This window comes from Bifidobacterium scaligerum (assembly GCF_002802865.1).
In the GTDB taxonomy this organism is placed as follows: domain Bacteria; phylum Actinomycetota; class Actinomycetes; order Actinomycetales; family Bifidobacteriaceae; genus Bifidobacterium; species Bifidobacterium scaligerum.
Genome location: NZ_PGLQ01000007.1, coordinates 57,672 through 111,310, shown reverse-complemented (window position 1 = coordinate 111,310; position 53,639 = coordinate 57,672). Strand labels below are relative to the sequence as shown.

Genomic DNA, 53,639 nt, shown 5'->3' with positions numbered 1-53,639 from the left:
AGACCAACGAGCTTTAAACAGGGGGTATCGTCGGCGGGGTCAGATGGGTATAAGGGACAGGGTAGGGCCGGTTGGGGTGGAGGGTTGGGGTGGAGGGTTATGACGTTGCGCATGCCATCCGAAACGTTGGAACAGCTCGTCCAGCAGGGATGTTGCACCGGCATGGGGTCTGGGTTGAGCGATTCCAAGCGGTACTACACCAAGACTGACATGCTCCGACATACATTGTCGGAATAGGCCGGAGTACATGTCAGAGTATGTCCGAGTAAATTCGGAGTTGGCGTAGGTAACAGTTGCCCATTCAACGGCCTCGATGGTTCTTTCTCGCTTACAAGGGGTTGATTCCCGATCGCGGGAACACCTATCTGCCTTACAAGGGGTTGATTCCCAAGTAGCTTAGAGGGCAAAATGGCGCAATGGCGTCGGCATATAGGGCCAGATACGGGTGTTATCGTCCCGGCGCAACCCCTCGTAGAGCAGATAGACTTCTGCGCGACCGGTGTACCTACCCCTTGTAATCGAGCTCGTCCCACAACCACCCCATGTTCCCCTGCTCAGACCCATCAGCTCAGGCGGATTTTTGTCCATATAAACGGTGCGTAAATCGTTTTTACTCAGGCACTCCAGCATGAAAACGAGACAAAGTGTCAACAAATTTATTCGAATAAATACGGGCAGAAAGCCTTACGGCAGAGCACCTCACGACACCTTGCGTTTCGGACATGAATTTGTGCATCGAAAAAACTAAAGAGGCTCGTCTCACTATGTGAGATTCGCGCTTTTGGTGTGTCGGATTTTCCGCGGAATCATGCCAATATTCGGTTGTCACTCAACACTGAGCACACCGCACCAAACCGGTTCGATATCGTAATACGCAGCACGCATCCTCACCGGTAATCGCCGCCCGAAAGGGCACCAACAGCCCTCTCACCGACCGCAAGCACCCCACACAACCTCGCTCACGAGTTCATCGAAGTACTCTTTCTTTTTCGAATAACTTCATCGATACACTGGTATTCCACGCTCAACCAAGGACGTTTGCACACTGCACCGGATACGCTCCAACCAAAGGAGCTTCCGTTACCACGTGGCAAGCGTTTCAATAGCGTCCAACCCATCTTGCCGATGCGATTCATCGAGGCCATTCCAGTAGGGGGAATCCTCAGAGAGCTTGTCATGCAGAAGTTTGATACGTTTGCGGTCGGTGCTGCTATGCAAACGTGCGAGCTCGGCATCAGGGGCCGGGATGAGCGATGCGAGCATGGCAGCATCATAAAGATGCCGTTCACCGTAACCGGCGTGATCAGCGCCGTAAGCTGCGCTCTTAAGTATCAGCGCGCCGAGTAAGTCCGGGATGCGAATCATAACATCGGCACCATCCTTATCGTCGACAAGACGAACTAACATGCTGCGCTCCACAGCCTGCGCACCGCCCGGCATGGATAATACCGGTGTACCGCCAATAGTGGCGTCATTCCCAAGAAACCTAGGCAGATGGTCAGCAACCAGCAAATCCACCACACTACCGTTGGGCCCACTCATACGAGTCGCATATCCGGTCAACGTGCCCGGCTGTGTCTTGAACCCACGGACGGTAAGGATGCCGCGCAGTCTGGCAATGCCCCGTCGGTCGCCCATAAGATCGACGAGCAAATCAGCATCGGTGGTAGGACGCGCGGTCAATCCTCCCATGATGGCGTGCAGCTGAACCATGAGTCCTCCTGTGAGCAGCCATGATTTTGGGATGTTCGCCGCAGCGACCGCGTACACAGTGCCCCATGGATGACCTGTACCGGGCACATGAACTATCGGAATCATTCCTGATGCTCCTTGAGGTTGTAGTCGTCAATCAACCGTTGGAGGGTTTCCAGACCGGCACGGCGTTCTCTTGGATCGTCGGACTCGGCCAGATCGGCCGCGCATACGGCAAGGGGCATCGACCCCTCGCCAGCAGGAAGGCCATCGGTGATGTGAAGTCGTACCCGGATGGGAATCGCCCCCTGTTTTAGCCGGCATTGACGGACGACATCAATCAGGTTATCGGCATTAACGTAGCCTTCCACCGTGTCCGTGACAGTTAACTGAAATGAGTCCGCCAGCTCACCGGTGGCAGCGGAAGGGCGAATGATTTCTTCAACTTTGTTGAGATTGGAGTCCCTGCACCAGTATTCAACCGTTGCCGCACTCCTGCGGGTAAGACGAACCAGATTTTCCGCATTTACCCCTCTTAGATACCCTCTGAGTCGGTACCGCTGTTGTCGGCTCAGCCACGGTGTGACGAATCCGCTGAGCATATACAACGCGGCAAACGCCATACTCGGTGAGTATGGGCGTCCACCCGCACCTTGCCAGCGTGCTTGACGACGGACCGAATCCTCTGTAAGCAGAACGCCACTTCCCACAGGAAATGATTCAAGCTGCCCCGAGGCACGAAGCGCACTAACCCGTCGCTCACTCACTCCAAGCTGACGCGCGGCCTCCCCCTGCGTGAGCAATGTCCGGTTCGTCCTGATAACCATAAACTCATTGTATACAGAACTATTCTTAATTGAGAATAGTTCTGTATACAACTAGCAACTAGACACCCGATACGTATTGCTTCATGAGCAATCACCGCACTGTTTTGATGAGCGTCCGACAAACCGGACAACAGTTTGGCCGTAACTTCCGTTATTCGACGGAACGATAATAAAGACATTTCAGTTCCGTCGCCCCCGCAAACAAACCGACGGATCATCGCACATGCTTAGCAGTCAAGCACCTCGCGGACCTGCAGGCCTACCGACAGAAACTCGCGCGTGCGGAAATCAGACAGACTTACTCCCAGAAGGTCCTCGATTTTGTTGAGTTTGTAGCTCACGGTGTTACGGTGCACGAACATGCTGGCGGCGGTCTCCTTCACCGAACCGGAGAACTGGAAGTACACACGCAACGTTTCGGTCAGATCGGTGCCGTTCACGCGATCGTATTCCACCAACGGGCCGATGCTGTCCTGGTAGTAATCCTCCAGAATCGCGCGGTCTGAGACGGCAAGCAGCAGTTTATCGATGCCGGAATTGTCGTACAGCGCGATCTCCCCCACCCGGCCGCGCAGATGCTGCAAACGCTCCAGCTTGAGCGCCTGATTGTAGCTTTTGCCAATGCAGCGCGCGGATCTGGTAACTTTGCCCACACCGATGTACGTGCGCTCCAACACAATGCCGCGACCGCGAATCGCAGCGATAATCTCACGAATCATCAACTCCACCTGCTCGGCCGTATACCGGGCGAACACCAGCACCAGACGGTCTTCAATATGCACCACGGCCACCCGCCACTGCTTGCGCGTGATCAACGATTCGGCTTCACGCGAGTATTTGGCGGTGAGGTCGGCGTTATGGCTGCTGCTTTGCCCGCCCTGCCCCGCTTCGGCACATACGCTGAACACGGTGACGCAATAATTCCAGTCCTTGCCAAAGCCGGATTGCTCCAGATATTCGAGGTACATCTCCTCGCGGTCGGGGTGAAAGATCGCGTTCTCCAAGGCCGCGGCCAGCTCCATGCTGTGCTTCTCGCTCATCGTGATGGCCAAGCTGAAACTGTGCATGATCTGCGCCATATGCACGCTCCACGGCACTTTGAACAGCGGAAAGTCGTGATCGTCGCAAAAGCGGACGGTCTCCGGACTGATCTGGTGGATGAACGGGCCGATGTTCACCACCACACCCGAAGCGCCGGAAGCGTAGGCGCTTTTGACCAGCGGATACAGATCCTCCTGCGTCTCCAAGCCGATGCCGGTGGTGAAGGCGATCTCCTGACCTTCCAAAAAGCCGGCGATCTCCTCGTTCTCCACCATGTGCACCCACCGCACCGGACGCTCAAGGCCGCCCTTGCCGGCTACCAGCACCATGTCTTGATCAGCGGCCTGCTCGACCAAATCCTTCAGTCGAACCGTCATTCACGTTCTCCTCGTCTTGGGTTGCCGATTGTGGATTGCTTTGGGGTGATTTGGATTTTCGGCTGTGATTACAGCACAATCGAAGCACCGGAAATCACCAGCAGCACGTACGTCAGCTTCAGGAAAGCCTGCTGACTGACATGCCGCTGCAGCTTATTGCCGATCACGATCGCCACGATCAGCGGAGGAATCGAGGCCGCAGTAAGCACAAGGGCGTGCGGCGTAATCACACCGGCAACCCCTTGCTGCACGGTCAGCACCGTATTCAACGCCACCCATACGCAAGCCATCGTCGCACGAAATTCGTTCTTGTCTGTAAGCCTGACCGCCGCATAGATCACCAATAGCGCGCCACCGGAGATGAACATGCCATGAATCACGCCGGCCAGCAGCACGATGATGATCAGCACCCAGTGCGGCGGCTCGCCATGCGAAGGCCAGATCAGGTTTTTCAGCGCGATCACGATGATGAACACGCCATAGGCCTTCTGCAGCGGGGCGAGCGGCAACACGGCGTACAGGGCGACGCCGGCGGCCATGCCCACCGCCATCAATCCCACCATTTCGGCAAGGATTTTCCACCGGATATAGGCATGATGTTGCACCCCCAGCCACAGACAGGCCAGCAGCGTGGTGATGTTCAGCACCACTTTGGCACTGTCAGTGCCGAGCAACAGCATCGAGAACGGCATGGCGAGCACCGTGCCCGCGAATCCGGTGATCGCCTGAATCACATTCGCGGCGAACAACACGATCAGAAATAGCGCATCGCGCATGGTCTCGCTCATCGGCCCTCCTTGTAGATAATCCGCCAGGTAGACTGCCCACACCGTACTGAGTTCAGGTAAACAGGCGCGTTACATGCTCAGTTGGAGGCCTTGGGCGGGATTCAGTCGGGCTTCTGACGGGTCCTCAGCTGGAGGTCAGGAACGTCTCGTTGCCGCGCGTGAAGTCGAGCACCGCACCGGCAAGCTGCACTTCACCGGTCAGGTCGGGGTCGGCGGCCAACACCTGCCCCGCACGAGCGCGGGCGTCGGCGATCATGTCCGCGTCCTTGACCACGCGCAACAGTTTGAGGCTCGACTTGCCGCCGGACTGAGCATCGCCCAATACGTCGCCGGCACCACGGAATTCAAGGTCCGCCTGCGCGATTTCGGCACCGTCGAGCGAGTTGTGGATGACCTCCAGTCGTTGTTCGGCAATCGACCCGGGATCGGCGCGTGAAATCAGGAACGCCCACGAATTCGTGCCGCCACGGCCCACGCGGCCACGTAACTGATGCAGCTGGGACAGACCGTATCGGTCGGCATCAAAAATGACGATGCAGCTGGCCTGTTTGACGTCCACGCCCACCTCAATCACCGTGGTGGAAACCAGAACCGGCGTTGTTCCGGACGCGAAATCAGCCATGACTTGGGTTTTGGCGTCGTCCTTATCACGGCCGGTCAGCGTAGCGAATCGGACGCCGGCGAACTGCGGGAGTTTCTGTAATCGTGCGGCGATCTCCTCCACCGAATGCAGCGGCGGCCGATCCTCGGTCTCGCCGTTGTCGTCGTAGGTTTCGTAGAGAACGTCGATGCCGATGATTTCGCCGTTGCCATGGGCGCGGGAGGTGCGCGACGTACGCGACGTGCCGGCAGCCGCCGGTTCGTCTTCGTCCATATCGATGCGCGGGCAGACGATGTACGCCCGCTCCCCTGCATCGATGCGAGCACGAATATGCGCGAACATCCGACCCATGGTGGCCGCGTCCGCCTCGTTGACCACGACGGTGCGAATCGGTTTGCGGCCGCCCGGCAACTCGGTGAGCCAGGAGATATCGAGGTCACCGAACCACGTCATGGCGGCGGTGCGCGGAATCGGGGTGGCGGTCATCACCAGCAGATGCGGGGTGGTGCCGTCCTCGGACTTCGCGTTGAGGCTTTCGCGCTGCTCGACGCCGAATCGGTGTTGCTCGTCGATTACTACCAACGCCAGCCGTGGGACTTGGAAGGTTTTGGAGAACGCGGCGTGTGTAGCCACGATAATGCCCGGAACGCCACTGGCGGCTGCCGCGAGCGCCTTGCGACGGGCGGCGAGTTTCATGCCACCGGTGACCAGCGTGACCGGTACGGAGGGTTGGGCTGCCGGGGTTTCGCCGGATGCATCCATTGCGGCGATCATGCGGGAAATCGTGTCCGCATGCTGTTCGGCAAGCACCTGAGTCGGAGCCACAAGCACCGCCTGATACCCGGCGTCGACGGCCTGCAGCATGGCGGCGAGCGCCACCACGGTTTTACCCGAGCCCACCTCGCCTTGCAGCAACCGTTGCATCGGCCAGCTGCGGGAAATATCGGCGGCGATATCGTCGATGACCTGCTTCTGGCCTGCAGTGAGGCTGAACGGCAGCGAACTGATGAACCGGTCGCGCAGGTTGGCGTCACCGCTCGGCGGGCATGGGGGTGCCGCGGATTTGTGTGCGTGGGAGCGGGCCTTGAGCAGCGAGGTCTGGGAGATGAACGCCTCCTCGTAGCGCAAGGTGTCGATGGCCTGATTGAAGCGAGCGCGCGAATCGGGGTCATGGATGGCGAGGAATGCTTCGGCTCGGTGCATCAGGCCTTTGGCGGCGCGGACTTCTTCGGGCAGGATATCGGGGATGGCTTGGGAGAGATTGCCGGACGATGACGACGTTTGTCCAACAGACACGGTGGCATCCGAGACACCGTCCGAGGTTTCGCGCGTCGCACGCAACTCGCCTGCAACTGCCCCCGCTCGCTGCCCTTCCCCTGGCTGGACCGCGATACTCGCGGTGGACGGAGGTATCAAAGTCGCTGGCGCGGAGGGCCCGGTAGCGGCTGATGATGTCAAGGTGCGCGCGCCCATCATCCACAGAAGATTCAAAATCGTTTCGTGAATATGTTCGGAAGAGATGCGCGAGCTGGCGTGGTAGACCGGGCGTGGGCGCGTGACGCGCAATATGGCGTCTTCCAAAGAATCGGCGTCGTACTTCAGCTTTGCACCCGGCTGGGTGGCCGGCACACTCAGCGTATTCGGCGTATTCGGCATATCCGCGACCAATGGGTCGGGTGCGACGGTCAGGAAATCGGGGTGCGTGAACTGCAACTGCCCCATGTATTCGCTGGGCGTGCCGGACACCACCAGAGTCGGGCTGGACTTCAGCCGCATGCTGACCCAGTCAATGTAGTTCTTGCGACCACCGAAAAAAATGAGCTGTGCCGTGCCGCCGGGCATATTGCGGGCTCTGGCGAAATCGGCGTCATCCACGGTAGCTATCGCGCGCAGCATTCGTCCGGGCACTACGCGTACGTCTCGCACCGTGGCCATGAATGCCATCGGCTGGCCAAGCTGCGCCTCACGAATAGTGCTGAGCCGTACCGGATCGGTGACACGGAATGGGTAGTAGGTCAGCGCTTCGCCTACTGTGGTGACGCCCAGCGATTTGAGCGCGGACACACGACGCTTGTTCGTGATCAGCGATGCGAGTGCGGTGCTCAACGTAATGCTCATAGCGGCCTATTCTAGTGATGCTTGCGTTTCTTCCGGTGCGTTCTTATTCTCGCCGCACGGTGCAGCCCTACGGTGCGGCCTTGCAGACAAAACAAAACCCGCCCAGCCGAAGCTAAGCGGGTTGTGATGGACGATTGATTACGTCCGGTACGTTCAGTACACGATTCACGCGGCCACGCGCTGAACCTTGCCGGCCTTGAGGCACGAAGTGCACACGCGAAGGTGAGTGTTCTCACCGTCAATCGTGGTGCGCACAGACTGCAGGTTCGGGCGGAAGCTACGCTTGGTACGACGGTGCGAATGGGAAACGGTGTAACCGGTCTGCGGACCCTTACCGCACACTGCGCAACGAGCTGCCATGATGGACTCCCTTAAACCTTGATGTTTCAAGTCTTTCACGCGTTCAACCGCCGGTGTTACCCGACATGCCGAACACACAACTTCACAAGAATACAGCTCAATACCGACAACCGCAACTCTTGCGTGTATCATACCCAGTTTCGCGGTTTCGCCACCTACGTTCACACCAGCGAGGCAACCACCACGGCGACATCACCACCCTGTACGGCGTCAAGTTGTTGATTGACTTCGCGCTAGCCATGCTGTGAGCCGATTCACACTGGCTTTAGGCTCCCCGAAATCCCCCTGAAACACCGTTAAACCATACAGCTTATCCAATAAAACCAGCGTGCCTGTCCGTTTCCCTACGGTCAAATCCTCTTATAATTTCCAATAAAGAGGCATGAGAGCGAAGGGGCTCTTATACGGCCACCAACGAAGGGAGACGCAATGCTGAATCTCAGGCGCGGAATCAGTACTCATCAGCCAAGCGTGATTTCGCTTGGACAGGTGTGGGTAGACATCATGATGAATGTGGACGAAGTGCCTCCACAAGGCGGATTCGCAGTGGCGGATCATCCGAAACCCTCCATCGGCGGCAGCTACCGCGTATTGCAGGCCGCCAGCCGCATGGGCGCACCCACCGAGCATGCCGGCATTCTCGGCAACGGACTGTGGGCCAATTTCATCCGCCAGTCCTTCCAAGACAACGGCATCAACCATATCGGCCCGGACCGTTTGGACGAAGATTCCGGCTTCCGCGTGGTGCTCGCCAGCGGACAACCGAAGAAAACGTTCATTGCCTCCTATGGAGCCGAGGCGCACGGCGACGCCGATACTTTCGACATGCTGGAGCCACAGAACAAAGACGTGGTGCATATCAGCGGCAATACGCTGATGGACCACACCGCGGCAGGCGTGGACGGATTCCTGCTCAGGGCCGGCACCGACCCGGCCAAACGCGACTACACGCTGGTGATCAATCCCACGAATACGTTGCGTCTGGTCAACGATCACATGCTGGAGGATCTGGTGCTCGCCCGTCCGGTGTGGTCCTGCAACCGGCAGGAGGCCACCACGCTGGCCGAACGGCTTGGCGCACCTATAGACGACAGCAAAGTCACCATCGGCGGCGGACTTGACGATTTTATGCGGCAGCTGTGCGAAGGGCTCGGCTCCACGCTGCGCGCCCCGCTGGTGGTGCGTGTCGGCTCGCTTGGCGCTTGGGTGCGCGAGCCCGGCGGCGAAACGATGCATATCGAAGGCTACCCCACCAAGGCCGTACACACGCGCTCCGCCGGCGGATGCCATACCGGCGTGATGTGCGCCATGCTGGCCGAGGGACGCGGCTTGGCCGAATCAGTGAAAATCGCCAACGCGGCCACTTCCATCGCCATTCAACGTAGCCTCAACGGCGTACCGCAGTGCCCCGAGTACGACGAGGCCATGGCACTGGCCGGCTGAGACTCGGGCCGCAAGACTGCACCGGTATTCAACAACTCAGCACATACAAATCGGCGGCTGTTTCGAGATGTATCACAACATCTTGAAACAGCCGCCGATGTATTGAGCGTGTAGTCATGCAGTGAACCGTATGACTACACGCTCTGTACTGACGCGTTCAGCAGTCAACCTACGCAGCGGCTTGTTTAGCCGATTTGCGCAGTCAACCTGCGTTATAGACGGTCAGGCGTTCTTGCGCTTGAGAGCGAGCACCGCGCCGCCGGCAGTCATCGCGACGACGGCCAGCGCTGCGACCAGCATCACCGAGGAACCGGTGCTGGCCAGCGTCTCGGTCTTCTTGTTGGCTGCGGGCTTCGTGGCAGCCGGCGTTGCAGTGGTCGGAGCCTTCTTCCACTGGGCGTAGATGGTGGTGTCTTCGGTCAGCTGCTGGCCGAACTCGAAGACGTTCTTGCCTTCCTTATCCGTGGTCCAGTTCACGAACGTGTAGCCGGAACGGGTGGGGTTGGCGGGCTTGACGGTCACACCGGTCAGCGTCACCTGCTGTGCAGCGACAGCGGAACCGCCCTGAGTGTTGAAGTTCAGCGTGTGGCTTTCCACAGCATCCGGCACATCCTCGCCGGCCTTGTACACGGTTTCCTGGAAGGACATCGTGTAGCTGGCACCCTGAGCGAGGTTCAGCTGACCGGACTCGTAGAAGATGGAGGTGTCCTGATTGGTGGACACCACACCGTTCAGGCTGCTGACGTCACGACCGGTCTCCGGGTGGTTCCAGCGGCCAGCCAGCAGACGGGCGGTACCGTCCAGCTTCTCGGCAGTCAGGGTAAAGTCATGGGATGCGATGTAGGCACCACCATGGCCGTTGGCGTACACGGTGATGTGATCATCGCCGTTGAGGTCGGTGTCCAGCGTCTGCAGAATCGCGCCGGTCACCGGAGTGGAACCGGTGCTGGTGTAGGTGACGGTGTGCTTGAGGTTGCCGTTGGTGGTCACCGTGAACAGTTCGGTGGCGGTCAGGGTCAGGTTCTCGTCGTCAGCGGACTGCAGCTTGTTGACGACCTTTACATCGGTGCCGCCGCGACCATTAGGAATCACAGCGTACTGCGGGTCGTCAACGGGCGTCAGATCCACGAAACCACCGTTGACGGACTGGTATACATAGGAGGTTGCGGACTCACCAGTACGGTACGAATACGTGTATGTGTTGTTGCCCTGAGAAATCACACTGCTGAACAGCACGGCGGGAACGTCGTCCCAATTCTGCGGGCAGTTCGTGGTCACCGTGAAGGTCATACCGCTACGGTTGAACGTATTGGTCACAGGCAGCGGGCACTCGGTGCTCAGTTCAGGTTCGGGAGCCGGCGTGGTCTCTTCATTGTTGGCGTTGTTGCCAGTATTGTTACCAGCGTTGTTGCCCGCATTCGGGGTGGACGGCTGGGTCGTCGTGTCTCCCTGCGCGGCATCACCGTTCGCATCGTCCGTTGCAGGGGTGCCGTTCTCGTTCGTTGCACCATCTGCAGTGCCGTTCTCGGCCGGGGCCTGAGTCGCGGAATCCCCCTCCTGCGGCTCAGTCGTGGTCTGGGTCGAATCAGTAGTATCGGCCGGGGCTTCCGGCGCAGCAAACGCCACAGGCACACCGATGCTGGCGACCAACAGCGTAGCAGCGGCCAGCGCAGCCGCCTTAGTCAACTTCTTCATATAAATCCTTCTCAATTGAGTACATGGACACGGTCCATCAATTTCGCCGAATCTCGCGAATCATATAACCGCATGATCTGCTGAAACGTCGTGCGACACATCTGAGCCGCCAGACAACACAACACCACTGTCGCCTATGCCGCATCATACTCTTCTGAACATTTCCTGTATAGGTGATGATTACGAACTGCATCAAAACAGCCTTACGATGCACAGGAATTCATGTTCCGTTCAACTTGTACGTCCATCCGCCGCGTGAAACCGCTTTTACGATAGATTGGATTGACCATTACGAGGAGCGTTATATGACACACACCACGGGCAGTACCGGCTCGGCAGACACCACAACCGCCCTGAAAGGCACGGACGCTCCGCAGGCGCTGGCGACCGGCGAATTCCCGATACCGCCAAACGGCAAGCTATCCACACGCGAAAAGAAGTGGATCGTCTACGACGTCGGCAATTCCGCATTCGTGCTGCTGAGCACGGCCGTCATCCCGATCTACGCGAAGTCGCTGATGCCGGCGGACGGCAATATCGTGTCCGCATGGGGGTATGCACAGACCATCGCGTCGCTGGTTATCGCGCTGCTGATGCCGCTGCTCGGCTCCATCGCCGACGTGCAGGGCATGAAAATCAAGTTCTTCCTCGGATTCTTCGGCACCGGCGTGGTGATGTGCTGCGCAATGGCGCTGCCATTGACTTGGCTGCCGTTCCTGATTGTGTATGTGCTCGCCACCATCGGATTGAACGGTTCGCTGACCTTCTACGATTCGATGCTGATCGACACCACCACCAACGGACGAATGGATAAAGTCTCCTCGCACGGCTACGGCTGGGGCTACGTGGGTTCCACCGTACCGTTCATCGTCTGCATCGCGCTGATCTTCGGTGGCCCGGCGTTGTTCGACTGGTCAACCGTGGCCTGCACGCGTGCTTCGTTCGTGATTACGGCCGTATGGTGGGTGGCGTTTACGATTCCGCTGATCACCAGCTACCGTCAGGTGCATTATCGCGCCACTCGCGACCATGCGCGCGAGGCGATCCGCGGCACGTTCCGTGAGCTTGGCTCCACATTCGGCAAGATCGTACGGAACAAGCCGTTGTGGATGTTCATGGTGGCGTTCTTCTTCTACATCGACGCCGTGAACACGGTGATTTCGATGAGCACCTCCTACGGCACGCAGCTTGGCATCGACTCCACCCAGTTGGTGGTGGCTCTGTTGGTCACACAGTTCGTGGCGTTCCCGTGCGCGATCCTCTATGGCCGGCTGGCCGGGCGCTTCGGATGCAAACCGATGATCACCGTGGCCGTGGCGGCATACATGGGCATCGTCTTCTTCGCCACGTTCTTCCTGAAATCCGCGCTGGAATTCTGGATCCTCGCGATTCTGGTGGGCATGTTCCAAGGCGGCATCCAAGCGCTTTCCCGCTCGTACTACGGCAAGATCATCCCCAAGGACCACGCCAACGAGTACTACGGCTTCTACGATATCTTCGGCAAAACCGCCTCGATTCTCGGCACATTCCTCGTGGCCACCACCACGTCTCTGACCGGCAATGCCAGTCTCGGCGTGCTTTCGATTGCGATTCTCCTGGTTGCGGCCCTCGTCTTCCTCTTCCTCCAAAAGGATCCGACCAAGACGGTATGAGCCGCGTCGCCCGAGACCATTCAAGGACAATCGGCGTACGCGAATTGCTGAATCAGATTGCATCCCGCTACGGGCTGGATGCAATCTGTTGGGATTCGGGCGTGACACATGCGCACAATTCGCGTTATCTCTCCAAAATCGTGATTTGTGCGCGCCGCCATAAATCCCTATCGGGGTCAGCCATGCAGGAAAGGGCGAAATTCCAACGATTGTGATTTCACGCGTCGGCGCACAAAGTGTTTTTGGCGGCTTCTCGCTTGATTTGTGTGAACACAAAATGCGCTATGCGGGCCAAGAGCTCTGAAGTGCTCGCGCTCAGGTGGGATGCGGAGCAGATTGCAACCGAGGACTGAAAGACCGGACCGGACCTTGGACGGCACCCCGCTTCCGGAGCCAACCCCGCGCCCAATCCCACACCCACACCCACACCCGCACCCGCCATAGCGGTGCTAGACCGCCGCTACGAGCGCAACGTCTTGAGCATGCCAGTCACCTCGGCGGGCGTGACGGACGGCACGTAGGCGCGCACCACCGCCAAGCCGATCGTCGGCAGTGCGGCCGGATCGGGATAGCACACATATACGGGCACCTCGGCCGGCTGGAACTTGCGCTTGAAGTTGAACAGCGAATGGAATCCGTAGGCCGGCTCCATCCAATCGGCCACGATCTGCAACGCATGTTGAAGCACCCGGACGCCCTCGTTCGACGTCCCGCCACCCGCAGCAGAGCCGGAAACATTGTCCCGCTCAGGATTCATACCGGCCAGGGGCGCCGCAGACAGGCTCATGAACTCCACGGCATGTTCCGGATCAGCCTGGCCTTCGTCACGCAAACGCTCGGCCATACGCGCGATGAGGAACTCCATGATGCCGTTGGGGCTATCCGTGCGATGGCGCATGAAATCAAGCGTCCAGCCGATCACGCGTCCGTCACGCCATGTGGGCAGCCAACTGGTGACGCCCAGCACACGTCCGTTCGCATCCACGGCGTAGAGCAGCCGTACGCGCGGATCGCGCAGCTCCTCGACACCGCCGAGCGTGAACTTCATCTCCGGCAGCGCCTTGAGCTGCGCCCATTCCTCGGAAATATCCTCGATCTGTTCGCGCACGTCCAGCGGAGATTCAAGGAATGTGGACTGCACATCGGTGATGCCATCGCGCTTGGCCTTGTTGATGGCCGTACGCACATCCTGCCATTTCTTGCCGGTGGTTTTCCACGTGCGCGGATCGACCACCATCTCGCTGCCGACCTCGATGGATTGCCAGCCGCCGGCCACCAGCTGATCGCGCTGGGCACGATGCACACTGTAGAACACCGGAGACCACGACCGTTCGACGCAATACTGCGTGAAACCGACAAGATCGTTCGACCATTCCGCGGGAGCACCGAACGGGCCGGTGCATGTCAGGGCAATGCCGTTGAGCACACGATAGGCCACCGCCGACTTGCCGGTGGGAGACATCCAGTAGCTGTTGCCTTCCCATGTGGTCATGAAGCTCATCGATTCGCCGCCGGTTTCCACCAATCGTCCGGCACGCTCCTGAGCACGGTCGTTGGAGCGGCTGACATCACCCATCCAACGAATCACCACAATGAGCACCACAATCCAGAACACCAATCCGACGCCTTGGTAAATCACGGACGCCACCGGCGTGCGCGGCATGAACGAAAGCCTCATATGACTCAGGAATCCGATGGGCAGGAAACGTCCCGGCAATTCGGCCAGCAACGACGTCGCTGTGGCGTTCGGCGAGAATTCGTCCGGCTGCGCCAATCCGTAGAGCAGATACACGCCTGCGCAAGCCAACAGCGTCACCACCATCGCTCCCATGCCACCGATCAGACGCCCCCAACCGATACGGACCGGGAAGTATCTCATCGATACCGCAAGCGCGACCGCAAACATCAGTGGCGGCAAGGCGTTCGTCACGCAGGCGGAGAGGACGCCATGCTGCAGCAACGACATCATGCCGTCCGGCGCGAAGCTCAGCGGGACGATGAAATAGTAGGCGACGGCGAGTCCGGCAGTAACCAGATTGATCGCCGAAGCCGCAATGGCCGCGAAGCGACGGCCGCGATACAGGCCCCATGCCAGCACCAGCATGACGGCCGTCGGCAGTAGCGAGCGCAGCACGGCACCGGGCATCGAAGCGCGCATCAGGTCAAACTGCAGGAAGCAGCCATTGTGGGTATCGCCGGCAAGGCATCGGGCCAAGGTGTGGTCGTCGGCGGCGGCCGGACTCATCAACAGGCCGATGGTGCTTAGCGGACCGGCGTGATTATGCGAGGTGATGGCGATCACAGGGCCCAGCGCCAGCACTACGGCGATCGCAGCGAACATTCTGCGAGCCTCGAAGGACGTGCTGCGCAGCCAATGCCAACCGATTTCGGCCGCCGAGGACGAAGTCGGGGACACAGAACGGCTGGCCATCACACGACCGGCGATATGCCCGGCGAGCGCGGCCGCCAAGATGCAATAGACGCCGGGATTGCCGCTGTAGAGCAGCACGACGAGAATCGCCACATAGCCGATGAGCCGGATACGGCGACGCCACAGATGGCTGCACCACGCGCTGGCCGCCATCATGGCACCGATGGGCAATACCAGCGGGCTCAACGCGAATCCGATGCGCGAAACCACACGGGAATCCTGGAACATCCAGCCGATCGCCCAACACAAGGCGAGACCTACGACGATACCGATTACAGCACAGCCGAACGCCATGCCGACAGTGAGCCGACGGCCCAGCCGGGTTTCGGCGATCGACAGCATGACGATCCACAGCACGGCGTCGAACATCAGTTGCAGTACGCCACGGGCCAGAAACACGGACGCGACGAGCTTGCCGAGACTGAACTCGGCCATACTGGTGTTGAGGCGCAGCGGGAATGCGAATCCGGCCATCGCATTGACCAGCCAGACGATCAGATTCAATGCCACCAGACCTGCAGTGGCGCTGACGCACAACCAGTGTTCGTTCACCCAGCGTCGTGCGTCGTCGGCCAGCGCCTTCCAGTTGTCGGATGTGCGGGAGGCTGCGGGGCGGTTGTTCCGATTCGGTTCTCGCATTGCGGCATCATTCATTGCAGCACCTCCACTTGGCTGTAGCCCTTCAATGATTTCGTCATGGTCCCCAATCCGGTCCGTTGCCCGAACCATTCCAATCCGGGCTTCCATACAGCCTGCACGGCATGCCAATCGTGTCCGGTGTTCGGCACCAACAGTTCGGTGACTTCCATGCCCGCCTTGCGTGCGGCCGCCGCGATCGTGCGCATGTTCTTGATTGATTCGGTGTCTCGTTCTCCAGCACCGGCGAACAACGCCTGAGAGGAGGAGCCGGTTGCGTCGATGGCGTTGACCGGCACCTGAGCGTCGTAAGCCGCACGATCGCCGGCGAAATAGTCGCGCACCATCTCATCGACAGTACCGTTGGTGGGCTTCAGTTCACCGTCCACCGGCAGCATGGCACCATAGATTTCCGGATGACGAGGGGCAAGCTGGGTGGTACAGGTACCGCCCTGCGAAAAGCCTCCGATGGCCCACATCGATGCGTCCGTGGCCACGGGAAGCGTGCGCTTGGCCCATGCCACTACGTCTTGGGTCAGGTATGTTTCCGCATTGCCTTGGGTGGTGTCCGCGCACAGACTGTTATGGGTGTCCGCGCCATTCTGGTCCGGCACCAGCACAATCGGTGCCAGACCGTGATGGCGGGCAGCGTAACCGTTCATCATCGCGGCGATGCCGCCGGCGGCGATCAGCCGTCCCGGACTGCCGGGCTGGCCGGCAAGCAGTTCCATCACCGGCAGTGCGGGCGGCTGTTTGCTCAGAGCTGCAGGCGGCAGGTAGATCATTGCCCTGCGTGCATGAAAATCGGACCTGGTGTTTGGAATATCCACGGTGAGCACCTTGCCTTGCTGCGGTATATCCGGCAGTGCATCACGCTGCGCATTGGCCAGCCATTGTGTCACGCTCATCGCGGACTTATGCACATCCACCGAATCAATCGAAGCGTAAGGCGCGTACCCCACCAGACTGCCGACCGTCTGATATTCGCCGTAGATGCCGTCCACGCCCAATCCGGTGGATATCAGGATCAGTGGGACCAGGGCGATCGCACACACCCGGCGCATACGATGGGTTCGTGCGGCAGCCGCGATCGCGAATCCCAGCGCCGCGATTCCGGCACCTATGGTGCAGATCACGGGCCAGCCGAGCGAGACGCCGAACACCAAGAACACGTCGGATACCAGCCAGGCCGCGAGAGTGCCGACCATCGCGGCTGCGACCATGACGATCGTCGAGAGCGGCAGGGGGCGCGACCACAGGGTGAGGTGAGCGGCTCTACCGGATGCTGCCGAGGCCGACGCGCCGGGGACTGCACTCTGAGAATCCGGCGAAGTATGGCAGGGCCGAGGATGAATCTCGCCCACAATCATCAGCGCCAGCAGAACGACCGCGACCAGCGTGGTCACACCGAACACAGTCCACGGCAATACGCCACCGACCAACGACCATCCCATCATCGTTTTCATCCATACGGAGTCCTGCATACCGTCCTCCCCCACGGATTCCTACGAATTCCACAACCGCGTTACCCTAACGCGCCAACCATGAAGCGACGGCAAAATTCATAAAACCCGATGGGAGTTCTCAAGGTTTCTTCAGGTTTTCTTGTGCCGGACGGGCAGCGGTGGCGCACATGACGGCTACAGTGCGCGTGTGGCGATTGCGTACGCGCAACAGTTACGCGAGCAGCAGCGGACGCAGGGAGGCCGCATCGGTGAAGCGGATGCCGGTCAGTCCGGGAACAGCCGCGGACGCCGCGTCGGCATTGCGCTGCTTGTCGTCGACGAACGCCGCATGCGCTGGGTCGACGCCGAACCGTGCGACGGCACGACGGTAGATTTCAGGGTCCGGCTTATGGATGCGTTCGGCACTGGAGACGACAATGTCGCGCAACAGGCTCAGTTCCGGGAACAGTTCGCGCGCCGCGTCCACAAATTTTGTGGTGAAGTTCGTCAGGCCCCAGCAGCGCACGCCAGCCGCGTCCAAGTCGCGCAGCAACGTTGCCATGCCGGGCAGCATACCGGCGAGCGCCAGTCGCTGACGGATGAAATACGTGCGAAAAGCCTGAAGTTCCGGCGATTGCGGCACCGGAACGTTTCCGATGCCATGATGAGCGGCGTAATCCGCAAGAATGCGCTCCTCACTCCACCCCAGATCGGACAGTTCATCGTAATGCCAGAATCCATACGGGTCGCTTCTATCGAACAGTCGGTCGGCAACGTCGGCCGAGACGACTCCCTCAATCGCAAGCCGCGGCCGCCAATCGAGCAGCACATCACAGAAATCGAAAATCACATCGCCATAGGTGAAGGAAGCGCTCATGCGCAATACTGTACGCGCCGCATATGTATCGCACGTATCGCGAATAATTCACGCGATACCCGCCGCGTACCCGCACGGGAGCCGACCATCATGCGAACACTGGCATGACCGCGATGTGACCCATGCCGTGTGGCGGGCCCGTACAAGACGACGCGCGGTGCTACGGTGTGATGCCAACAGCGCGATGGATATCCGCGATTCACAAGATCGCTTGCATACATCTACCGCAAGCCGCGTGGCGCACACTTTCCGAAACCCCATCGGGCGTCAGACGCGGCGCAATTCGACAATCGCATCAATCCCATAGAGGAATCACTATGAAATACACCGTTATCGGCGCAGGTGCAATGGGTCTGCGTTACGGCATCCTGTTGCAAGAACACACCGACGCGCATGTGGACTTCATCGACGCGTGGGCGCCGCATATCGACAAGATTCGCGAGCAGGGCGGCGTCTACGTCAGCCGCGACCATGAGAACCGCCGTCTGATCCCGATCAACCTGTATACGCCGGAAGAGTACGACGGCGACCCGGACGTGTGGATCATCTTCATGAAGCAGATGCAGCTCGAAGATATGCTCAAGCGCTGCGCGCACCTGTTCAAGGATCATCAGGTTGCCTTCAGCGCGATGAACGGCTGGGGACACTTCGAGAAGATCGCCCAGTACTTCTCCGAGGATCGCATCTACGGCGGCACCGCACTCGTCGCCACCGTGCTGAACGGCCCGGGTGATGTGGACTTCATCGGCAAGTCCGGCGCGGGCACCATGCACATGTGCGCCATGACCAACAAGGTCACCGACATCGAGAAGGCCATCTTCGCCGACTTCCAGCAGGCCAACCTCAACCCGGAGATCTCCGACGACTTCAAGGGCATGTGCATGGCCAAGATCGTGTTCAACTCCGTGGTGAACACGCTGTGCACCATGTACCAGATCACGATGGGCCAGTTCATCAGCTACCCGGGTGCCCGCGATATGGCCATGCAGCTGATCAACGAGGCCTACGACGCGTGCGAGCGCGCCGGCATCAAGCTCATCAACACGCGCGCCGAAGAACTGGAGTCCGTCGACTACGTCAGCCGCACCGGCAACCCCCTGCACTACCCGTCGATGTATCAGGACATGAGCCGCGGCCGCAAGACCGAAGTCGACTACATCAACGGCTACATCGCCAAGCTGGGCCGTGAGAACGACTACGTGTGCCGTACGCATGAGTTCCTCACCCACGGCGTGCATCTGGCCGAGCTGGCGTTCCAGTATCATCACCAGAACGACGCCGCCCAGTCCCAGCAGACGGCGGTCGCTGCCGCCCAGTCCCGCGAGAACGAAGAGCTCGCCGCCTGATTGCGGTCGGACCGCCTTCCGATTGCGACCGGCCGAATCACGATGCCCCTGCCCTGCACATCAATGCAGCCGCAGGGGGCATCGTTTATAGACAGCTCACTTGTTACAGCCAAACCGACCTATCAGATGGCACGTTACGCAACGTCTCTATCAGTCTGATGGCGTCTTCTACATCGCTGTGATCCCGCAGTTCCTGGTGCCCGGCGTGGATCATCTGCAGATGGGCGTCTCGCTGGGCCTTATTCACTTCGCCGAAAGCATGACCGTACTCATCACGCTGGCATGCATGGCCGCGTTCTTCGCCGGCAGACTCAAGTCCGGTCGTTCGCGTCGGATTCTAAGTCTGGTTTCGGCCGGCATTATGGCAATTCTGGACGGCGTGACCATCACCGAAGCCGTACGGAGCCGTCTGGCCGCGTAGCAACCGGCAAACGCCGGGCACCGGCGATAGACTAAAGCGCTCTGCCGCCACACGATTACGTGGGGAGAAATCACGGATGTCCGGCCACTCGCATGGAGGACACCGCAACATGGTTCACATCCGCCGGAATTCCTCCCTCAGCATCGCGTATTCCAGTTCATCCTCCCAATGCGTTCCGTCTTTGCCCACGTACTTCACTTTCTTGACGTAGTGGGCCTCTCGCCGCAATCCGCATTTCTCCATGACCTTCCATGAGCCGATATTGTCCGGATGGCAGAGAGCGCAGACACGATGAATATGCATGGTATCGAAGCAATATTCGAGCAATGATCTGGTGATTTCCGTGGCATATCCCCTGCCCCATTCGGGTCGTACGAGCAGCCATCCCAGCATCGCCGTATCATTTTCGTAGTCCATGTGGATTCTCGCACGTCCGATTTTTCTCGAATCGGCTTTCGCGATCACCGCCATCTCGTAATTCACCTGAGGCAGTTCATCCCAATCGGACACCACCTGCTCCACATGGGCACGGATCTCCTCCTCCATCAGGCGTCCGCACGGCATGAACGTCATGATGTCGGGATCACCGTACAACGCAGTGATGATGTCTGCGTCGTCAAGCGTGAACGGACGCATGATGAGCCGTTGAGTTTCCAGCATCATATTCGACGTCTCCCCTACTCCACTTCGGTACACCGGTCCCATACTATGCCGGACGCCCGCCGCACGTAGCGCAGCCGCCACGTGAGCGTAGCCCCGTGCGGGTATACTGTTCCGGGCCGTCTTGAGGCGGCCGCCATGGAACACGCATGTCAGAGAGAGCAGCATGAGCCAATCCGACCTTGATACGGCGACGCAGTCGCCTGCCCAGCCCGCAACGGCATCATCATCGACTTCAGTGTTGCCGAACACCGGCGACGTTGCGAATCATAAGGACCACACCAAGCATGCGCTGCACACGAACCTTAAGCGCGGTATGGAGTCACGTCACCTGCAGATGATTTCATTGGGCGGCGTGATCGGCACCGGCTTGTTCCTGAGCTCCGGTTACACCATTCAGCAGGCCGGCCCGATCGGTACGATTCTGGCGTACGGCATCGGCGCGGTCATCGTCTACCTCGTGATGCTGACGCTCGGCGAACTGTCCGTGGCCATGCCGGTGACCGGCTCGTTCCACGTGTACGCCGAGAAGTTCATCGGCCCGGGCACCGGATTCGTCATCGCTATCCAGTACTGGCTCACATGGACCGTGGCGCTCGGCTCCGAATTCACGGCGGCCGGTCTGCTCATGCAACGATGGTTCCCCCACACACCCACCTGGATGTGGAGCGCGGCCTGCATCATACTGATTTTTACGCTCAACGCACTGTCCGTACGGTTCTTCGCGGAAGCCGAATTCTGGTTCGCCTCCATCAAGGTGTTCGCCATCTGCGCGTTCATCGGCATTGGTCTGCTGGCGATTTTCGGCATCCTGCCGATGAAGGGATACGACCACGCCCCGCTGTTCGGCAATCTCACCAAAGACGGTATCTTCCCGAACGGTTTCATGCCGGTGTTCGCTACGATTCTGACCGTCAACTTCGCCTTCTCTGGCACCGAGCTCATCGGCGTGACCGCCGGCGAGACGCGTGACCCGGAAACCGCGGTACCGAAGGCCATCCACACCACGCTGTGGCGACTCGTACTGTTCTTCATCGGCTCCATTGTGGTGATGAGCGCACTGATTCCATGGCGTCAGGCCGGCGTGGGCGAAAGCCCGTTCGTGCTCGTGTTCAGCTCCATCGGCATTCCGTATGCGGCGGACATCATGAACTTTGTGGTGCTTACGGCCGTGCTGTCCGCCTCGAACTCCGGTCTGTACGCCTCCACGCGCATGGTGTGGTCGATGGGCCATGAAGGCATGATCCCGCGCTGGTTCGCCAAGACGAACCGTCATGGCGTGCCGGTTTTGGCCCTGTGCGCCGCAATGGCCGGCGGTCTGTTGGCACTGCTTTCCTCGGCAGTCGCCGCCACCACCGTGTATCTGGTGCTTGTGGCGCTCTCCGGCTTGTCCGCCGTGGTGGTGTGGATCGCCATCGCATACTGCCAGATCGTGTTCCGTAAGCGTTGGATTGCCTCCGGACATTCGGTGGACGAGCTCAAGTACAAAACGCCCGGTTATCCGTGGACCTCATGGGGCGCGTTCATTCTGTGCACGGCATCCTTCCTGCTGGTCTTCTTCGACAAGGAGCAACGGTTCGCGCTGGGGGCCGAGCTGGTGTTCATCGTGGTGTGCTACGCCGCGTACTTCGTGCAGCGCTGGTGGCGGCAGCGGCATCCGCGCGAGGAGGATGAGCCGGTGCAGCTGCCGTAGGATGGCAGTCTTCTCTCTGCTGACGGCCTGATGCTGACAGCCTGAACGACTTACGGATACGACAGACGGCGGGACAATCGCGATGATTATCCCGCCGTCTGTCGTATTCGACTGTAGTCAGCTGTCGGTTATTTGGCACGCGATCAGGCGCGCGGCCCTAGCGGCCCAGCAGCTTATGCGCCAGCCGGCTTACCGCGCACATGAACGGATTGATCTCCAGCGTAAACTTGCCGACCAGTTCCTCCGCATAGCCGTTGAAGCCCTGCTTGAACTCCAGCACACCACGACCCTCGTCGTTCGGATCGTCGAATACGCCGGAGATGCCGCCGAAACTGTATCGTGTAATGCCCTGCTCCACGCATAGATGCAGCATCGCCTCATACTGAATCAGCGCCGGAGCATAGAACGGCTTGTACTCCTCCACGCTGCCCGAGTACTGGTAGATCACCTCATGCGGGTGGCTCACAAACAGCGAAACCGCGGCAGGGACCACATCGCCTCGCTCTTTGAGTCCGGCAACCTCCGCCAAACGCTTGTCCGCTGCGGCAAGGTTACGGCTCTCCTCCCCCAGCTGGCGCTCGATGCGAGTGGTGGGACGCTCATCATATTTGGCCTGCAGATCGGCGACCTTCTTGGCCAGCGTCGAACGCTTGGCTGTCATGTCCGCCAGATATTCGGCAACGTGGATTTCCGCCAGCATAAAGTGGGCGTCGTCACCGTACGCTTCCTTGAACTGATGGAAATACGCTTCATTACGGGTTGTGAACCCGCGACGAGCCGCCGTATCCGATTCGATGCGCGAGAACACCGGGAACTCATCAGGTCCGATTTCGCGCACATGCACGCCCATGGATTGTGCACGCTTGATACTCCACTGTGCGCGTTTGCCGAACGAGGCCATGAGCTCCTTGCCTGTAGTGATGCCGGTGAGATCCTTAACGAAGGACCATTGGCACACCACGTCATAGCCCGTATGGAGGCCATCATGTGTCCATCCCGCACTGCGATATACGTCAACGGCGTCCGTATTCGGTGCACCGTCAGGTTCGCCGTCAGCCGTACAACGCTGGTACAGCTCATTCGGCCAGCACGCCACGGAAATGGCATGATGACGCTTCGCTGATTTGCGTATCGCAGCAGTCATGGCTGCGATCACTTCACGATCGACGGAGTAGTCATGATCGTCAACGACAGCACCGATCGGGCCGTAATATACGGAGCCGTCCACACCGAATCGGCCTTTGAGATACACGATCACACAGGCACTGACCAGCATCCCCTCCGCATTGCGTACGCCAAGGCATTCCACCATATGCCCGCGCATACGAGCGAGACGGATCTGGCCGTTGTCTTGCTGGGAGCATCCTTGCGGGCAGAGCGCGCTTCTGGAGAAGTCAATCAGCTCGTCATCATTAATTGGGCCGGAGGTATACCCCCCGAACGTATTTTGGGTCATCTGAACTCCCAATCCTTCTTCCATGGGATTGCTACAAGTTATCTGTTGAGCAGTTTATGAGCCAAACGGCTGACCATGTAGCGTGGCTTGCTCACCGGCAACGTGAACTCGCCGATCAGCTCCTCCACATAGCCGTTGAAGCCCTGCTTGAACTCCAGCACGCCGCGGCCTTCGTCGTTCGGATCATCGAACACACCGGAGATGCCGTAGAAGTTGTAGCGGGCGACGCCCAGTTCCAAGCACTTGCTCATCGCCCAGTGCTGAATCAAAGCCGAAGCGTAGAACGGCTTGTACTGTTCGACACTGCCGGAGAACAGGTACACGAATTCCTGCGGATGCTCCACAAACAGCGAAGCCGCTGCAGGAAGCACATCACCATCTTTGGCGAATTCAGCCGCCTCAGCCAAACGCTTCTCGGCCGCCGCAAGATTACGGCTCTCCTCGCCGAGCTGACGTTCGGTTTTCGTCGTGGGGTGCTCGTCGTACTTGGCTTGCAACGCATCGACCTTGGCCTGCAGTGCCGTACGCTTGGCTTCCATATCCGCCACGTATTCGGCGATATGAATCTCGGCAATCATGAAATGCGCTTTGCTGCCGAACGCTTCCTTGAACTGACGGAAATACTGCTCATTACGGGCCGCAAAACTGCGGCGTTCGGCGGTCTGCCGTTCGATGTCCGCAAACACGGACAGTTCGTCGTCGTTCAGTTCGCGAACATGCACGCCCATGGATTGCGCACGTTTGACGCTCCACTGCGTGCGCTTATCGTACGACTTCAGCAACGCTTTGCTATCGGCGATGCCGGTCAGGTCTTTGACATAGCTCCATCGGTTGACCACGGTGCCATAGCCACGGGTAAAACCCGCATGACTCCATCCAAGATGAATGTAGTTATCGATGGCTTCATCATCAGCGATACCTTCAGGTGTTCCATCGGAAGCATGCCGACGGTACAGATCATTGGGCCAAGCCGTCACGCTGAATGCGTTACGGGCCCGGGCCGCCTTGCGTATCGCGGATGTCATTTCGCGTAGCACATCAACATCATGCGGATCACACAACGGCCCCAGCCAGACAGATCCTTCCAAGCCAAAACGACCACGGGTATATGTCACCTCAGCGGCACCGACCAATGTATCGTTCTTCCATACGCCAAGATAATCAACCAGATTGCCACGTCTCTGCGCCAATTGTCCCATCGCGGTTGTCTGCTGGAATCCGCCTCGTGGAAACTCAGCGGAAAAAGCATCCATCTGCTCACCGGTGATTGATGAGCTTCGGATATCGGAACTCTTGCCATTCACAGTCATATTGTTGCACTCCAATTGCTTGCGGCGACGTTTCCCTCGATCGCAATCCTCAAGGACTTTATCGTCCAAGTATTCTGTGGACCAGCTTCTTGGTGGCATATGTCAAAGGCTTGACCGGTAGCACAAACTCGCCGGGCATCTCTTCCACAAAGCCATTGAAACGTTGCTTGAATTCGAGCACACCAAAACCGGGGTTGTTTTCAGGCGTGAATAGGCCATTAATGCCATACAGATTGTAGCGGGGAATGCCACGTTCGATACATTTGACCATCATTTCATGGTGCATCAGCGCTGGTGCGTAAAACTTATCGAACCGTTCGTCAGCGCCGCTGGTGGTGCATACCACCTCACGCGGATGGTACAGGAACATGGAGCCGTCAAGAGGAACTACCTCGCCATACTGCTTCAGCAATTCCTGCGCCTCTTGCACGCGTTTGACCACAGGCGGCATGTTCTTTTCCACCGTGGCAAGCTGGAGATTGAGCTGATTGGTTCGTTTCTCCGTGCGGGAACGCTCAAGATCCTTCTGAATGCGCGCTTTGTCGGCATTAAGCTTGTCCAGCTTATCCTGCCAAGTCTTCAGATATTCATCGAAATGAATCTCGGCAACACGATATTCGATATCGTCGCCGAAAGCATCGTACATTCCCTCGAAGAAGCTCAACGGACGGTTTTCAAATCCTTGCTTCTCACAGCTCAGTTCGCATAGCTGATGGAACAGCGACAACTCATCACGGCCCAGACGCCTTGTGTGTACACCGGATTCTCGCGCGATGCGCACATTGCGCCGACGATACTTGGCATAGCTGGCAGTAAGCGCGGCCTCATCCTCTATGCCTTCGAGGTTCTTGACCCAGCGCCAGCGCGGCACGGATGTGTATCCCGTGGAAAAACCACCTACGTGTTCGAATCCGAGAGACTTGAGATTCGCAATCATGGCATCGTCGGCAGGCCCGTCAGGTTCGCCTTCCTGCGTATGCAGACGGTAAACAGCCTCCGGCGTGATATCAAGTTGGGCCGCTCCACCGGCTTTGGCATGGGACTTGAGCCCATCTACGAAGAAGGACAACAACTCCTTGTCATCGAAATCGCACAACGGACCATCATGAATCAATGCGAACACGGAGCGTCCCGCATGCACAATCTGCAGCAAGCCCGCTGCCTTCAACTCACCGTTCTCCTTGACGCCAAGGTATTCAACGGTTTTACCTTCGCCCTCGCGCAGATGTCCCATCGCGGAGGTCTGCTGGAAGTTGCCTTGCGGATGCCGGACCGAGAATTCATCGAACTCGGCATCGCTGAGCTTTACCAGCATAAAATCACGCATACTATTCCCTGTTTTTCTGCCTATGGTTAATCCTTACCGTTGATAGCATAACGCGAAGCCTTTGCATGCCAAAACATGTGGATTGACCAACACTATTCATTCGCATTCAACGGTCTGCCTTATAGACCATGTTGCAATTCAAAACATAAGGCACTATAGTTTTTTTTGTTTTTGAGGCGCTGCTTCAACGACATCGCCACCTTAGCTCAGTGGTAGAGCATCCCCATCGTTTGCGGGAAGGTCGGGGGTTCGATTCCTTCGGGTGGCTCTGAAATAGAAAGAACGACCGACGCTCATGCATCGGCCGTTCTTTTTTCTTTGTCAACCCAGCAACGCTTCGATGGCGGGGACGAGGGCCTTGAGGGCCTTGCCACGGTGGGAAATGGCGTTTTTCTCGGCCGGGGTCATTTCGGCGCTGGTCAGCGGCTCGCCTTCATAGTCAGGCTCAGTGCTGGTGCGGCCGGGCTGATCGTCTGGTACGAACAGCGGATCGTAGCCGAAGCCGTGCTCGCCGCGAGGCTTGCGGATGATCACGCCCGGCATTTCGCCCAGTTCCACGGTCTCGGACTTGATGGTGTAACGGGCCTGCACCATAGCCGAGCCGGCGGCCGCGGCGGGGACCTCAGCGCCACCGGTCGCATCGGCTCCGGCTTCCACATCCGGAACCACCAAGGCGGCGGCACAACGGAAGCGAGCAGTGCGCTTGTCATCTGGAATGTCTTCGATCTGGGCCAGCAGCAGCGCGTTGTTGGCCTTGTCATGGCCGTGCGCACCGGCCCAACGGGCGGAGAGGATGCCGGGGGCGTTGCCCATCACATCAACGATGAGACCGGAATCGTCCGCCACGGCGGGCAGACCGGTGCGGCTGGCCACGTCGCGGGCCTTGAGCAGTGCGTTCTCCTGGAAGGTGACGCCGGTTTCCACCGGGTCGGGCAGATGCAGGCTGCCGGCGGAGACGAGCTCGATGTGCGCAGCGTCTTCGCCCAGATCCTCTTCGAGGATACGGCGGATCTCCACAAGCTTGCCTTCGTTATGGGTGGCGACGACGATTTTCATGGGGTTGTTCTCCTTGTTCGTGGATGCGTTTCCGTATGGATGGCTAGTCCAGTGCCAAGGCGGCGCGCTGAGCGGCCTGAAGCTCCTTGTTGCCCTTTTCGGCCAGATCGAGCAGCGTGCCGAGCTCGGCGCGGGTGAACGGACGGTGCTCGGCGGTGCCCTGCAGCTCAATGAACGCGCCGGAGCCGGTCATCGCCACGTTCATATCCGTCATGGCCTGGCTGTCCTCGATATACGGCAGATCCAGCATCGGCGTGCCATTGATCACGCCCACAGACACGGCGGAAACCGTATCTTTGAGCACACGGGCGGCAGACTTGATGTGATGGTTGCGCTCGGCCCAGTTCACCGCGTCCACCAACGCCACATATGCGCCGGTCACGGAAGCGGTACGGGTGCCGCCGTCGGCCTGCAGCACATCACAGTCAAGCTGAATCTGGTTCTCGCCCAGCGCCTTCATATCCACCACGCCGCGCAGGCAACGGCCGATGAGTCGGCTGATCTCCATGGTGCGGCCGCCAAGCTTGCCCTTGACGGATTCGCGATCGGTGCGCTCTGCGGTGGCGCGCGGCAGCATCGCGTATTCGGCGGTCACCCAACCGAGGCCTGAATCCTTACGCCAACGCGTCACACCGGGAGTGAACGTGGCAGTACACATCACACGCGTATTGCCGCATTCGATAAGCACGGAACCTTCCGGGGCGTCCGTGAAATGACGGGTGATGCGCACCGGACGAAGTTCGTCCACCTTACGACCGTCCGCACGAATCACCTGATGTTTGCCAAGCATATCTTTGATTTCAACCATGCGCCCCAGCATACGCCGGTTATCGCACAAGGCGGCCAGGCACCTACCCTACGATCGACCGGACCGGCAGTATACGGTCGATCAGCCATATCACGAACGACAATGCCGCAAAGGCGACGGCCAGACGTCCACAGCTGACGGCAAAACCTTGCCAGCCGAGCGTATCGAGATTGATGAAGTCATAGGGGTACGGGCTGCCGCCGGCCGCAGGGCCGGAACCGGGCCATGCAGCGGCGCGAATCAGCACAAAACCAAGGTAGAGCGGGAAATACGCCAGCCACGAGAACATATAGTGCCACCGGAAACGCCGATGTGGGTCGGCCAGTACGAAATCGATCGCCGCCATGATCGGGGCGATCTTATGCAGCATCGTATTGGTCATGATTCCGATCACCTGCGGCACATACGCGGGATCGTCCGGCGGCATCAGCACAAACGCCACCAGCGCGGTGACCACGGCGTACAGCGTGACGCACCCTTTGAGCCAAGCAGGTGGCTGGATGCCTTTGAGCAGCGTGGCGGCGCCGGCCCACAGCATCACGACTCCCAGCACGAGGCCTGTCTGGAAGGTGAAATACACCCAATATTGCGGTTTGGACCACGCTTCGTATGTACCTACGAAGCACAATCCCGCGATGGCCAGACGCCACAATGCCACGATGAATCTCATGCCACGAGTCTACCGCCGTCCATCAATATCTCGGCCTTGGCGCGCAGTGCGCACTGCATGCTGGCCACCGGTGGACTACACTTATAGTCACATTAACCAAAAGTAGGTTCGCCGTCACGGCAATGACACGTCATTGGCATGACCATGGCATGACCATGGCATGATCATGGCATGCGCGACGAGCAGGAAAGGCCTTGCAATGCTTGACTATTCACCGGCCCTGATGACCGACATGTACGAATACACGATGCTCGACGCCGCGCTGAAGGACGGCACCGCCAACCGCAAATGCGTGTTCGAGGTATTCACACGACATCTGCCGGAGGGCCGTCGTTATGGCGTGGTGGCCGGCACCGGTCGCATCTTGGACGCGCTCGAACACTTCCATCTGAACGACGAGGATCTACGCTTCCTCGCCGACCGCCATGTAGTAAGCCCCGAAACCATCAAGTGGCTGGAGAACTTCCACTTCTCCGGTTCGATTCGCGGTTACCGCGAAGGCGAAATGTTCTTCCCAAACTCGCCGATTCTGCAGGTCGAGGGCACATTCGGCGAATGCACATTGCTGGAAACGCTCATCCTATCCATCTTGAACTACGACTCCGCCGTGGCATCGGCCGCCTCCCGTATGGTCTCGGCCGCCAAAGATCGCCCGTGCATGGACATGGGCGGACGTCGTACCAACGAATGGGCGGCGGTTGCAGCCGCGCGAGCCGCGGTGGTGGGTGGCTTCAAGGGCACCGCCAATCTGCTGGCCGCTCAGATGTATGGTTTGAAGGCCATCGGCACGGCCGCTCACTGCTTCACGCTGGTGCACGATTCCGAACGGGACGCCTTCGAATCGCAGATCGCGGCTTTGGGCCGCAACACCACGCTGCTGGTGGATACGTACAACATTGAGGAAGCGGTGAAAACCGCAGTCGAAGTGGCCGGACCGGAGCTTGGCGGCGTACGCATCGACTCAGGCGATCTGGCCGCCATGGCCCAGCGGGTGCGCAACCAGCTGGACGCTTTGGGCGCCACGAATACCACGATCACCGTGACCAACGATCTGGACGAGTACGCGCTGGCCGCACTGCAGACCGCGCCGGTTGATTCCTACGGTGTGGGCACGATGCTGGTCACCGGCTCCGGCGCCCCCACTTGCGCAATGGTGTACAAGCTCACCGAGCGCGAAGGCGCGGACGGCACTATGCAGTCCGTAGCCAAGAAGTCCAAGAACAAGGCCACCGTTCCGGGCCGCAAACTGGCGTACCGCTCCTACGAATATGCGTTGGCTGATGCCGAGCACGTCATCTCCGGCTCGGAAGACAAGCTGGCCACATTCCAGCCGAACCCGGAGTGGAAGAACCTGCTGGTGGACTTCGTCGATCATGGCGATATCGACTCGACCTGGCAGGGGCATGATGCCATCATGGCCGCGCACGAGTATCGCGCCAAGGCGTTGGCTGAACTGCCCATCACCGCGCAGAGTTTGATGAAGGGCGAGCCGGTGATTCCTACTGAGACTACAGTTCTGTAGTCTCAGTAGGAATCCTTCGCCGCAAGCGGCTCACTTCACCTACGGACAGTCCACCGGACTTCCCATACTGGGTCAGATCGTTGAAATTCCAATGGTCTGACCTTCTTTTTTGCTGTTTTTTGGGTCTAGTATTGGGTCTATTATCGTCTTATGGACGATAAGCGAACCCTTAAGAAAGCGCCTTATGGCGAGGGCACGATTTTCTGGTCTGAATCGATGAGGATGTACGTCGCGAGATTTCCAGCGTCGATGTACGGCAGGAAAGTGTCTGGATACGGCAAAACAAGGGAAACGGCCGTGGCGAACAGAGCCAAGGCTGTGGAAAGGCTGATCAAGAGCACGCAACGCTTGGTGAAGAATCCAGTGGGCAAAATTCTTGACGACTATTACGCATGGCTTGACGGCTCGAACAGGAAGCAAAACACCGTATACGGCAAAAAACAAAGGCTGAACAAGTATCTGAAGCCGTATATGACCAAGCCGATAATGCGCTTCACTGAAAACGACATACTCGATATCCTCCAGCGGGCAAGGAAAGAGGCGAAGGCCGAGGAAAACAGCAGGATAGCGAACCAGATTTATTCGGAGATAAACCAGTTCCTCAACTATGCGATGAAAAGAAAGTACATCAAGGAAAACCCGATCGTACTCATAGAAAAACCGTCCTACAAGAGCAAAGCAAGACAGGACAACGAGCTGTACATCGACGAACGAATCAGGCTCGGGAAAGAACTTTTGCAATTCACCGCGAACCATGCAGACAAATACGGAACGATGTATGGAATCCTGCTGATAGCCTCACTCGGATTGAGGACGAGCGAAATACGCGGCTTGACGTGGGATTGCTTCGAGCATCTGGACGATAAGGACAACGCGATACTGAACGTGAAACAGCAATACCAGAAAAACCGCACGACCGGCAAAATGGAGCTTGTCGAATGGACGAAAACCGATTCAGGATTCAGAAAAATAGCCCTGCCTGAATCATGGCGCAAGAACCTGTGGGACTATCGAAGCTGGCAATATAATCTGGCTATCTTCGGCGTGATACGGTCAGCGAAGAACCTCGGCAATTTCTGTTTCGTCAACAAATTCGGCAATCCGTTCAGCGATCCGATACTGGCCAAATACTGGCACGATCTGAAAAACGCATACGAACAGGAACGGCAGAAAACGGATAGGAATTACAAACTGTCCGATCTTGACAAAAACATGAGACTATACGACATGCGGCATGTATGCGCCTCGCTGCTCATTTCATCGGGACAAGCGACAATAGACCAGCTCAGACCGATTCTAGGCCATATGGACAGACGAATGACCGAGTACTACACACATCTGACGATGGAAAGCGAACGGAAGATAATGAACAATATCCCGCAGCTGATCGGAGGGATTAAGAACACCCTGAAATGACACGGAAATCGATTCTAAGCACGAAAAACCGTCGTCGTGTGTGATTCATCAAAAATACGTTTTTCCGAACAAACGGATTTTTCATTGCGTCTACATGCACTAATAAGTGTGTCTACGAGCATAGTTTGATCTAATTGATTCCCTAAAAAAATTCCAGAAAATTTGCCAAATAATTTGAGCATCGCTGCAATAAATTCTATAATAATAACGTAAATAAATACCGAAAGGATAAATAAAATAAAATGAGTAGAAGAGCTGATACAATCAAAATTCATGACCATTCCAGCAAGGCTGAAAAATATATCTATAACGCCATGATCAATGAATGCACTATTTATTTACTGGAAAATGGTCATGAGGTAAGATCTGCAACATGTAATTCATATCCAACAAATATCATAACAAGAGGAAATTTTTGTGATTGGAGAATTGGAGACATTTATAATCTGAAAGAAACAATAGAAGGTCTAATGGAAAACAGAAAAGATGACTACCGTATTCATGTTCAAAGCTATAAATCAGGAAACATCGATGTTTGTTACCAGAAAAACAAAAAACCAGATTTTCATGACGATATAGAATACTTGTGATTTTTAACCTCAGCCTTTTGACTGAGGTTTTTTATTATGTGAAATAAAAAGACTTCGCCCGAATGATCGTCAAAGCGAAGCCTGCAAAATACTTATTAAAAGAAAACATAAAATCAACACAAAAACAGTGTTCAATAACATAATATCAACGTCAGAACAGCTCGGAAGCCAGAACCACTGGGTCTGTATCGGGATTTTCCACGACTTTGTTGCCAAGCGTGACGCCGTGCTGATCATGGGAACGGATATCGTCTGGACGATTCAGCAATGATTCCGTTTCATCAACCTGACTATAAGAACCGTCGTCGTTCTTCACGAAATGAATGACCTTGCCGATACGCCTGTAAAAACCACCGATACGTTCCATGCGCCGATTCATGCCCTGATACATGTCCCAAGGCGCGAGATTAGACGTGATGAAAACATGATGGTAGCAAGCCCAGCGATCGTAATAACGGGCCGACAGCTTCAAAGCGTACCGATCGAACCAACGCATGAGTTTGCTGAATTGCACTTCGCCATAGAACTCATCGAAAATCACAGCGTCCTGACCTTCGTATTCAGACCAAGGATTTCCCTCTGAGGTTTCAGTCATATACACGTCATCGTCAGCGACTTCGATGGCGAGCTTTTTCGCGAGACTCGTCTTGCCGCAACCTGGATCGCCGTAAATCCAAGTGATCTTGACATCGCGTTCCGTTTTTATGCTCTTGTATTTTTCGAATTTGTCCGTGATCTTCTTCCTGTCGAGACGAGCGGCATAAGCGGGAAACTGACCAGCGATGATGCTCAATTCTGGATCGTTGTCAACCTGATTCAGCGTCATTCCCTCTTTCATGATCGCGGAATACAGTATCTTCAGATCACGTCTTCTGCCCTTGGAATAATTATCCTGTTCCGCGTGCTTGTCATCCGCGCTCTTCCATTGGTCATAATTCCATTTCGGATTCACCAGATCGTTCCAAGTGAACGTCTTGCCGTCGTCGTTCTTCCGCTTGGTCTTCAACGGCTCATGAATCCACGGACCAGCGACACGGGTCTTTTCCTTCGTGCAGTAGTAATAACTTCCAGCAACGGAACGACATTTGAACAACGTGACTCCATGAAGCTTGTTTTCTATAGTCGTGCCTCTGACGCGAGTGTCGTTGGCGATGACGCCTTGAAGATGCAATATGCCTGATTTTTCGCCTTTTTCCAACTGTATCGCGTAACGGTAATTCTTCAATCGTTCAACCAAAATGGATTCTATTTCCCTCGGGTCTTCCGTCCCTAGATTAGAGCCGACGTCATTCAACGTGAAAAAGCAATTATTAAAAGTAGTGAATTTGAAACTTGGATCGTATTCCTCATGAAAACCCATTATTATTTCCTTTCAAATAAGTATTTCTAAAACCATGACGTGAATATCAAACATCTTCCGTTAATTGTGACAAAATTCAATGAAATTTGTGACATTGCGACAGTCAATTTGTAACAAAATCGGCGTTTTTTTCGAGAAATGTCACAATCCAAAAAAGCGGTTTTTCACTAATAAGTGACTCTACGGATATATTTGTAACATGTGACAGAGGTCGACGTAAGAAGTCCTCTTTTCGGTGAACCGAAAACCGCTTAGCCCTTCGGGCACGCTGAGTCCCGCAATTGCGCGTGCCGCGCCGCTACGCAGCGAGCTGCTCCGCTAATTGCAAGTCGACCTCTGCGCTCCGCTTTTGGCCAAAACACAACCATGCGCAACGCACAACCGCAAACATTTGCAACCAAACGACCGCACACAGGACTGACACCACATCGCACCGTCGCGACTCTTGCAACTGCGTTCGTCATGAAATCGAACCGCACGCACGCCGAAGGCGCGCTGCTCTCGATTCAGACTCAGCTACGCCCAAGAGCACAACGCCACTCGTGAAACGTCCCACGCACGGCCATACAAACAAATGCGCGGCCATGCATCACACACGACCGCACCAAAAGCCAAAACCTACGCGAGAATTCAGAAATCAACAACCAGCTTCTAAACCCAGCGATACCAATACCGAAGAAACCACCGCCATTCGCTATCCGAAATTTCGGTGTCATACTCCAAGTTCATGCACAAACCACCCGTACGCTGATCCGTGAAGAAACCAGCCAAAGGCTGCACCTTATCCCAAGAAATCCGATACAGCGAACAATACTCACCGATGCTCATCGTTCCTCAACTCCAGAAAACGCTTGAAATCCGACAGCCGTACCAGATCGAAATCCCTCACGACAGGCCGAGGCCAATCCCCATCGAACGAAACGAAACGCCCATTCACTTCCTCCTCGCGAGGAATAAACCACTGGTAGATTTCCTCATCGGATACGCTCACACCGAACAATCTGCACGCCTCGTCATACGTGACACGCCGATCTAACATCAGTCCAACCCCTTGAACGCCGGAAGCTGCGCCGATTGCTCACGAATCACAGTTTGAACAGCATCCGTGGTCTTCTTCAAGCTCGGCGCCGATTTGGCATCGTAATAACGCTTCACATACATGGCCAAAGCCTTTTCCACTATCCGCGACAGGTTAGTATCCGTTTCGATCGCGATGATCTGCGCCTGCTTCTTCAATGATTCGTTCACCCTTGATTTGATTATCGCCTTTTCCATTTTCCTCCCACTCCTTGAAATCCTTTGAAGTCCACAATCTTTCTTGCACGGCATGAAGCCTGAGCTGCCTTGCGAAATCGTCCATACTGCTCCCTAGACATCAACCCCGAAACACAATGACGATCCTTCATGTCATGCCATAGCTCGGCGCTATCCAAAACCAGCATTCCGCCACAGCCCAACAGAAAAACCCGATCACGAGAAAGCCGAACGGCGGCATAATCAGCCGTGAACAAACACAAACCGACCAACACCGCCAATTCAGCAACCAATACACCCAGCCAGAACATCACTTCGCCGCTTCCTTGATGCCATCAGCCATGATGCTCAAACCGATACGATTCTGACCATTCACATAAGGCGTGACACGAACACGACCATCAAGCTGAACGATTTCCAACTCGCCAAGCTGACGAGAAGGCGCTCTGAACAATTTCACCGAAGCGTTCTGCACCAATTCATAACCGCCATCCTCGCCACGGAACTTCACGGCGATATTACGCAACGCATAAACAGGCTTGTCATCGGTCAAACGCAACTGGCCGCTAGCATCCTTGGAAGGCTCGAATTCCTTCTGACCATCAAGAACAACGATCTTCACATCAGCTGGATTAACAAAAATACGCATCTTAAAAAAATGACCTTTCTACGAAAGCTTTTTTACTTACGAAAGGCCAATATCACAGGTACTTCACGAACAACGTGTTTTTTCGTCACTCCGAACCACAGAACACACCTAAAGACGTGTCAACGCGCCAAAAACAAAAAACAATTCACCCAGACACCGCGTACGGAAGCGAATTCCCTCTAACGCTCCTGAAATAACTTAGCCGCTACCAGAACAGGCAACACCCAATACAAACAACGAACCAGCAAGAACCACGTCACGACAAAACCCGAACGCGTCTAAGATACGTCGCTACCGAGGAATTCGATTCCTCCCGCTCACACGCCAAGCCAAGAAAAATCTTATAAATCAATTGTGAGTGATGATAACTTCTGGTTCAGATGGTTTATTGGTAGTCGGGTCAATGCGACCATGATAAATAATATGAAGATTCTTATAGTCAAGCGTATGCTCATCTTCCGATGTAGACGAGTCATCAATATCCTTCTTCAAATCATCATTCAGCCCAAAATAACCAGAAATGCAAGAAAATCCTTTATCGTTCGATACAGGAAGTGATGGATGCATCCATAAACTATCCGCAGAACCACGATTGCCGTTTTTAAGAGAAATCGAAAGATCAGGATAAGCGAACTCATCTTTGCACTGATAATAAGCTGTCTTTAAATCAGAATCATCATATGTTTGTTTATCCGAACTTTTCTGTTCTGCTTTCTTATCTGAATCTGATGATTCTTTTTTCTGTTCTGCAACGGAACTCGAAGTTGATGACTGCTGATTTGTAGTCGATTCTTGTTTATTGCCATTCGAGCCGAAAGCCATAGCGAGAACCACGACAACGACAACCCAGAACCACCACTTCTTCCAAAAAGGCTTCTTCGCAGCTACGGAATTGTTCTTCTTGCTCCTAGCCATTTCACGCTCCTAGCGCAATAACAGATAAATCTTTATCTAGTGTAGCATTACCTACTTTAAGTAGAACATTTGGGTCTAGCATTGGGTCTACTAAATGCCTTAACAAACAACAAAAACGGCGGAATCCCAAGCAAAAAGCCAAGAATCCCGCCATGTCACTACAGTCCACCGGACTGTCCATTTAACGGCTCAGCTACTGAGACTACGGTTCTGTAGGCTTGTCGGATTCTTTCGCCCCCTCCATCGGCGATCGACGTCAGATCAGCAATCGATGGAATAGACGTGGGTTTTATAGTTGCCCCAATCCGGCAAGCGTTCCCCCGCGTCCAACGCGCGCTTGATATCGCCGTAATAGTGGAGCTTGCGCTGCACGTGCATGGCCGCTTCGTTCAAGGCGCGGCGTTGCTCATCTAAGGTCTTGCGACGGGATTCCAGCAGCGCCAGAATCTCGTCGATATGAGCCGGCTCATCCTGCTCGTAAATAAAGAACTTCTTCAGGTCTTCAATGGTCATGCCGGCATTTTTGAAGCAGCATATGGCCCGCAGCCTATTGATGTGGCACTCCTCGTAGATTCGCTGACCGGAGGCGGTGCGCCCCACATTGGTCAGCAACCCCTGCTCTTCGTAGTAGCGCAGCGTGGAAGGCTGCATATGAAATTGCGCGGCCACTTCGCGAATCGTATAGACGCGCGGCTCCTCGTGTTGCATCTTGCCTCCATCAGCTTCATCGATGTGCATCAAAGTCACTCCTTCGCAGGTACGTTACGTCCAACCCATTCCGGCACAAGGCTCGAACTCCGAGGCGACATCCCACCTCTCGCATCCACATTGATTGCGACACGCCCAAAGCAATGCACCTCATTTGCGTTCAAGTTCACTTGAACTGGAACCATAATACGTAAGTGGTACAGCAAACATGCCAATGCGAAGGAGCCTCAATGCTGAAACCAACCGCCCCCTATACGCCAGATATTCACCGCTATGACTCGATGACCTACAACCGCTGCGGCGACTCCGGTCTCAAACTGCCAGCCGTTTCGCTGGGATTCTGGCATAATTTCGGCGATATCACCCCGTTCGAGCAGATGAAGTCGCTGGTCTTCACCGCATTCGACAACGGCATCACCCATTTTGATCTGGCCAACAATTATGGCCCTGAATACGGTGCTGCCGAGAAGAACTGCGGTCTGTTGCTTGCTAAATACTTCAAGCACTACCGCGACGAACTCGTGATCTCCACCAAAGCCGGATACGACATGTGGCCCGGCCCGTACGGCGATCTGGGCAGCCGCAAGTACCTGCTCGCCTCGCTCGACCAATCCCTGCAGCGTCTCGGCCTTGATTACGTGGACATCTTCTACCATCACCATCCGGATCCGGAGACCCCGCTGGAGGAGACGATGGGAGCCCTCGCTCAGGCGGTCCACTCCGGCAAGGCCCTGTACGTGGGTCTGTCCAACTACGATGGACCGACCATGGAGAAGGCCGCTGCAATCCTTGCCGAACTGCATGTGCCGTTCATCATCAACCAGAACAAGTACAACATCTTCGATCGTTCCATCGAGCGCAATGGTCTCAAGGACACGGCCGTCAAGTTGCATAAGGGTCTGATCATCTTCTCCCCGCTGGAACAGGGCCTGCTGACCAACCGTTATCTCAACGGCATTCCCGCGGACAGTCGCATCGCACACGATCCGCGATTCCTCAGCGATTCGTCACTCACCGAAAAACTGCATAAGCAAGTGGTGGACCTCAACAACCTCGCTGCCGAACGCGGCCAGACGCTGGCGGAAATGAGCTTGGCCTGGCTGCTGCATGACGGCAAGGTGACTTCCGTGTTGGCTGGCGCCTCCAAGCCACAGCAGATTCTCGACAACATCGGCGCGTTGAAGAACACACACTTCAGCGACGAAGAACTCAAGATCATCGACGAGATCGCGGCTCGGTGATCGCGCCACCGCGCACGCAGCACCAGCTGCATTAAGGGGATTAGCGTCCTGATCAGCCGGTGTTGAGACGTAGAAGCATCAATTCCGCGTCACAACACCGGCAAACAGGCGTTTTTTGCGAGTTGTGGCAAATTCTACTTCGAAAAGCCTCACTCGCTCATATGGAGAATGGCGAAATTCCGCCATTCTCCATATGGCACTTGCTATTGATGGCACCGATTACGTGCCACAATCCGCACGAATACGGGCGAAATCGAATATCGTGGCAGCAATTCTTGTCCCGGTAGTGCCAAATCGCGCTTTTCGCGCATGAGGGACAGCACACAGCCGAATAATCGACCGACTCGACAGACCTCAGTGGCCTTACGCCATCATCTCTTCATAAATACGCTTGCAGTCCGGGCAGACCGGGTACTTGGACGGGTCGTGCTTGGGAACCCATACCTTGCCGCACAAGGCCACCACCGGGCGACCGGTCGCGCGGGACTCGGCAATACGATCCTTGGACACATAGTGGGCGAAACGATCGGCGTCACCACCATCGTCGCGGACCGGCGATTCCTGAGTCTCAGGGCGCTCCAGCACCGACGTACCGGCACCTTGATCGGGATTACGCAACGGCTCGGCATCGTCAACGAACATCATCATGCACCACTTTCCTTCACATTCAGGGTTAGCCTGCCTTCCATCATAAGTCGCGAACCAAATGCCGGCCATAGCACCGCCTGTCTTTTTCATTCCCACAACCCAGCGCACCGCTGCCCGCAACCGGCTGTGACGCGGTAGTCTATTAGTCATGACTATCGCAGTATGCCCCGGCTCGTATGACCCCGTGACAGCCGGACACTTGGATGTAATCGAGCGCTCGGCGCGGTTTTTTGACGAGGTTCACGTGGTAGTGGCCGTCAACGCCGCGAAAACACCGATGTTTTCCGAATCAACGCGCGTGGATGTGATTCGTCGCGCCCTAGACAAGGCCGGATGCACCAACGTCACCGTTTCCTCGACGGACGGTCTGATCACCGACTATTGCAAGCAGGTCGGCGCATCCGTCATCGTCAAAGGCCTGCGGCAGAACGGCGATTACGAGGCCGAGCTCGGCATGGCGCTGGTCAACCGCAAGCTCGCCGGCATCGAAACGCTGTTCCTACCCGCTGATCCGATTCTTGAACACATTTCCAGCTCCATCGTCAAGGACGTAGCTCGCCATGGCGGCGACGTGACCGGCATGGTGCCCGATTGCGTGGTACCCATGCTCGCCGACGCCTTGGCTCAGGAGCGCACGCGGAAGGACTGATACCACATGAGTGACGAACATCCCACCGGATATGTTGACCTGACCGGGCTCAACGGCGGGGCATCATCTGCATCCGATACTCCGGCTTCGCGCGCGGATTCAGCGCCGATGCCGGCCACGTCCGAGCAGCCGAACGGTACGGCATCCGCCGATCCCGCGACGGGAGCCGGCCAGATGCCCGAGCCGGCACCGACCGAACAAGCCGATATCATCGCAAGCTTCAGCGAGCCACCGGCTCCTACGAATGCGGCCCGTGCTGCGAACGCGTCTCAGGCGGCCGGCGCGGCCGATGCCCCGGGCACTGGCACTCACAGCGCTCAAACCGCCTCCCGCGCCTCATTCCGCATGGACTCCTTGCCTGATCTGCGCGAATCGGTCAATCTCGACTCGCCCGAGGAGCACAGCCGCGAGGAGTTCACCACCGTGTACGACATCCTCGATCAAATGGAAACCACGCTGGCCGAGGCCAAAACCAATTTTCTGTTCCCCGGCACCGTGCGCGTGGACCGCGACGAGTTCACCGCACAGTTGGATGAGCTGAAGAAGATGCTGCCGGTGCAGCTGGAGCGGGCTTCCGCTCTGATGCGTGAGGCGGAGCGCCGTCTGGAATCCGCGCAGACCCAGTCCAACGCCATTGTGGCCAGCGCCCAGAGCCGCGCGGCCGACATGATCAAAGACGCCAATGAACAGGCTCAGTTCCTGGCCGGCCAGGAGAATGTGACCGAACTGGCTCGGCAGAAGGCACGTGCCATCCTTGATCAGGCACAGAGCAAGGCCGATCATCTGACTCAGGGCGCGGACCAGTACTGCACCACGGTGATGGAGGGCCTGTCCCAGCAGCTCGGCAAGCTCAGCCAGGATGTGCAGGCCGGATTGAACGTGCTTGAGGAACGTCAGCGAATCGCCGGTGAGCAACTGCCGCATCTGACGCTCAACGACTATCCTGAAGCCCAGTAAAGCCGCAAGTAACACGAAAGGCAACATACCATGGCACGAGTCGAGGATTCCCCTTGGGCAATTCCGGTGGCGCAAGTCGCCTCCCGAGCCGGTCAATCCAAGCAGATCGACGCTGATTTTCCGGCACCATCCGGCATCGGAGACACCATCGTCGGCATTCAGGAGGGCGCGCCAGTTCATGTTCGCGGCCAGTTCGACTCCATTGTGGACGGATTGGTGTTCACCGGCCGTCTCGTAGCACCGTTCGTCAGCGAATGCACCCGCTGTCTCAAGCCGATTGACGAAGACTGGCCCGTAGACGTCACCGTGTTCTTCCCCTATGAATCGGCAGCGGACTCCGGACGCGGCAAGCGCGGCGACGCTGCCAACGAAGAGATTGACATCGTCGCCGGCGAGGATGAGGCGGAAGACACGTATCCGTTGCTGGAGCGTGGTGCCTTCGCCGACATCGAGGCGATGATTCGCGACGCGCTGGTCGAGTCGCTGCCTCTGCAACCGCTGTGCAAGCCCGATTGCAAGGGGCTGTGCTCGCAGTGCGGTGTGGATCTGAACGAGGAGCCCGATCATCATCACGATGTGACCGATCTTCGATTCGCTTCGCTTGCCGGACTGAAGGCGCAGCTGGAAGCCGAGCAGGGCGACAACAAGCAGTCGTGAGCAGTCACCGGCAATTCGGCGATTCCGGCGCAAAACGAACTTGGCGACACCGGTTTGGACTTTGTACGAGCCGTGCGTTAAGATAACGGACGCTTAAGCTCAATTGTTCGAACGAAACAGAGGATACTCAAATGGCACTGCCTAAGTACAAGACCTCGCGCGCCAACACGCATTCGCGTCGCGCGAACTGGAAGGCCACCGCTGCCCAGACCGTGAGCTGCCCGAACTGCGGCGCTCCGGCCCTGCCGCACATGGCTTGCCCGTCCTGCGGTTCTTACCGCGGTCGCGTTTACCGTGAAGCCATCCGCTCCGCTCACACCAAGTGAGTTCTAGGAGAACGGCTTGATAAGGCCCTGCCATCGACGGGTGGCGGGGCCTTCGCATATCCGTTCATTCAATTCATCATGCATTGATCAGGTTTCTGAACACGATCTGACAATCAATTCTGAAAAACCACTCGCACGAAGGACAAAACATCACCATCATGAGCGAAGCAAGCACGCATCAGCCGCAGGCCGCGACGCCGGCCAACGAACTGCTTGAGGCATTGGGCACCACCATCAGCCCGGATCTGCTGGTGCAGGCGTTGACCCACCGGTCGTTCTCCCACGAACATCCGGGCGTACCTAACTACGAGCGGCTGGAGTTCCTCGGCGACGCAGTGCTGGAGTTCGTCTCCACAGAAACGCTGTTCACCATCCATCCGGACATGTCCGAAGGTCAGCTGGCGAAGATGCGCGCCAAAGCCGTGTCGGAGGACGCGCTCAGCGCCATCGCCAAAACCAAGCTCAAGGTGAGCCCCTACATTCTGCTGGGCCGTGGTGAAGCCGAGCAGGGAGGGGCCGAGAAGAATTCTATTCTGTGCGACATCGTGGAATCGCTGATCGGTGCCACGTTCTTGGAACATGGCATTGACGAGGCGCGCAAAGTGATTCATCGTTTGATCGACGATACGCTGGCCGAAGTGGCCACCGAAGGCCCGGCGCTCGACTGGAAGACTTCGCTGACCGTCAAGGCGCACGGTATGGGCAAGCCTGAGCCGGTATATCACATGGAAGTCTCTGGCCCTGAATACGCACAGATTTTCACCGCCCGGGTCACGCTCGGCGAGGACAGCAAGCAGGTTATCGGCGTGGGCAAGGGCTCCAGCAAGCGCAAGGCGCAGCTGGCCGCGGCCGAGGCGGCGTGGAAGGCTTTGGACGCGCGCGGCAAGTAACGTGTTTCAACGTGTTCCAACGTGTTTCACCGTGTTTCCGCCCTCGGCTGTCTGACCAATGAGAACGACAGGCGCGTATAGATAGGCCTGCGCATAGACTGGGGAAACACGAAACGAGAAGCCGCGCCGGAGCCACAAGCTTCGCCATACGCGACTTGCATCATATCTGCATGCACTAACCGCCGGCCAACCAATCCCGACCGGACTCGCATGCGGATATCAAGCGGACATTGAGGTGAGAGGAACCATGGCTTTACCCACGCCTTTGCAGGCATTCAGCGGCGTGCCGAAAACGCATACCGGCAATGACAAGCAGACCATCATCGACGGCGAGAAGATGACCGGAGCGCAGGCGCTGGTCCGCACGCTGGAGGATCTGGGCGTCCAGGACGTGTTCGGCTTGCCCGGCGGCGCGATTCTGCCGGTCTACCATGCGATCAACGATAAGACGAAGTTCCGCTTCACCTTGGTGCGTCACGAACAGGCCGCCGGTCATGCCGCTGAAGGGTATGCGGTGGCGACCGGCCGCGTGGGCGTTTGCATCGTGACGTCCGGCCCGGGCGCCACGAATATGATCACGCCTATCGCCGACGCGAATATGGATTCGGTGCCGCTAGTGGTGATCACCGGACAGGTCGGCGTGAACGCAATTGGCACGGACGCCTTCCAGGAGGCGGATATCGTGGGTGCCACCTACCCGGTGGTCAAGCATTCATATCTGGTCACGCGAGCTCAGGATATTCCACGTGTGCTTGCCGAAGCGCATTACATCGCCCGTTCCGGTCGCCCCGGCCCGGTCGTGGTCGATCTGACAAAAACCGCGCAGACCGGCGAAATGTATTATTCATGGCCGCAACGCATGATTCTGCCCGGCTACAATCCCACCACCAAGGCTCACGGCCGCGTGCTGGCGGATGCGGCACGACTGTTTGCCCAGTCGTATCGTCCGCTGCTCTACGTGGGTGGTGGTGCGGCTCGCTCGAACGCTTCCAAGGAAGTCGCCGAGCTGGCTGAGGTGACCGGCGCTCCGATCGTCACCACACTGCCCGCCCGCGGCATCGTGCCGGACTCGAATCCCAAGAATCTCGGCATGCTCGGCATGCACGGCACCGTGGCAGCTACCGCGGCAGCCCAGCGCTGCGATCTGCTGGTGGCCATCGGCGCACGTTTCGACGACCGTGTCACCGGCAAGCTGTCGGCATTCGCTCCAAGCGCACGAGTGATTCATATCGATATCGATCCGGCAGAAATCGGCAAGAACCGTGCGCCGGACGTGCCGATCGTGGGTGATGTGGCTACCGTACTGCATGATCTGATCCCCGAAATCAAGCGTTCGCAGGCCATCGGCGGCAAGCTCAACCTGAAGCCTTGGTGGGACTCGCTTAACGCTCTGCGCGAGCAGTACACGATTACGTACGACGAGCCGCAGGATCAGCCGACCGATGGCTCGCTGCAGCCGCAGTGGGTAGTCGAGCAGCTTTCGGCCAAGGCCGATCCGGCTACGATCTGGGTGACCGGCGTGGGCCAGCATCAGATGTGGGCCGCGCAGCTGATCGATTTCGAGAAGCCGCATTCGTGGATCTCCTCCGGCGGTTTGGGCACGATGGGCTTTGGTCTGCCCGCCGCAATCGGCGCTTCAGTCGGTTCCGCCCGTGATTTCGGCGGCAAGAAGCCGGTGTGGCTGATCGACGGCGACGGTTCCTTCCAGATGTGCTCTGAGGAGCTGGCCACCGCATTCCTGGATCATGCACCGGTCAAGATCGCGATTCTCAACAACTCCGTGTACGGCATGGTGCGTCAGTGGCAGACGCTGTTCTATCAGCAGCACTACTCGCAGACGAATCTGCTCGACGGCGAGGCCCGTTCCGAACAGGAAGAGGGCACCGCCGAGTTCTTCGACGTGCCGGACTTCGTCAAGCTCGCCGAGGCGTACGGCTGCGTGGGCTTGCGCGCGTTCACCGAGGAGGAGGCGCTGGCCGCCATCGATAAGGCGAACTCGATCAACGATCGTCCGGTACTCATCGACTTCCGTGTGTGGAAGGATGCGATGGTATGGCCGATGGTTGCCGCCGGCGCTTCAAACGACGAGGTGACGTATCGTCCGGGAACGCAGCCTCTGTTGCGTCACGCCGATGAGAATGGCGCTGTGTCCGGCTCGACTGGCGTGGGCACGCTCAGCGACGCCGGATTCTGATTGTCGGCAGAGCTCAAGGGTTATGCGTTAAGGGTTGTTAAGGGTTAAGGAGAACTTTCATGGCTAACTATCCTGCTTCCCAGCCCGGATCACAGCGTCACACGCTGTCGGTGCTGGTGGAGAACCGTCCGGGCGTGCTGGCGCGTATCGCCGGCCTGTTCGCCCGTCGTGCGTTCAACATCAACTCGCTGTCCGTCTCCCCCACCGAACGCCCGGATATTTCGCGCGTGACGGTGACTGCCGACGTGGACGAAGTGCCGCTGGAGCAGATCATCAAGCAGCTCAACAAGCTGCTGCATGTGTTGAAGATCGTGGAGCTCGACCCGAATTCCACGGTGGAGCGTGAATTGGTGCTCATCAAGGTGGCGGCCAACCAGTCGAACCGTTCCGACGTGCTCGAAATCGTGCGACTGTTCCGTGTGCGCGTGGTGGATGTGAATCCGGAATCGCTCACCATCGAAGCCACCGGCGCAGAAGGCAAAATCGATGCGCTGCTGGGACTGTTGGAGCATTACGGCGTGATCGAGCTGGTACGTTCCGGCGCTGTGGCCGTGACTCGCGGGCCGCGTGCGCTGAGCGAAAAGGTGATCGGGTCCGAGGTCACCGGTCGGTAAGTCCGGCTGTTGCCTTTCCTATCCAGGCGATGCGCTCAGTAGCGCGGGGCTGGTGGATGCAAAAGGTGGATATGCGTTGTACACCGCATATCCACCTTTTTGTATTGCCTGACACTGATGTCGTGAGCGAAATTATCGCCAAACAGCGGATAAACCGCGCAGTGCAGGACGCCATGATTGCCGCCATTGCGCGGCATGATCGCCAAGGTTCATTGACGGTCATGCCGCTGTCTGATGTTTCGGGTTCCGCTACTCCAGTTGTTCGGATAGCTCCAGCCATTCGGCTTCGAGGTCATCGCTTTCCGAGGTCAGGGCATTGAGCTGCTCATTGAGTTTGTTGAGGCCCTCGTAGTCCGCAGGATCATGGGCGGCCATCTGAGATTCCAGATCGGTTTTCTGCTCTTCGAGCTTGGCAAGCTTGCGCTCGATGGCCTTCACACGCTTGGATGCCTCATGGAATGCCTTGCCGGTGAGTTTCCGCGAAGCTTCGGCGGACTCATCGGCACCGGTCTCGATATCATTCGCCGCCACGGATGACGAGGAATCTCGCGCGGCAACGGATGCCGTAGCAGATGCGGCACCGGATCCGCCGGACTTGCCCCGGCGACCAGACGAGTTTCCGGTGCCTGCAATGCCGGCCGTCATCGGAGGCAATCCCTTGCCGTTTGCAATCGCCTCCACCATATCGAGATAATCCTGCACACCACCGGGCAAGTGACGGACCTTGCCACCCAGCAGAGCGAATTGCTGGTCAGTGACACGCTCCAACAGGTATCGATCATGGGAAACCACAATCAGCGTACCCGGCCAAGTATCGAGCAGGTCTTCCATCACGGCGAGCATATCGGTATCGAGATCGTTGCCGGGCTCGTCCATAATGAGCACATTCGGCTCATCCAGAAGAATCAACAACAGCTGCATACGGCGTTTCTGGCCACCGGAAAGATCACGGATAGGCGTCATGAGCTGGGCGGATTCAAAGCCCAAACGCTCCATCAGCTGACCGGGAGTGACTTCCTTGCCATCCACGATATAGCTCGGCTTATAACGGGAAAGCACTTCCTTGATCTTGTACTTGCCGAGTTTCTCCAACTCATCAAGGCGCTGCGAGAGTACGGCGAACTTTACCGTCTTGCCGATGTTCACGTGCCCGGCAGTCGGTGTAATCGTACCGTCAATCAGCTTGAGCAACGTGGATTTGCCGGCACCGTTCGCACCGACGATACCGAAACGGTCGCCCGGACCAATCAGCCAAGTCACATCATCGAGAATCTCTCGGCCGGACACCGTGACCTTACGGGCGGCAGAAGTCGCGGCAGTCGTATCATCTCCAGAATCAACAATGCCGCCACCGATGGTTTCGCCACCGGTGTTCATGCGCCGTACCTCACGGTCATCGGCCAGCGATGCACTGCCCTCGGCTTCAGCTTTCGCGCGCGCTTCTTCGGCGGCGGCGACGGCCTCGGGAACCCCGGCGTCCACCAAGCGAGGATCGGTCATATCGGTGACCGCCACCTCAACCGAACCATGCAGCTGCGGTTCGGCGTACATGGCGTTGACCACATCCACGCGCGAAGCGGAATCGGCGAGCGCCGCCGCATCCGGGTCAATACGGTCCACGGCGGACACCGTGCCCTGCGTATGCTCGAAAATCTGGGTCACGTCGATGAGATCGACCACCTGCTTGCCCAGGCGGGAAGTTGCCATCTGCTTCAGTTCAAGCGTATTGCGCATCGGCGGCACGTCGGCGATGAGCTCACGTGCGGCCTTGACGTGGAATTTCTGCTTGGTGGAGCGGGCACGAGCGCCGCGTGACAGCCACGCAAGCTCCTTACGGGCCAGATTGCGGCGTTTCGTCTCGCGCACATCAGCTTGGCGGTCGCGTTCCACACGCTGCAGCATATACGCCGAGTAGCCGCCCTCGAACGGCTCGATCTCGCCGTCGTGCACCTCCCACATCGATTCGCACACCTCGTCGAGGAACCAGCGATCATGAGTGACCAGCAGCAGCGCGCCTTGGCCGCGAGACCAGCGGTTCTTCAGATGTTCGGCCAGCCAATGGATGGTGACCACATCAAGATGGTTGGTGGGCTCGTCGAGCGCGAGAATATCCCAATCCTTAAGCAGCAGACGTGCCAAATCGGCGCGACGGCGCTGACCACCAGAAAGCGAGCCGACCTTGGCATCCAGACTCATGCCGCCAAGCAGGGCTTCGACGATCTCGCGGGAGGCATTGTCGGACGCCCACTCATAATCGGCCCGGCCTTCGAGCGCCGCCTCGCGGATCGTCGCCTCGTCATCGAGAGGATCGCGCTGGTCGAGCATGCCGAACGTAAGGCCGCCACGCTTGGTCACACGGCCGGAATCCGGCTCCTGCGTTCCTTTGAACAGATGCAGCAACGTGGATTTACCGTCGCCGTTGCGGCCGACGATGCCGATGCGGTCGCCTTCAAACACACCTTGGGTGACGTCGTTAAAGATGGTCTTTGTCGCGAAAGCGAGCGAAACGTGTTCCAGTCCAATATCGTAAGTCGGCATGATTCACCAATGTAGCGGCATGCTTGCCCATCTTCAGCCCGGTTGCGGGCCACCTCCGCTTCTCTCCGTGGGGCATATGGCCCTCCGCTGTCCACGGCGCGGCAATTTCCTCACAGTGTGGCTGCCGCAACAGTCACCGACAATGCAAAAATGGCTGGAAATGGCCATTTTTGCTGGGCCTGCTGTACCAAGACGGTAGATGGTTTGCCGCATGGCGCAGGATTACCGAGGATTACCGAGGATTACTGGTTGAGGGTTTGCGCGTAGGAGTTGCAACGGGCGGCGAAACCGGAGAACACCTGTTCGGCCAGCGGCTGCAGCAACGGGTCGTATTGCTCGAACGCCTCGCGCAGCGCAGATTTGGAACCGCCTACAGCCTTCAGATCCTTGACCATGCTCGGCTCGTCCAGCCATTCATCCAGCAACGAGCGGCATACCTCAAGATGGAACTGCATGCCCAACGCCGATCCCAAACGGAAAGCCTGTACCTTGGTAACGCTGGAACGCGCCAGCAGCTGGGCTCCCTCAGGCAGTCCGACCACATCGTTATGCCAGTGCAGCACATTGACCTGCTTGTCCCACATGGAGAAGAAATCATGCTTGTCCATGCGCTTGATAGGCGCAAAACCGATTTCCGGAGCGTCACCCCTGCGCAGTTGAGCACCCAATGCAGTCGCAATGATCTGGTGCCCGAGGCACACGCCAAGCAATGGCTTGTTCGACGCCACGGCGGCACGGGCCAGCTTGGCCTCCACCTTGAGCCCTGGATACTGGTCGTAATCCTGCGCGCCCATAGGGCCGCCCATAATTACCACGCCGGCGAGCTCCTTGAAATCCGGCAAATCGGGTTTCTTCTTGTCGGCGATGTTCAACGTCACCGTCTCCAATCCGAGGTCCTCAAGATTGGACAGGATACGCCCCGGACGTTCCCAGGGAACATGTTGCAGAATGAGCACTTGTGGTGTGGCCATGCCTTCCATTGTGGCACGAACTGCACCCGTATATGTAAACCGTGCGAATAATGGCGGGGGCGGCGGCTGGCAATGGGCGGGGGCGAAGGGCCGAGCGGCCGTCCGAGCGATCGTCCGAGCGGCCGTCCGAGCGGCCGTCGCAATTCGAACATCGCCATACTCCGGCGGCGCTTCATGTCTGACTCGTTTCCTACGCTTGACTGTTATGGGAAACAGCCAAGAACCGCAGGATTTCAACAATTCCGTCATGCCTTCGAGTCTGACTCCGGTACACGTGGCCAAGGCCGCGGCCGAACTCAGCCTCTACGATACGGCTTCACATCAGGTCAGCCATTTCGTACCGATCAAACCCGGCGAAGTGGGCATTTACGTGTGTGGCGCAACGGTGCAGTCATCTCCGCATATCGGCCATATTCGCGCGGCCGTGGCGTTCGATATCGTGCGCCGTTGGTTCCTGAAGCTTGGCTACAAGGTCACGTTCGTGCGCAATGTGACCGATATCGACGACAAGATTCTCGATAAGGCCGCAGCCGCAGGTCAACGCTGGTGGGCACGCGCCTACTACTACGAGCGCGAATTCACCGAGGCCTACAACACACTTGGCGTGCTGCCTCCGACCGTCGAGCCTCGCGCCACCGGCCATATGTCGGACATGATCGATCTCATCCAGCGCATTCTGGACAACGGTCACGGCTACGTGGTGACCGACGCGGACGGCAAACCGACCGGCAACGTGTACTTCGATGTGGCATCTTGGCCGCATTACGGCGAGCTGACCCATCAGAAGCAGACCGCTGAAGTGGACGAGGCCGCGGCCGTCGCCGATCGGATGGGTCCGTCCGTGGATGCCGCCGGTGAAGACAAGTACAACCCTGTCGATCCGGCCGACATTTCCCCCGACAAGCATGATCCGCGTGACTTCGCACTGTGGAAAGCCCCGAAGGACACCGATCCTGAGGATGCTCGCTGGTCCACGCCGTTCGGCGTCGGCCGCCCGGGCTGGCATATCGAGTGCTCCGCCATGTCGCACCGCTACTTGGGCGACGGCTTCGACATCCATGGCGGCGGCTTGGACCTGCGTTTCCCGCATCATGAGAACGAGATGGCCCAGACCCGAGCGGCAGGATACCCCTCTGCGGCCCGTTGGATGCATTCGGCGTGGGTGACCGCCAAGGGCGAGAAGATGTCGAAGTCGCTGGGCACCGGCCTGTCCGTGCCTTCCGTATTGGCCGAGCATTCCGCCTGGGTGGTGCGTTACGCCCTCGGCTCCGTGCAATATCGCTCGATGCTGGAGTGGTCCGATCAGGCGCTGGTGGAGGCACAAGCTGCTTACGACCGCATTGCGAACTTCATCGAGCGCGCTGGCGTGGTGTTGGAAGACCAGCCCTCCCGTGAAGAGGTGGCCGCAGTGTCCGCCGACGCTCTGCCTGTCGACTTCGTGGCTGCAATGAATGACGACATCAATGTGTCCGGTGCGACCGCCGCGATCTTCACCGCCATCCGCTCCGGCAATACGCTGTTGTCCAAGCTTGCCGACCGCGTGGATTCCGAGGCGGCCAAGGCTGAGGTCCGCGAGATTCTGGTCTCTGTGCGTGCCATGCTCGACACGTTGGGCTTGGATCCGTTGGCCGAGCCGTGGCTCTCCGACGGTGCGGCAGGCGGAGCCGGCACAGGCGCGGACGAGTCTCCCGAGCACACGGCGCTTGAGGCGTTGATCACCGAACAGCTCCAGGCCCGTCAGGAGGCTCGCAAGGCTCGTGACTTCGCCAAGGCCGACGCGATTCGCGACGCTTTGGGCGCAGCCGGCATCGCCATCGAGGACGGCCCGCAGGGTTCGACTTGGAGCTTGAAGTAGCGTTTGAAGTAGCGTTCCGGTAATTGTTCGTGGCACGATTGCGCAAAATGCATATTATTGCGCAATCGTGCCATTATTTTTTGCCACAACCGAGTGGTACACCGGTTCCCAAGCCGTTTGGACCCCACTTTTTGGCTCAAGATGGAAAGCCATCAAAAAATGAAGTGGTACGTTATCACGCAATAAGCAATACGGCGATGACGTACCACTGAACGTTCCGACTAATCGCTCAATAATTTAGTCGAATACGAAGTCCACATCCACGATGTGCAGCCGTTTCTTGAGTTCCTGTTCCAGCGAGCGCTTGCACTCCACTAGGTCAGCCACGTCAATCGTGTCGCTCACACCGCTCAGGTACACGTCCACCGTGTAGTTCATGCCGGTCTTGAAAATCAACGTCTGCTCGTATTCAGTGCCTTTAGGCAGATGACGCAGCGCGGCGGATTCCGCAAACGCGTTGGTCTCGTCATCATCATGCACACCGCCGACCAATTCGATGAATGCTTCCTTGAGCACGCTGAACGGCTCTTTGATAGTCAGCGCGACCAATGCCACGGTGATGAAGAAGTCACCGGTGTAATGCAGGAAGTCCAACGGGCCTCCAGCGGGCAATATCATCAGGAACACCGCTACCGCACCGATGCCAAACGACATCGCACCATCCACCAGCGTGCTTTTGCATTCGGCAGTGAGCATGGTGCTGGCGTTGCGAATAACCCGGTTTTCACGACGGTAATACACGTACAGGCCGAAGCAGATCAGCACAGTGGCCACTTCATAGATCACCACCGGTCCGGTGACGATGCGTTCGCCGTCGCCGAGCACAAAGTAGTCGTAGGCCACCTGGCAGACGTCGATCAGCGAATACACCAGCAGGGACATGGTGAAGATGGCTTTGCAGATCGCATAGATCGGTTCCAGCGCGAACATGCCGTTGGGGAACCGTTCGGTGGTGCGCACGGTTCGGGTAGACAGATACACCGCGACCAGACCTGAAAGCACAGAGATGGCGGTAAAGGAGAAATCGAGGAACATGGCCTTGAGACCGGTCATGAAGAACACGGCCATACCGGCCGCAACCTGAATCGTATTGACAACGATGCCAACGATCAGGGCTTTGCGTTCGATGGTTTTATGTTGTGGCATAAGCGGGCCTTCCTTATTGCACGGCATGTCTGCGTTGGCCCGCTACTTCACTGGCTCACGGTTTTCTCCGACCCGTTGGCTCGATTCGCGAGGGCGCACGGCAGTCTGCGTATAGGGTGGTGTCCAAGGATTTTCAAAACAGCATAAGCATTCCAAAAAACACTGGATTTTTAGCCATTCCATAGTACCGGAGACCCCTCGATCAACACAGCGCAGTTGCGCCGCCAGCGAATGAACTCCCCCACTCCCGCTCCCCCTCCTCTCTCTCCTCCTTCTCCCCCATGCACTTTTCGCACGAAAATTGCGTGTAAGCACCTCGCAAGACCCCGTTCCCGCACTTTTCGCACGAAAATTGCGTATGGACTGCGTATGGAGTGCGTATGGACGCCGCGAAAGGCCCGATAGCGTACTTTTCGCGCGAAAAGTACATGGTCAAGCGCAGCACGGCGCAATTTCCCGCGTGACGGCTAGACTGTTGCCCATTATGGCAGCATTTTCTTCTTTGACTGACAGACTCTCGAATGCGTTCAAGCATCTGAAGAGCAAGGGCAAGCTTTCCGAAGCGGATATCGACGGCACGATCCGCGAAATTCGCCGCGCACTGCTCGACGCCGACGTGGCGCTCGAAGTGGTACGCTCCTTCACCGGCAAGGTGCGCGAGCGCGCGCTGGGCACCGAGGTGTCCGAGGCGCTCAATCCCGCCCAGCAGGTGGTGAAGATCGTTCACGAAGAGTTGACCGATGTGCTCGGTCAGGGCGTGGATCGTCCGCTGAACTTCGCCAAGAATCCGCCGACGATCATCATGCTCGCCGGTCTTCAGGGTGCCGGTAAGACCACGCTGGCCGGCAAACTCGGCTACTGGCTCAAGGACGCCGGCCACACGCCGCTGCTGGTGGCGGCCGATCTGCAGCGTCCGAACGCCGTGACGCAGCTGCAGGTGGTCGGCGAACGCGCCGGCGTGCCGGTATACGCACCGGAAAAGGGCGTACAGACCCAGGCCGAAGGCGGCGAAGCGGTTTCTGCTCCGGGACTCACCACCGGCGACCCGGTTAAGGTGGCCCGTGATTCCATCACGCTGGCCAAGCAAAAGCTGTATGACACGGTGATCATTGATACCGCCGGCCGTTTGGGCGTGGATGAAGAGCTGATGAAGCAGGCTCGCGACATTCGAGACGCCGTGCAGCCCAACGAGATTCTGTTCGTCATCGACGCGATGATCGGTCAGGATGCGGTCAAAACCGCCAAGGCTTTCGACGAGGGCGTGGACTTCACCGGCGTGGTGCTCTCCAAGCTCGATGGCGACGCCCGCGGCGGTGCGGCACTGTCCGTGGCATCCGTGACCGGCAAGCCGATCCTGTTCGCCTCCAACGGTGAGGGGCTGAAGGATTTCGAAGTCTTCCATCCGGACCGTATGGCTTCGCGTATCCTCGACATGGGCGACATCATGACCCTGATCGAGCAGGCGCAGAAGCAGTTCGACGAGGAGGAGGCTCGCAAGGCCGCCGCCAAGATCTCCGATGGATCGTTCGGCTTGGACGATTTCCTGGATCAGCTGCAGCAGGTCAGGAAACTCGGTTCGATGAAGTCGCTGCTCGGCATGATTCCGGGTATGGCCCAGCACCGCAAGGAACTGGAACAGTTCGATGAGAAGGAAATCGACCGCACCGAGGCGATTATCCGCTCGATGACGCCGGCCGAACGCCGCGATCCGTCGATTATCAACGGTTCACGCCGCGCCCGCATCGCCTACGGTTCCGGCGTAACGGTTTCGCAGGTCAACGCGCTGCTGCAGCGTTTTGAGCAGGCCGC

The 53,639-nt window shown here is 57.7% G+C and carries 45 protein-coding genes, 1 tRNA gene and 2 pseudogenes (1 of these 48 only partly in view); 19 read left to right on the top strand and 29 right to left on the bottom strand.

Annotated features, from left to right (window positions below):
- Window positions 1-1,080 precede the first annotated feature (1,080 nt).
- From CUU80_RS11040 to rpmB, 6 genes are all read right to left on the bottom strand, one after another.
- Complete coding sequence (locus CUU80_RS11040) at window positions 1,081-1,818, bottom strand: hypothetical protein (RefSeq protein WP_243388709.1); 738 nt, start codon at window positions 1,816-1,818, stop codon at window positions 1,081-1,083.
- Window positions 1,815-2,519: a helix-turn-helix domain-containing protein gene (locus tag CUU80_RS09015; RefSeq protein ID WP_100496978.1), complete on the bottom strand. Its 705-nt coding sequence runs from the start codon at window positions 2,517-2,519 to the stop codon at window positions 1,815-1,817. The genes CUU80_RS11040 and CUU80_RS09015 overlap by 4 nt, the downstream gene beginning before the upstream one ends.
- A 227-nt stretch (window positions 2,520-2,746) precedes the next feature.
- A complete protein-coding gene (locus CUU80_RS09010) occupies window positions 2,747-3,937 on the bottom strand; it encodes a PucR family transcriptional regulator (protein WP_100496977.1) in 1,191 nt (396 codons plus the stop codon).
- A 68-nt stretch (window positions 3,938-4,005) separates the two neighbouring features.
- On the bottom strand, window positions 4,006-4,725 hold the full coding sequence (locus CUU80_RS09005; RefSeq protein WP_207760113.1) for a sulfite exporter TauE/SafE family protein: 720 nt from the start codon (window positions 4,723-4,725) through the stop codon (window positions 4,006-4,008).
- A 124-nt stretch (window positions 4,726-4,849) separates the two neighbouring features.
- Complete coding sequence (locus tag CUU80_RS09000; protein WP_100496976.1) at window positions 4,850-7,444, bottom strand: ATP-dependent DNA helicase RecG; 2,595 nt, start codon at window positions 7,442-7,444, stop codon at window positions 4,850-4,852.
- Between the two features lie 165 nt (window positions 7,445-7,609).
- The gene (gene rpmB / locus CUU80_RS08995; RefSeq protein WP_100496975.1) at window positions 7,610-7,804 is read right to left on the bottom strand and encodes a 50S ribosomal protein L28; all 195 of its coding nucleotides are present in this window, start codon (window positions 7,802-7,804) and stop codon (window positions 7,610-7,612) included.
- A gap of 429 nt (window positions 7,805-8,233) precedes the next feature.
- Here rpmB and CUU80_RS08990 point away from each other — a divergent pair, with 429 nt between their 5' ends.
- Entirely contained in the window at window positions 8,234-9,247 is a 1,014-nt protein-coding gene (locus CUU80_RS08990; RefSeq protein WP_100496974.1) for a carbohydrate kinase family protein, read from the top strand.
- A gap of 222 nt (window positions 9,248-9,469) precedes the next feature.
- On the opposite strand, the gene CUU80_RS08985 is transcribed toward CUU80_RS08990, so the two are convergent.
- Window positions 9,470-10,942 carry an InlB B-repeat-containing protein gene (locus CUU80_RS08985; RefSeq protein ID WP_100496973.1) on the bottom strand — a complete coding sequence of 491 codons (1,473 nt, stop codon included), beginning with the start codon at window positions 10,940-10,942 and terminating at the stop codon, window positions 9,470-9,472.
- A gap of 305 nt (window positions 10,943-11,247) precedes the next feature.
- Between CUU80_RS08985 and CUU80_RS08980 the strand changes: the two genes are divergently transcribed.
- On the top strand, window positions 11,248-12,594 hold the full coding sequence (locus CUU80_RS08980) for an MFS transporter (protein WP_243388708.1): 1,347 nt from the start codon (window positions 11,248-11,250) through the stop codon (window positions 12,592-12,594).
- A 460-nt stretch (window positions 12,595-13,054) separates the two neighbouring features.
- Here the strand turns inward: CUU80_RS08980 and CUU80_RS08975 are convergent, their stop codons facing one another.
- The 3 genes from CUU80_RS08975 to CUU80_RS08965 form a co-directional block, all read right to left on the bottom strand.
- On the bottom strand, window positions 13,055-15,664 hold the full coding sequence (locus CUU80_RS08975) for a bifunctional lysylphosphatidylglycerol flippase/synthetase MprF (protein ID WP_100496987.1): 2,610 nt from the start codon (window positions 15,662-15,664) through the stop codon (window positions 13,055-13,057).
- A gap of 11 nt (window positions 15,665-15,675) precedes the next feature.
- Window positions 15,676-17,145 (bottom strand): alpha/beta hydrolase, encoded by a 1,470-nt coding sequence (locus CUU80_RS08970; protein WP_100496972.1) that lies wholly within the window; start codon window positions 17,143-17,145, stop codon window positions 15,676-15,678.
- A gap of 193 nt (window positions 17,146-17,338) precedes the next feature.
- Window positions 17,339-17,983: an HAD-IA family hydrolase gene (locus CUU80_RS08965; RefSeq protein WP_100496971.1), complete on the bottom strand. Its 645-nt coding sequence runs from the start codon at window positions 17,981-17,983 to the stop codon at window positions 17,339-17,341.
- A gap of 317 nt (window positions 17,984-18,300) precedes the next feature.
- On the opposite strand from CUU80_RS08965, the gene CUU80_RS08960 reads away from it, so the two are divergent.
- On the top strand, window positions 18,301-19,329 hold the full coding sequence (locus CUU80_RS08960) for a ketopantoate reductase family protein (RefSeq protein ID WP_100496970.1): 1,029 nt from the start codon (window positions 18,301-18,303) through the stop codon (window positions 19,327-19,329).
- Window positions 19,330-19,507: 178 nt separating this feature from the next.
- Window positions 19,508-19,750 carry a hypothetical protein gene (locus CUU80_RS08955; protein WP_100496969.1) on the top strand — a complete coding sequence of 81 codons (243 nt, stop codon included), beginning with the start codon at window positions 19,508-19,510 and terminating at the stop codon, window positions 19,748-19,750.
- A 114-nt stretch (window positions 19,751-19,864) separates the two neighbouring features.
- Here CUU80_RS08955 and CUU80_RS08950 read toward each other — a convergent pair whose 3' ends face one another.
- The gene (locus CUU80_RS08950; RefSeq protein ID WP_207760112.1) at window positions 19,865-20,413 is read right to left on the bottom strand and encodes a GNAT family N-acetyltransferase; all 549 of its coding nucleotides are present in this window, start codon (window positions 20,411-20,413) and stop codon (window positions 19,865-19,867) included.
- Between the two features lie 163 nt (window positions 20,414-20,576).
- Here CUU80_RS08950 and CUU80_RS08945 point away from each other — a divergent pair, with 163 nt between their 5' ends.
- Window positions 20,577-22,103 carry an amino acid permease gene (locus tag CUU80_RS08945; RefSeq protein ID WP_100496968.1) on the top strand — a complete coding sequence of 509 codons (1,527 nt, stop codon included), beginning with the start codon at window positions 20,577-20,579 and terminating at the stop codon, window positions 22,101-22,103.
- 157 nt (window positions 22,104-22,260) lie between these two features.
- Here the strand turns inward: CUU80_RS08945 and CUU80_RS08940 are convergent, their stop codons facing one another.
- From CUU80_RS08940 to CUU80_RS08930, 3 genes are read right to left on the bottom strand one after another with little or no spacing between them, the layout of a single operon-like run.
- Window positions 22,261-23,559 carry an aminoacyltransferase gene (locus CUU80_RS08940; protein WP_100496967.1) on the bottom strand — a complete coding sequence of 433 codons (1,299 nt, stop codon included), beginning with the start codon at window positions 23,557-23,559 and terminating at the stop codon, window positions 22,261-22,263.
- A gap of 38 nt (window positions 23,560-23,597) precedes the next feature.
- On the bottom strand, window positions 23,598-24,869 hold the full coding sequence (locus CUU80_RS08935; RefSeq protein WP_100496966.1) for an aminoacyltransferase: 1,272 nt from the start codon (window positions 24,867-24,869) through the stop codon (window positions 23,598-23,600).
- 58 nt (window positions 24,870-24,927) lie between these two features.
- Window positions 24,928-26,196, bottom strand: coding sequence for an aminoacyltransferase (locus CUU80_RS08930; RefSeq protein ID WP_100496965.1), 1,269 nt, complete (start codon window positions 26,194-26,196; stop codon window positions 24,928-24,930).
- A gap of 195 nt (window positions 26,197-26,391) precedes the next feature.
- Here CUU80_RS08930 and CUU80_RS08925 point away from each other — a divergent pair.
- A tRNA-OTHER gene (locus CUU80_RS08925) sits at window positions 26,392-26,464 on the top strand.
- A 53-nt stretch (window positions 26,465-26,517) separates the two neighbouring features.
- Here CUU80_RS08925 and CUU80_RS08920 read toward each other — a convergent pair.
- Genes CUU80_RS08920 through CUU80_RS08910 form a run of 3 tightly spaced genes read right to left on the bottom strand, consistent with a single transcriptional unit; the run spans window position 26,518 to window position 28,730 of the window.
- On the bottom strand, window positions 26,518-27,252 hold the full coding sequence (locus CUU80_RS08920; protein WP_100496964.1) for a non-canonical purine NTP pyrophosphatase: 735 nt from the start codon (window positions 27,250-27,252) through the stop codon (window positions 26,518-26,520).
- A 43-nt stretch (window positions 27,253-27,295) separates the two neighbouring features.
- Entirely contained in the window at window positions 27,296-28,060 is a 765-nt protein-coding gene (rph, locus tag CUU80_RS08915) for a ribonuclease PH (RefSeq protein ID WP_100496985.1), read from the bottom strand.
- 43 nt (window positions 28,061-28,103) lie between these two features.
- Window positions 28,104-28,730 carry a Pr6Pr family membrane protein gene (locus CUU80_RS08910; RefSeq protein ID WP_165775913.1) on the bottom strand — a complete coding sequence of 209 codons (627 nt, stop codon included), beginning with the start codon at window positions 28,728-28,730 and terminating at the stop codon, window positions 28,104-28,106.
- Between the two features lie 166 nt (window positions 28,731-28,896).
- Between CUU80_RS08910 and CUU80_RS08905 the strand changes: the two genes are divergently transcribed.
- From CUU80_RS08905 to CUU80_RS10680, 3 genes are all read left to right on the top strand, one after another.
- Window positions 28,897-30,252 carry a nicotinate phosphoribosyltransferase gene (locus CUU80_RS08905; RefSeq protein WP_279325004.1) on the top strand — a complete coding sequence of 452 codons (1,356 nt, stop codon included), beginning with the start codon at window positions 28,897-28,899 and terminating at the stop codon, window positions 30,250-30,252.
- Between the two features lie 150 nt (window positions 30,253-30,402).
- A complete protein-coding gene (locus CUU80_RS08900) occupies window positions 30,403-31,668 on the top strand; it encodes a tyrosine-type recombinase/integrase (RefSeq protein ID WP_100496962.1) in 1,266 nt (421 codons plus the stop codon).
- A gap of 242 nt (window positions 31,669-31,910) precedes the next feature.
- Entirely contained in the window at window positions 31,911-32,258 is a 348-nt protein-coding gene (locus CUU80_RS10680; RefSeq protein ID WP_133119416.1) for a hypothetical protein, read from the top strand.
- Between the two features lie 151 nt (window positions 32,259-32,409).
- Here CUU80_RS10680 and CUU80_RS08895 read toward each other — a convergent pair whose 3' ends face one another.
- The 7 genes from CUU80_RS08895 to CUU80_RS08865 form a co-directional block, all read right to left on the bottom strand.
- On the bottom strand, window positions 32,410-33,618 hold the full coding sequence (locus CUU80_RS08895; protein WP_100496961.1) for an RNA helicase domain-containing protein: 1,209 nt from the start codon (window positions 33,616-33,618) through the stop codon (window positions 32,410-32,412).
- Window positions 33,619-34,432: 814 nt separating this feature from the next.
- Window positions 34,433-34,657 carry a hypothetical protein gene (locus CUU80_RS08890; protein WP_100496960.1) on the bottom strand — a complete coding sequence of 75 codons (225 nt, stop codon included), beginning with the start codon at window positions 34,655-34,657 and terminating at the stop codon, window positions 34,433-34,435.
- Window positions 34,657-34,854 carry a hypothetical protein gene (locus CUU80_RS08885; protein WP_133119415.1) on the bottom strand — a complete coding sequence of 66 codons (198 nt, stop codon included), beginning with the start codon at window positions 34,852-34,854 and terminating at the stop codon, window positions 34,657-34,659. The genes CUU80_RS08890 and CUU80_RS08885 overlap by 1 nt, the downstream gene beginning before the upstream one ends.
- A 23-nt stretch (window positions 34,855-34,877) precedes the next feature.
- Window positions 34,878-35,186, bottom strand: a complete 309-nt coding sequence (locus CUU80_RS08880; protein ID WP_133119414.1) for a hypothetical protein — start codon at window positions 35,184-35,186, stop codon at window positions 34,878-34,880.
- Window positions 35,183-35,521 (bottom strand): hypothetical protein, encoded by a 339-nt coding sequence (locus CUU80_RS08875; RefSeq protein ID WP_100496957.1) that lies wholly within the window; start codon window positions 35,519-35,521, stop codon window positions 35,183-35,185. The genes CUU80_RS08880 and CUU80_RS08875 overlap by 4 nt, the downstream gene beginning before the upstream one ends.
- A 348-nt stretch (window positions 35,522-35,869) precedes the next feature.
- Window positions 35,870-36,436 (bottom strand): hypothetical protein, encoded by a 567-nt coding sequence (locus CUU80_RS08870; protein WP_100496956.1) that lies wholly within the window; start codon window positions 36,434-36,436, stop codon window positions 35,870-35,872.
- Between the two features lie 261 nt (window positions 36,437-36,697).
- Window positions 36,698-37,174, bottom strand: a complete 477-nt coding sequence (locus tag CUU80_RS08865; RefSeq protein WP_243388707.1) for a MerR family transcriptional regulator — start codon at window positions 37,172-37,174, stop codon at window positions 36,698-36,700.
- Window positions 37,175-37,374: 200 nt separating this feature from the next.
- On the opposite strand from CUU80_RS08865, the gene CUU80_RS08860 reads away from it, so the two are divergent.
- On the top strand, window positions 37,375-38,385 hold the full coding sequence (locus tag CUU80_RS08860; protein ID WP_100496955.1) for an aldo/keto reductase: 1,011 nt from the start codon (window positions 37,375-37,377) through the stop codon (window positions 38,383-38,385).
- A 363-nt stretch (window positions 38,386-38,748) separates the two neighbouring features.
- Here the strand turns inward: CUU80_RS08860 and CUU80_RS08855 are convergent, their stop codons facing one another.
- Window positions 38,749-39,030 carry a DUF3039 domain-containing protein gene (locus CUU80_RS08855; protein ID WP_100496982.1) on the bottom strand — a complete coding sequence of 94 codons (282 nt, stop codon included), beginning with the start codon at window positions 39,028-39,030 and terminating at the stop codon, window positions 38,749-38,751.
- Window positions 39,031-39,181: 151 nt separating this feature from the next.
- Between CUU80_RS08855 and coaD the strand changes: the two genes are divergently transcribed.
- The 7 genes from coaD to ilvN all read left to right on the top strand — a co-directional run bounded on the left by coaD (window position 39,182) and on the right by ilvN (window position 45,320).
- A complete protein-coding gene (gene coaD, locus CUU80_RS08850) occupies window positions 39,182-39,682 on the top strand; it encodes a pantetheine-phosphate adenylyltransferase (RefSeq protein ID WP_100496954.1) in 501 nt (166 codons plus the stop codon).
- 6 nt (window positions 39,683-39,688) lie between these two features.
- Window positions 39,689-40,639 carry a cell division protein gene (locus tag CUU80_RS08845; protein ID WP_100496953.1) on the top strand — a complete coding sequence of 317 codons (951 nt, stop codon included), beginning with the start codon at window positions 39,689-39,691 and terminating at the stop codon, window positions 40,637-40,639.
- A gap of 30 nt (window positions 40,640-40,669) precedes the next feature.
- Window positions 40,670-41,296, top strand: coding sequence for a YceD family protein (locus CUU80_RS08840; protein ID WP_100496952.1), 627 nt, complete (start codon window positions 40,670-40,672; stop codon window positions 41,294-41,296).
- A gap of 131 nt (window positions 41,297-41,427) precedes the next feature.
- Window positions 41,428-41,622, top strand: coding sequence for a 50S ribosomal protein L32 (gene rpmF / locus CUU80_RS08835; RefSeq protein WP_100496951.1), 195 nt, complete (start codon window positions 41,428-41,430; stop codon window positions 41,620-41,622).
- Window positions 41,623-41,780: 158 nt separating this feature from the next.
- Window positions 41,781-42,512, top strand: a complete 732-nt coding sequence (gene rnc / locus CUU80_RS08830) for a ribonuclease III (RefSeq protein ID WP_100496950.1) — start codon at window positions 41,781-41,783, stop codon at window positions 42,510-42,512.
- 247 nt (window positions 42,513-42,759) lie between these two features.
- A complete protein-coding gene (locus CUU80_RS08825; RefSeq protein WP_100496949.1) occupies window positions 42,760-44,706 on the top strand; it encodes an acetolactate synthase large subunit in 1,947 nt (648 codons plus the stop codon).
- A 59-nt stretch (window positions 44,707-44,765) separates the two neighbouring features.
- Window positions 44,766-45,320: an acetolactate synthase small subunit gene (gene ilvN / locus CUU80_RS08820; protein ID WP_100496948.1), complete on the top strand. Its 555-nt coding sequence runs from the start codon at window positions 44,766-44,768 to the stop codon at window positions 45,318-45,320.
- A 249-nt stretch (window positions 45,321-45,569) separates the two neighbouring features.
- Here ilvN and CUU80_RS11285 read toward each other — a convergent pair.
- The 3 genes and pseudogenes from CUU80_RS11285 to CUU80_RS08810 form a co-directional block, all read right to left on the bottom strand.
- Window positions 45,570-45,821 (bottom strand): annotated as a pseudogene (locus CUU80_RS11285) (ABC transporter C-terminal domain-containing protein); the annotation flags it as partial.
- 174 nt (window positions 45,822-45,995) lie between these two features.
- A pseudogene (locus CUU80_RS08815) lies at window positions 45,996-47,858 on the bottom strand (ABC-F family ATP-binding cassette domain-containing protein); the annotation flags it as partial.
- Between the two features lie 242 nt (window positions 47,859-48,100).
- On the bottom strand, window positions 48,101-48,829 hold the full coding sequence (locus CUU80_RS08810; protein ID WP_100496946.1) for a type 1 glutamine amidotransferase: 729 nt from the start codon (window positions 48,827-48,829) through the stop codon (window positions 48,101-48,103).
- Between the two features lie 205 nt (window positions 48,830-49,034).
- Here CUU80_RS08810 and cysS point away from each other — a divergent pair, with 205 nt between their 5' ends.
- Window positions 49,035-50,684: a cysteine--tRNA ligase gene (cysS, locus tag CUU80_RS08805; protein WP_100496945.1), complete on the top strand. Its 1,650-nt coding sequence runs from the start codon at window positions 49,035-49,037 to the stop codon at window positions 50,682-50,684.
- 237 nt (window positions 50,685-50,921) lie between these two features.
- Here cysS and CUU80_RS08800 read toward each other — a convergent pair whose 3' ends face one another.
- Entirely contained in the window at window positions 50,922-51,830 is a 909-nt protein-coding gene (locus tag CUU80_RS08800) for a cation transporter (RefSeq protein ID WP_100496944.1), read from the bottom strand.
- Between the two features lie 484 nt (window positions 51,831-52,314).
- On the opposite strand from CUU80_RS08800, the gene ffh reads away from it, so the two are divergent.
- Window positions 52,315-53,639: the 5' portion of a signal recognition particle protein gene (gene ffh / locus CUU80_RS08795; RefSeq protein WP_207760111.1), read on the top strand. The gene runs 337 nt beyond the window's last position; only the first 1,325 of its 1,662 coding nucleotides appear in the window; the start codon lies at window positions 52,315-52,317; the stop codon falls past the right edge of the window.

Excerpts from the sequence above, each read along its gene's own strand:
- rnc (WP_100496950.1), top strand. The coding sequence starts at position 41,781 with ATGAGCGAAGCAAGCACGCATCAGCCGCAGGCCGCGACGCCGGCCAAC.
- CUU80_RS08940 (WP_100496967.1), bottom strand. The coding sequence starts at position 23,559 with ATGACCCAAAATACGTTCGGGGGGTATACCTCCGGCCCAATTAATGAT.
- CUU80_RS08910 (WP_165775913.1), bottom strand. The coding sequence starts at position 28,730 with ATGAGATTCATCGTGGCATTGTGGCGTCTGGCCATCGCGGGATTGTGC.
- CUU80_RS11040 (WP_243388709.1), bottom strand. The coding sequence starts at position 1,818 with ATGATTCCGATAGTTCATGTGCCCGGTACAGGTCATCCATGGGGCACT.
- rph (WP_100496985.1), bottom strand. The coding sequence starts at position 28,060 with ATGGTTGAAATCAAAGATATGCTTGGCAAACATCAGGTGATTCGTGCG.
- rpmB (WP_100496975.1), bottom strand. The coding sequence starts at position 7,804 with ATGGCAGCTCGTTGCGCAGTGTGCGGTAAGGGTCCGCAGACCGGTTAC.
- CUU80_RS08840 (WP_100496952.1), top strand. The coding sequence starts at position 40,670 with ATGGCACGAGTCGAGGATTCCCCTTGGGCAATTCCGGTGGCGCAAGTC.
- rpmF (WP_100496951.1), top strand. The coding sequence starts at position 41,428 with ATGGCACTGCCTAAGTACAAGACCTCGCGCGCCAACACGCATTCGCGT.
- CUU80_RS08930 (WP_100496965.1), bottom strand. The coding sequence starts at position 26,196 with ATGCGTGATTTTATGCTGGTAAAGCTCAGCGATGCCGAGTTCGATGAA.
- CUU80_RS08985 (WP_100496973.1), bottom strand. The coding sequence starts at position 10,942 with ATGAAGAAGTTGACTAAGGCGGCTGCGCTGGCCGCTGCTACGCTGTTG.
- CUU80_RS10680 (WP_133119416.1), top strand. The coding sequence starts at position 31,911 with ATGAGTAGAAGAGCTGATACAATCAAAATTCATGACCATTCCAGCAAG.
- CUU80_RS08890 (WP_100496960.1), bottom strand. The coding sequence starts at position 34,657 with ATGTTAGATCGGCGTGTCACGTATGACGAGGCGTGCAGATTGTTCGGT.
- CUU80_RS08875 (WP_100496957.1), bottom strand. The coding sequence starts at position 35,521 with ATGCGTATTTTTGTTAATCCAGCTGATGTGAAGATCGTTGTTCTTGAT.
- CUU80_RS08960 (WP_100496970.1), top strand. The coding sequence starts at position 18,301 with ATGAAATACACCGTTATCGGCGCAGGTGCAATGGGTCTGCGTTACGGC.
- CUU80_RS08975 (WP_100496987.1), bottom strand. The coding sequence starts at position 15,664 with ATGCGAGAACCGAATCGGAACAACCGCCCCGCAGCCTCCCGCACATCC.
- cysS (WP_100496945.1), top strand. The coding sequence starts at position 49,035 with ATGGGAAACAGCCAAGAACCGCAGGATTTCAACAATTCCGTCATGCCT.
- CUU80_RS08845 (WP_100496953.1), top strand. The coding sequence starts at position 39,689 with ATGAGTGACGAACATCCCACCGGATATGTTGACCTGACCGGGCTCAAC.
- CUU80_RS08825 (WP_100496949.1), top strand. The coding sequence starts at position 42,760 with ATGGCTTTACCCACGCCTTTGCAGGCATTCAGCGGCGTGCCGAAAACG.
- CUU80_RS08990 (WP_100496974.1), top strand. The coding sequence starts at position 8,234 with ATGCTGAATCTCAGGCGCGGAATCAGTACTCATCAGCCAAGCGTGATT.
- CUU80_RS08800 (WP_100496944.1), bottom strand. The coding sequence starts at position 51,830 with ATGCCACAACATAAAACCATCGAACGCAAAGCCCTGATCGTTGGCATC.
- CUU80_RS08965 (WP_100496971.1), bottom strand. The coding sequence starts at position 17,983 with ATGAGCGCTTCCTTCACCTATGGCGATGTGATTTTCGATTTCTGTGAT.
- CUU80_RS08865 (WP_243388707.1), bottom strand. The coding sequence starts at position 37,174 with ATGCACATCGATGAAGCTGATGGAGGCAAGATGCAACACGAGGAGCCG.
- CUU80_RS08855 (WP_100496982.1), bottom strand. The coding sequence starts at position 39,030 with ATGATGTTCGTTGACGATGCCGAGCCGTTGCGTAATCCCGATCAAGGT.
- CUU80_RS08860 (WP_100496955.1), top strand. The coding sequence starts at position 37,375 with ATGCTGAAACCAACCGCCCCCTATACGCCAGATATTCACCGCTATGAC.
- ilvN (WP_100496948.1), top strand. The coding sequence starts at position 44,766 with ATGGCTAACTATCCTGCTTCCCAGCCCGGATCACAGCGTCACACGCTG.
- CUU80_RS08980 (WP_243388708.1), top strand. The coding sequence starts at position 11,248 with ATGACACACACCACGGGCAGTACCGGCTCGGCAGACACCACAACCGCC.
- CUU80_RS08970 (WP_100496972.1), bottom strand. The coding sequence starts at position 17,145 with ATGCAGGACTCCGTATGGATGAAAACGATGATGGGATGGTCGTTGGTC.
- CUU80_RS08920 (WP_100496964.1), bottom strand. The coding sequence starts at position 27,252 with ATGAAAATCGTCGTCGCCACCCATAACGAAGGCAAGCTTGTGGAGATC.
- coaD (WP_100496954.1), top strand. The coding sequence starts at position 39,182 with ATGACTATCGCAGTATGCCCCGGCTCGTATGACCCCGTGACAGCCGGA.
- CUU80_RS08895 (WP_100496961.1), bottom strand. The coding sequence starts at position 33,618 with ATGGGTTTTCATGAGGAATACGATCCAAGTTTCAAATTCACTACTTTT.
- CUU80_RS08810 (WP_100496946.1), bottom strand. The coding sequence starts at position 48,829 with ATGGCCACACCACAAGTGCTCATTCTGCAACATGTTCCCTGGGAACGT.
- CUU80_RS08945 (WP_100496968.1), top strand. The coding sequence starts at position 20,577 with ATGAGCCAATCCGACCTTGATACGGCGACGCAGTCGCCTGCCCAGCCC.
- CUU80_RS09015 (WP_100496978.1), bottom strand. The coding sequence starts at position 2,519 with ATGGTTATCAGGACGAACCGGACATTGCTCACGCAGGGGGAGGCCGCG.
- CUU80_RS08935 (WP_100496966.1), bottom strand. The coding sequence starts at position 24,869 with ATGACTGTGAATGGCAAGAGTTCCGATATCCGAAGCTCATCAATCACC.
- CUU80_RS09000 (WP_100496976.1), bottom strand. The coding sequence starts at position 7,444 with ATGAGCATTACGTTGAGCACCGCACTCGCATCGCTGATCACGAACAAG.
- CUU80_RS09010 (WP_100496977.1), bottom strand. The coding sequence starts at position 3,937 with ATGACGGTTCGACTGAAGGATTTGGTCGAGCAGGCCGCTGATCAAGAC.
- CUU80_RS08900 (WP_100496962.1), top strand. The coding sequence starts at position 30,403 with ATGGACGATAAGCGAACCCTTAAGAAAGCGCCTTATGGCGAGGGCACG.
- CUU80_RS08950 (WP_207760112.1), bottom strand. The coding sequence starts at position 20,413 with ATGATGCTGGAAACTCAACGGCTCATCATGCGTCCGTTCACGCTTGAC.
- CUU80_RS08870 (WP_100496956.1), bottom strand. The coding sequence starts at position 36,436 with ATGGCTAGGAGCAAGAAGAACAATTCCGTAGCTGCGAAGAAGCCTTTT.
- CUU80_RS09005 (WP_207760113.1), bottom strand. The coding sequence starts at position 4,725 with ATGAGCGAGACCATGCGCGATGCGCTATTTCTGATCGTGTTGTTCGCC.
- CUU80_RS08905 (WP_279325004.1), top strand. The coding sequence starts at position 28,897 with ATGGCATGCGCGACGAGCAGGAAAGGCCTTGCAATGCTTGACTATTCA.